General features: G+C 43.0%; 56 protein-coding genes (1 of these 56 cut by a window edge). 43 read left to right on the top strand and 13 right to left on the bottom strand.

Features of this window, described 5'->3' with window-relative positions; genetic code table 11:
* Positions 1-16: 16 nt before the first annotated feature.
* The gene (locus B4Q04_RS08605) at positions 17-913 is read left to right on the top strand and encodes a DUF72 domain-containing protein (protein ID WP_088696561.1); all 897 of its coding nucleotides are present in this window, start codon (positions 17-19) and stop codon (positions 911-913) included.
* Positions 914-970: 57 nt separating this feature from the next.
* Entirely contained in the window at positions 971-1366 is a 396-nt protein-coding gene (locus B4Q04_RS08610) for an acyl-CoA thioesterase (protein ID WP_013995472.1), read from the top strand.
* On the opposite strand, the gene B4Q04_RS08615 is transcribed toward B4Q04_RS08610, so the two are convergent.
* Positions 1363-2652: a dipeptidase gene (locus B4Q04_RS08615; protein ID WP_088696562.1), complete on the bottom strand. Its 1290-nt coding sequence runs from the start codon at positions 2650-2652 to the stop codon at positions 1363-1365. The two genes, B4Q04_RS08610 and B4Q04_RS08615, sit on opposite strands and share 4 nt — an antisense overlap.
* A 193-nt stretch (positions 2653-2845) precedes the next feature.
* Here B4Q04_RS08615 and B4Q04_RS08620 point away from each other — a divergent pair, with 193 nt between their 5' ends.
* The 6 genes from B4Q04_RS08620 to B4Q04_RS08645 are packed head-to-tail and all read left to right on the top strand — an operon-like array spanning position 2846 to position 11850.
* On the top strand, positions 2846-3577 hold the full coding sequence (locus B4Q04_RS08620; protein WP_123772348.1) for an Hpt domain-containing protein: 732 nt from the start codon (positions 2846-2848) through the stop codon (positions 3575-3577).
* A gap of 8 nt (positions 3578-3585) precedes the next feature.
* Positions 3586-3957, top strand: coding sequence for a PleD family two-component system response regulator (locus tag B4Q04_RS08625; protein WP_088696564.1), 372 nt, complete (start codon positions 3586-3588; stop codon positions 3955-3957).
* A gap of 1 nt (position 3958) precedes the next feature.
* Positions 3959-6757, top strand: coding sequence for a HEAT repeat domain-containing protein (locus B4Q04_RS08630; RefSeq protein WP_088696565.1), 2799 nt, complete (start codon positions 3959-3961; stop codon positions 6755-6757).
* Positions 6750-8180, top strand: coding sequence for a glycosyltransferase family 2 protein (locus B4Q04_RS08635; RefSeq protein WP_013995477.1), 1431 nt, complete (start codon positions 6750-6752; stop codon positions 8178-8180). Before B4Q04_RS08630 ends, B4Q04_RS08635 begins: the two co-directional genes overlap by 8 nt.
* An 8-nt stretch (positions 8181-8188) precedes the next feature.
* Positions 8189-10546, top strand: coding sequence for a sulfatase-like hydrolase/transferase (locus B4Q04_RS08640; RefSeq protein WP_013995478.1), 2358 nt, complete (start codon positions 8189-8191; stop codon positions 10544-10546).
* A gap of 26 nt (positions 10547-10572) precedes the next feature.
* Positions 10573-11850 (top strand): YaiO family outer membrane beta-barrel protein, encoded by a 1278-nt coding sequence (locus B4Q04_RS08645; RefSeq protein WP_236630990.1) that lies wholly within the window; start codon positions 10573-10575, stop codon positions 11848-11850.
* A 738-nt stretch (positions 11851-12588) separates the two neighbouring features.
* Here B4Q04_RS08645 and B4Q04_RS08650 read toward each other — a convergent pair.
* Positions 12589-13452 carry an RNA polymerase sigma factor RpoD/SigA gene (locus B4Q04_RS08650; protein ID WP_013995481.1) on the bottom strand — a complete coding sequence of 288 codons (864 nt, stop codon included), beginning with the start codon at positions 13450-13452 and terminating at the stop codon, positions 12589-12591.
* 171 nt (positions 13453-13623) lie between these two features.
* Between B4Q04_RS08650 and B4Q04_RS08655 the strand changes: the two genes are divergently transcribed.
* The 4 genes from B4Q04_RS08655 (at position 13624) to B4Q04_RS08670 (ending at position 18065) form a co-directional block, all read left to right on the top strand.
* Positions 13624-14133 (top strand): DUF6155 family protein, encoded by a 510-nt coding sequence (locus B4Q04_RS08655; RefSeq protein ID WP_088696566.1) that lies wholly within the window; start codon positions 13624-13626, stop codon positions 14131-14133.
* A gap of 2 nt (positions 14134-14135) precedes the next feature.
* Positions 14136-15065, top strand: a complete 930-nt coding sequence (locus tag B4Q04_RS08660) for a 2-hydroxyacid dehydrogenase (protein WP_088696567.1) — start codon at positions 14136-14138, stop codon at positions 15063-15065.
* Positions 15066-15264: 199 nt separating this feature from the next.
* Positions 15265-16776, top strand: coding sequence for a DEAD/DEAH box helicase (locus B4Q04_RS08665; RefSeq protein WP_013995484.1), 1512 nt, complete (start codon positions 15265-15267; stop codon positions 16774-16776).
* Positions 16777-16820: 44 nt separating this feature from the next.
* Positions 16821-18065 (top strand): glycosyltransferase, encoded by a 1245-nt coding sequence (locus tag B4Q04_RS08670; protein WP_013995485.1) that lies wholly within the window; start codon positions 16821-16823, stop codon positions 18063-18065.
* Positions 18066-18097: 32 nt separating this feature from the next.
* On the opposite strand, the gene B4Q04_RS08675 is transcribed toward B4Q04_RS08670, so the two are convergent.
* The 4 genes from B4Q04_RS08675 to B4Q04_RS08690 form a co-directional block, all read right to left on the bottom strand.
* Positions 18098-18496 (bottom strand): response regulator, encoded by a 399-nt coding sequence (locus B4Q04_RS08675; RefSeq protein WP_013995486.1) that lies wholly within the window; start codon positions 18494-18496, stop codon positions 18098-18100.
* Between the two features lie 14 nt (positions 18497-18510).
* Positions 18511-20751, bottom strand: coding sequence for a PAS domain S-box protein (locus tag B4Q04_RS08680; RefSeq protein WP_088696568.1), 2241 nt, complete (start codon positions 20749-20751; stop codon positions 18511-18513).
* Positions 20752-20871: 120 nt separating this feature from the next.
* Positions 20872-21270, bottom strand: a complete 399-nt coding sequence (locus tag B4Q04_RS08685) for a response regulator (RefSeq protein WP_088696569.1) — start codon at positions 21268-21270, stop codon at positions 20872-20874.
* Positions 21271-21276: 6 nt separating this feature from the next.
* The gene (locus B4Q04_RS08690) at positions 21277-23898 is read right to left on the bottom strand and encodes a PAS domain S-box protein (protein ID WP_088696570.1); all 2622 of its coding nucleotides are present in this window, start codon (positions 23896-23898) and stop codon (positions 21277-21279) included.
* A gap of 353 nt (positions 23899-24251) precedes the next feature.
* On the opposite strand from B4Q04_RS08690, the gene B4Q04_RS08695 reads away from it, so the two are divergent.
* Complete coding sequence (locus B4Q04_RS08695) at positions 24252-25094, top strand: 1,4-dihydroxy-2-naphthoyl-CoA synthase (RefSeq protein WP_046288096.1); 843 nt, start codon at positions 24252-24254, stop codon at positions 25092-25094.
* A gap of 281 nt (positions 25095-25375) precedes the next feature.
* Here the strand turns inward: B4Q04_RS08695 and B4Q04_RS08700 are convergent, their stop codons facing one another.
* Positions 25376-26704, bottom strand: a complete 1329-nt coding sequence (locus tag B4Q04_RS08700; RefSeq protein WP_088696571.1) for a serine hydrolase domain-containing protein — start codon at positions 26702-26704, stop codon at positions 25376-25378.
* Between the two features lie 97 nt (positions 26705-26801).
* Here B4Q04_RS08700 and B4Q04_RS08705 point away from each other — a divergent pair, with 97 nt between their 5' ends.
* The 4 genes from B4Q04_RS08705 to B4Q04_RS08720 are packed head-to-tail and all read left to right on the top strand — an operon-like array spanning position 26802 to position 30381.
* Complete coding sequence (locus B4Q04_RS08705; protein WP_088696572.1) at positions 26802-27761, top strand: 2-hydroxyacid dehydrogenase; 960 nt, start codon at positions 26802-26804, stop codon at positions 27759-27761.
* Positions 27762-27794: 33 nt separating this feature from the next.
* The gene (locus B4Q04_RS08710) at positions 27795-28223 is read left to right on the top strand and encodes a 3D domain-containing protein (RefSeq protein ID WP_236630991.1); all 429 of its coding nucleotides are present in this window, start codon (positions 27795-27797) and stop codon (positions 28221-28223) included.
* Positions 28220-28918: an N-acetylmuramoyl-L-alanine amidase gene (locus B4Q04_RS08715; protein WP_088696573.1), complete on the top strand. Its 699-nt coding sequence runs from the start codon at positions 28220-28222 to the stop codon at positions 28916-28918. The genes B4Q04_RS08710 and B4Q04_RS08715 overlap by 4 nt, the downstream gene beginning before the upstream one ends.
* Complete coding sequence (locus tag B4Q04_RS08720; protein WP_088696574.1) at positions 28915-30381, top strand: M14 family zinc carboxypeptidase; 1467 nt, start codon at positions 28915-28917, stop codon at positions 30379-30381. Before B4Q04_RS08715 ends, B4Q04_RS08720 begins: the two co-directional genes overlap by 4 nt.
* 13 nt (positions 30382-30394) lie before the next feature.
* Here the strand turns inward: B4Q04_RS08720 and B4Q04_RS22695 are convergent, their stop codons facing one another.
* The 3 genes from B4Q04_RS22695 to B4Q04_RS08735 form a co-directional block, all read right to left on the bottom strand.
* Complete coding sequence (locus tag B4Q04_RS22695) at positions 30395-30571, bottom strand: hypothetical protein (RefSeq protein WP_158499753.1); 177 nt, start codon at positions 30569-30571, stop codon at positions 30395-30397.
* A gap of 223 nt (positions 30572-30794) precedes the next feature.
* Complete coding sequence (locus B4Q04_RS08730) at positions 30795-31622, bottom strand: flagellar motor protein MotB (RefSeq protein WP_013995497.1); 828 nt, start codon at positions 31620-31622, stop codon at positions 30795-30797.
* 225 nt (positions 31623-31847) lie between these two features.
* Complete coding sequence (locus tag B4Q04_RS08735) at positions 31848-32933, bottom strand: vWA domain-containing protein (RefSeq protein ID WP_088696575.1); 1086 nt, start codon at positions 32931-32933, stop codon at positions 31848-31850.
* Between the two features lie 291 nt (positions 32934-33224).
* Here B4Q04_RS08735 and B4Q04_RS08740 point away from each other — a divergent pair, with 291 nt between their 5' ends.
* The 8 genes from B4Q04_RS08740 to B4Q04_RS08775 all read left to right on the top strand — a co-directional run bounded on the left by B4Q04_RS08740 (position 33225) and on the right by B4Q04_RS08775 (position 40803).
* Positions 33225-33686 carry a (2Fe-2S)-binding protein gene (locus B4Q04_RS08740; RefSeq protein WP_013995499.1) on the top strand — a complete coding sequence of 154 codons (462 nt, stop codon included), beginning with the start codon at positions 33225-33227 and terminating at the stop codon, positions 33684-33686.
* A 60-nt stretch (positions 33687-33746) separates the two neighbouring features.
* A complete protein-coding gene (locus B4Q04_RS08745) occupies positions 33747-35975 on the top strand; it encodes a xanthine dehydrogenase family protein molybdopterin-binding subunit (protein ID WP_088696576.1) in 2229 nt (742 codons plus the stop codon).
* 54 nt (positions 35976-36029) lie between these two features.
* The gene (locus B4Q04_RS08750; protein WP_088696577.1) at positions 36030-37040 is read left to right on the top strand and encodes an XdhC family protein; all 1011 of its coding nucleotides are present in this window, start codon (positions 36030-36032) and stop codon (positions 37038-37040) included.
* On the top strand, positions 37040-37654 hold the full coding sequence (locus tag B4Q04_RS08755) for an NTP transferase domain-containing protein (protein WP_088696578.1): 615 nt from the start codon (positions 37040-37042) through the stop codon (positions 37652-37654). Before B4Q04_RS08750 ends, B4Q04_RS08755 begins: the two co-directional genes overlap by 1 nt.
* Positions 37638-38723, top strand: a complete 1086-nt coding sequence (locus B4Q04_RS08760) for an amidohydrolase family protein (RefSeq protein WP_088696579.1) — start codon at positions 37638-37640, stop codon at positions 38721-38723. Before B4Q04_RS08755 ends, B4Q04_RS08760 begins: the two co-directional genes overlap by 17 nt.
* Before the next feature lie 101 nt (positions 38724-38824).
* Positions 38825-39841, top strand: coding sequence for a M4 family metallopeptidase (locus B4Q04_RS08765; protein ID WP_088696580.1), 1017 nt, complete (start codon positions 38825-38827; stop codon positions 39839-39841).
* Entirely contained in the window at positions 39841-40107 is a 267-nt protein-coding gene (locus B4Q04_RS08770) for a protealysin inhibitor emfourin (RefSeq protein WP_013995505.1), read from the top strand. Before B4Q04_RS08765 ends, B4Q04_RS08770 begins: the two co-directional genes overlap by 1 nt.
* A 12-nt stretch (positions 40108-40119) precedes the next feature.
* On the top strand, positions 40120-40803 hold the full coding sequence (locus tag B4Q04_RS08775) for a haloacid dehalogenase type II (RefSeq protein WP_013995506.1): 684 nt from the start codon (positions 40120-40122) through the stop codon (positions 40801-40803).
* Positions 40804-40809: 6 nt separating this feature from the next.
* Here B4Q04_RS08775 and B4Q04_RS22830 read toward each other — a convergent pair whose 3' ends face one another.
* Both B4Q04_RS22830 and B4Q04_RS08785 read right to left on the bottom strand, forming a co-directional pair.
* The gene (locus B4Q04_RS22830) at positions 40810-40953 is read right to left on the bottom strand and encodes a hypothetical protein (protein ID WP_173427285.1); all 144 of its coding nucleotides are present in this window, start codon (positions 40951-40953) and stop codon (positions 40810-40812) included.
* A 271-nt stretch (positions 40954-41224) separates the two neighbouring features.
* On the bottom strand, positions 41225-41851 hold the full coding sequence (locus B4Q04_RS08785; RefSeq protein WP_231854774.1) for a GntR family transcriptional regulator: 627 nt from the start codon (positions 41849-41851) through the stop codon (positions 41225-41227).
* 203 nt (positions 41852-42054) lie between these two features.
* On the opposite strand from B4Q04_RS08785, the gene B4Q04_RS08790 reads away from it, so the two are divergent.
* The 3 genes from B4Q04_RS08790 to B4Q04_RS08800 all read left to right on the top strand — a co-directional run bounded on the left by B4Q04_RS08790 (position 42055) and on the right by B4Q04_RS08800 (position 44518).
* The gene (locus B4Q04_RS08790) at positions 42055-42858 is read left to right on the top strand and encodes a hypothetical protein (protein WP_123772349.1); all 804 of its coding nucleotides are present in this window, start codon (positions 42055-42057) and stop codon (positions 42856-42858) included.
* A gap of 455 nt (positions 42859-43313) precedes the next feature.
* On the top strand, positions 43314-43769 hold the full coding sequence (locus B4Q04_RS08795) for a cold-shock protein (RefSeq protein ID WP_013995511.1): 456 nt from the start codon (positions 43314-43316) through the stop codon (positions 43767-43769).
* Between the two features lie 65 nt (positions 43770-43834).
* A complete protein-coding gene (locus B4Q04_RS08800; protein WP_088696582.1) occupies positions 43835-44518 on the top strand; it encodes a DUF1080 domain-containing protein in 684 nt (227 codons plus the stop codon).
* A gap of 5 nt (positions 44519-44523) precedes the next feature.
* On the opposite strand, the gene B4Q04_RS08805 is transcribed toward B4Q04_RS08800, so the two are convergent.
* Positions 44524-45117, bottom strand: coding sequence for a pseudouridine synthase (locus tag B4Q04_RS08805; RefSeq protein ID WP_088696583.1), 594 nt, complete (start codon positions 45115-45117; stop codon positions 44524-44526).
* A 126-nt stretch (positions 45118-45243) separates the two neighbouring features.
* Between B4Q04_RS08805 and B4Q04_RS08810 the strand changes: the two genes are divergently transcribed.
* The 15 genes from B4Q04_RS08810 to B4Q04_RS08880 form a co-directional block, all read left to right on the top strand.
* Positions 45244-45873 (top strand): SDR family oxidoreductase, encoded by a 630-nt coding sequence (locus B4Q04_RS08810; RefSeq protein ID WP_088696584.1) that lies wholly within the window; start codon positions 45244-45246, stop codon positions 45871-45873.
* Between the two features lie 93 nt (positions 45874-45966).
* A complete protein-coding gene (locus tag B4Q04_RS08815; RefSeq protein WP_013995515.1) occupies positions 45967-46860 on the top strand; it encodes a sugar phosphate isomerase/epimerase family protein in 894 nt (297 codons plus the stop codon).
* Between the two features lie 10 nt (positions 46861-46870).
* Positions 46871-48073 (top strand): PQQ-dependent sugar dehydrogenase, encoded by a 1203-nt coding sequence (locus B4Q04_RS08820; RefSeq protein ID WP_088696585.1) that lies wholly within the window; start codon positions 46871-46873, stop codon positions 48071-48073.
* A gap of 237 nt (positions 48074-48310) precedes the next feature.
* Entirely contained in the window at positions 48311-48637 is a 327-nt protein-coding gene (locus B4Q04_RS08825) for a hypothetical protein (RefSeq protein ID WP_013995517.1), read from the top strand.
* 284 nt (positions 48638-48921) lie between these two features.
* Positions 48922-49491 (top strand): hypothetical protein, encoded by a 570-nt coding sequence (locus tag B4Q04_RS08830; RefSeq protein ID WP_088696586.1) that lies wholly within the window; start codon positions 48922-48924, stop codon positions 49489-49491.
* Positions 49492-49543: 52 nt separating this feature from the next.
* Positions 49544-50659: a suppressor of fused domain protein gene (locus tag B4Q04_RS08835; RefSeq protein ID WP_088696587.1), complete on the top strand. Its 1116-nt coding sequence runs from the start codon at positions 49544-49546 to the stop codon at positions 50657-50659.
* Between the two features lie 38 nt (positions 50660-50697).
* Entirely contained in the window at positions 50698-51141 is a 444-nt protein-coding gene (locus B4Q04_RS08840) for a GNAT family N-acetyltransferase (protein WP_013995519.1), read from the top strand.
* A 265-nt stretch (positions 51142-51406) separates the two neighbouring features.
* The gene (locus tag B4Q04_RS08845; RefSeq protein WP_088696588.1) at positions 51407-52108 is read left to right on the top strand and encodes a hypothetical protein; all 702 of its coding nucleotides are present in this window, start codon (positions 51407-51409) and stop codon (positions 52106-52108) included.
* 14 nt (positions 52109-52122) lie between these two features.
* Positions 52123-52992: a hypothetical protein gene (locus B4Q04_RS08850; RefSeq protein ID WP_013995521.1), complete on the top strand. Its 870-nt coding sequence runs from the start codon at positions 52123-52125 to the stop codon at positions 52990-52992.
* Between the two features lie 31 nt (positions 52993-53023).
* Positions 53024-53626 (top strand): GNAT family N-acetyltransferase, encoded by a 603-nt coding sequence (locus tag B4Q04_RS08855; RefSeq protein ID WP_088696589.1) that lies wholly within the window; start codon positions 53024-53026, stop codon positions 53624-53626.
* A gap of 229 nt (positions 53627-53855) precedes the next feature.
* Positions 53856-54263: a nuclear transport factor 2 family protein gene (locus tag B4Q04_RS08860; protein ID WP_088696590.1), complete on the top strand. Its 408-nt coding sequence runs from the start codon at positions 53856-53858 to the stop codon at positions 54261-54263.
* A 102-nt stretch (positions 54264-54365) separates the two neighbouring features.
* Positions 54366-56093: a cellulase N-terminal Ig-like domain-containing protein gene (locus tag B4Q04_RS08865; RefSeq protein WP_161496056.1), complete on the top strand. Its 1728-nt coding sequence runs from the start codon at positions 54366-54368 to the stop codon at positions 56091-56093.
* Positions 56094-56453: 360 nt separating this feature from the next.
* Positions 56454-56879 carry a hypothetical protein gene (locus B4Q04_RS08870; protein WP_088696592.1) on the top strand — a complete coding sequence of 142 codons (426 nt, stop codon included), beginning with the start codon at positions 56454-56456 and terminating at the stop codon, positions 56877-56879.
* A gap of 272 nt (positions 56880-57151) precedes the next feature.
* Positions 57152-57511 carry a hypothetical protein gene (locus B4Q04_RS08875; RefSeq protein WP_088696593.1) on the top strand — a complete coding sequence of 120 codons (360 nt, stop codon included), beginning with the start codon at positions 57152-57154 and terminating at the stop codon, positions 57509-57511.
* Between the two features lie 141 nt (positions 57512-57652).
* A protein-coding gene (locus B4Q04_RS08880; protein WP_088696594.1) for a hypothetical protein crosses the window boundary here: on the top strand, positions 57653-57671 show its start. Its footprint extends 347 nt past the window's final position; only the first 19 of its 366 coding nucleotides appear in the window; its start codon is at positions 57653-57655; the stop codon falls past the right edge of the window.

Raw genomic sequence — 57671 nt, forward strand, 5'->3', positions numbered from 1 at the left:
TTAAATCATTTTTAAAATGAAATTTGGAAAAGTAGACCATCCTGAAATCATCGATTTCACCCTGCCTAAAGACCACCCTGACACCGCCGCTGTCTTGAACGGAACCAAGGGTACGGACCGCTTGAACATTTCGGTAGGATGCGCCAAATGGAACCGACAAGATCTAAAGAACTTTTATCCTAGGGGGACGAAAGACGAGTTGGCTTACTATAGTTCACAGTTCAACAGTATAGAACTCAATGCTACCTTCTACAGGATATTTCCCGCGGAACAATATCAAAAATGGTATGACAAGACCCCTGAAGATTTTAGGTTTTTTCCTAAAATTTCAAGGGACATCAGTCACTTGCGACGATTGAACGATGCCGCATTTCCTATAGTAGACCGCTATTTGGAGGTTACGGCCAATCTAAAGGAAAAATTAGGCACCATATTTTTACAGATGCACGATAATTTCGGGCCTAAGAATTGGGACAGGGTAGTGCGCTTTGTTGAATACTGGCCCAAGGAGTTTCCTTTGGCCATAGAGTTTAGGCATACCGACTGGTTCAACGACGAAAAGGTGAGCCAAGAACTCTACCACCTCTTGGAAGAGAACAACATGGCCAATATTCTGGTAGATACTGCGGGCAGGCGTGATATGTTACATATGCGTTTGACCAACAATGAGGCCTTCGTGCGGTATGTGGGGGCCAACCACCCTACGGATTACGAACGGCTAAACGATTGGATCGCACGATTGGACCAATGGAAAAGCCAAGGGCTACAAAACATCCATTTTTTCGTTCACCAAAATATGGAAGTGGAATCCCCTTTATTATCAGCCTCATTTATTGACAAATTGAACAAAAAATGGGGTACAGACCTCCATATCCCCAAATCGCTCGAAGATTCGTACGGTAAACTATTTTAACAGTTTATACTTTTCTAATTTTACACAAAAATTCAACATATTTAAACAATTAATGTCATGAGATTTCACAGTAGAAAGTGGGTAAAACCTGGGGATTTAAACGCCAACGAAACGCTTTTCGGGGGACGTGTATTGGCTTGGATCGATGAAGAGGCTGCCCTTTACAGCATTATTCAGTTAGAGAACAAAAAAGTGGTTACCAAATATATGTCGGAAATCAATTTTATGAGCACTGCCGTTAAGGGCGATATCATTGAAATAGGCATCGAAGTCGTAAAATTCGGAAAAACTTCATTGACGTTAAATTGTGAAGTGCGCAATAAAATGACTCGCGAAACCATTGTAACCGTTGACAATATCATCATGGTCAACCTTGGCCCCGACGGAAAACCTGCCCCACATGGGAAGACAAAGGTGGAATACGTTAGGGACCGTTTGGCATCGGAAGACTAAGTTTTCTGTAGTTCGGCGGATACGGCCTGAACTTCGTCAAGCACACGTAAGAGGTTCTCTCCCCATAGTTTTGCAATCTCTTCCTCGGTATAGCCGCGTTTCACGAGTTCAAGCGTAACATTGAAGGTTTCCGAAGCATCGGACCACCCTTTGATACCCCCTCCGCCGTCAAAGTCGGAACTGATACCTACATGGTCGATTCCTATTAGATCGACCATGTAGTCTATGTGGTCTACAAAATCGGAAACATCTACCATTTTCGGGGCACCCGGAATTTTCTCTACCATGGAAATCCCGATTTTTTTGACTTTGGGATAGTTTTCCATAAAAGCCTCTTTCTGTTCATCTGTCAAAGAAGGGAATTGATCCCGTGAATACCATTCCAGTCCCATGGAATCGGCCACCTTCTCTAAAATTGTTTTAATATAGGCATTATAGGCTTCGTCTTTTTTGGTGTTCAAATAAGAACTGAAGGCAACCGTTTGTACCACCCCTCCGTTTTCTTTCATCAACTTGAGCTGCTCGTCATCAAGGTTTCTACTATGATCGCACAAGGCCCTTGCCGAAGAATGGGAAGCTATGATCGGCGCTTTTGAAAGGGCGACCATCTGCTTCATGGCTTCCTTGGAAGGATGGGACACATCAATCATTATTCCAAGTCTATTCATTTCTTTTACAGCTTCTTGACCCAGTTCACTTAAACCATTATGAAGCCACACATTATCCTTTTCCCCCGTATTGGAATCGCTGAATTGGCTATGTCCATTATGCGATAATGAAATATAGCGCGCCCCAAGGTCGAAGTATTTTTTAAAGTTGGAAAGATCTTCGCCCATTGGGTAGGCATTCTCAACGCCTATCATGGCCACCTTCTTTTTGGCTTGATAGATTCGTCTTACGTCATCCGAATTTAAGGCCAGTTCAATTTGATCGGGGGCGATTTCCTCACAAAGTCGATGAATGGCCTCGAATTTTGACATGGCATTCCCTTCGGCCTTGGCAAAGCCTTCATCACTCAGCGTGTCTTGCCCTGTGTAAACGATAAGCCAAGTAACATCTAACCCTCCTTCGTCCATCTTGGGCAGGTTTATTTGGGTATCTAGTCGTTGGGTATAGTTTATACTATCACTGAAGTTATTGATATTGATATCGTTATGCGTATCTATCGTAATTATCTTTTCATGTATCCTTTTGGCTTTTTGTTCTATGTTTTCTTCCACTTTCGGTTTGTTTTCTTTACAGGCTGTAAACGTTAGAAGGCTAAATAAATAGACGAAATGCTTCATAAAATATGTTTTAAACCTACAATTTAAGCACTTTGACAACATTTATCGCACTATAGGGAACATTTAGTTGTGTGCACTGTATCAAATAAGGAATTTTACTATAGATAGTATAAAATAGAAATTGTAACCCTAAAGAATTGATGTAAAGAAGAATATAAATCAGTCCCACACTTACTAACCTAAATAACCAAAATTGAAAACGAAAAACCTACTTTTCCAATTGACGGATTTAGAGTCGCTTCTTAATGATTTTTCAGTTGAAAAATTGACTCCCGACGAGGCTTTCCATCTAAAATCATCTTTCCAGAACTTTAAAAAGAACCTTTTGGAAATCATCTTTAAGTCTAAGGAGAACTTCATCGATGCCGACTCAAATTGTCAAGACAATCCGGTGGGCCAACGGACCAAAACCTTTGAAAAGGCCTATCCTGAAATAGATATAGACACTTATGACGCCATTATTGAGCATTACAAATCGTACGGTGATGTTTTAAAAGAGCTGAAAATTGAAACGACTATGGACAAAAAAGATGTATTGATCCTAAATGGAACCTCGGAAGCAACCAAGACCGAGCCTGAAATCGACCTATCGCTCATTCTTAAAGAGTGTATGGGGGAAATGGATTTGTTACAAGAGTTGATTACCCTGTTTACTTCCAACGCCCTTGAATTTATGGGGGCCGCCAAAATCCATTTAAAAAGCAATGATTTTGAAAAATTAGATTTGGCCGCACATAAGGTCAAGGCCGGCCTGGCCATGATGCGTACCCAAAGCCTGCACAACATCGTCGTTCAAATACAGAAGGGCTGTAAACTTGATAAAGACCCCAAACATCTTGAATTTTTATGCAACTGTTTCAACGACGAATTTCCAAAGGTCAAAGATGCCTTAGATAGAGCCTATTCGGAACTGACCAACCATTAAGGCCCGCCATGGATAAAAAAAGACTATTGCTGGCCGAAGACGACGAACTATTGGCCTCGCTGTTGAATTTTCGCCTTAAGAAAGGCGGCTATGAAGTTAACCATAAGACCAATGGAAAAATGGTCAAGGAGTATTTGTTGGGAAATACGCCAGACATTATCGTAAGTGACATTATGATGCCTTATTTCTCGGGTATGGAACTGATCAGTTTTGTACGCCATGAATTGAAATCACAAGTACCGATTATCATAATCTCTTCTGCGGGCAACGAAGAAAATGTTCTGAACGCATTCGAGTTGGGGGCCAACGATTTTATATCAAAACCTGTGAGTCCTTCAGAGCTCTTAGTTCGAGTAGCCCGCGAACTGAACAAAATCTAATTTGTTAAAAAAAATTACATACTATCACCTTGCCAACATAACAGCCCCAAAAATCGATACGGAGGTGTTGTGGAACCTATCTATGGTGTTCGTTGGCCTGGCAGTAGTATACTTTATCTCGGTATTTGTCGTAAGGAATAAAATATCGGCCACCGCTTCCATCACCAAACAACGAAAAAGGGAACTCTCGGCCATGATAAGCGAGTTCTTGTTCTACGACGATAGTGACGATGTTACCGAAAAATCGAGCTATATCTCCTCTAAACTAGAAATCCGCGAATTGCTCAAAACACCTTTCAACCGAAAGGTTTTGGTCGAAATCTTGCTTGACTTAAGAAAAGATGTTTCCGGAGATACCCAAACGCGACTTTTTGAACTCTACCAAAACCTGGAACTCGAAAAGGATGCCTTTGAAAAACTTCAGAGCTGGCGTTGGGAAGTTATCTCAAAAGGCATTCTTGAACTTACCCAAATGCAGGTAGAATCGGCCTATGGTTTTATTACCAAGTTTATCAACCATAAGAACAGCACCATAAGAAAGCAAGCGGAAATTGCCACGGTAACCCTAAAACCTGAAGGCATCAACTATTTTCTCGATACTACCCGCTATAAAATATCGGAATGGCAACAACTCAAACTCTTAGATGTCATACGGAACCAAGAAGGTTTTGTCCCCCCTAAGTTTAGAGTGTGGTTGACTTCTAAGAACAAACACGTAGTACTCTTTACCCTTAGGCTAATTAAATATTACAATCAGAACGATGCCAATGCCTCACTCATAGAGCTGGTCAAGCACAAAAACCAACAAATACAGGAAGAGGCCATTGCCTGCATCAAAGAATTTTATGTAGTAGAGGCCATTCCCGTCTTAAAATCGGTTTTTAAAAAATGTGCCACGGATACCAAGATCGCGATCTTAGGTACCATTGCCGAGCTGGGTAGCACCGACGATATCGATTTTTTAAGGATGGTGGAACAAAAAGAGTCCAATTTCTCCGTTTCCAGCAAGGCCCTGACCGCCATTAACACCATTTCACCCGAATCGGTAATGCCTACGAAGGACATCGAAAAGACAGAAAGTTACAAAGAGCCGGTCACAGAAGTAACACCGACGCTTTCCGTAGAAGAAATCCCCCAAACTATGGAAGTTGATGAGATACCTTTTCAAGACGATGCAAAAGACGGGGTATCACCTATTGAGAATCAAGTGGAAGGGATTTCGCCAACGATGCCGGCGCAAGCAAGCGAAATCGCAGAAGAAGGTGTTGATGCACCAGAAAACATCCAAATGGAGGAACCTATACCCACACGCTTCCCTAAGGTTTCATTGAACGGGGGAGAAGAAGACCAAACAATTTTAAGCATTGAGGTAATCGACGCGCTTACCCTCCCTTATCCCGAGAAAAAAGAGGCATCCACCGAAATCGACGACGAAGAAGAATCGCTCGATTATGATTTTTTACCCATAGTCGTGCCCCCTACAACCGACATTAATCCACCTATTAAAAATACAAGCATGTCCGACTCAAAAAAAACCAAGGAGAAACTTCACCATATGGAAGTTCAATTTGAAGAAGTAGCCTTTAACAAGCCACAAGAAGAACCGTCGGAAACGGAAACGCCCCAATTCGATATTTCCCAAATCGACTTCCTTCCTTTGGTGGTTGAGGGAGATACTACGGAGATTACGCCTGACGCGGAAAACAATGCCTTGAAAAAGGAAATAAACGAATTCGGATTTTTGCCCATTGTTACCGATAACGAATCGGAAGCAGCCGACGACATTGCCGCACAGGCCGATGAAGGCGCTCAAAAAATTGAAAGTTTGGAAGGTTATACGCTTTCCGATTTTGAAGTCAATTTTGAACACCCCGAAAACTTGACACCCTTTTTAAACGAAACTCCGAAGCAGACTTTTCCGGAAGCAGAGCCCGACCCCATAGCTACGGAAAGCGAAGATGTCATGACCTGGCTATTGACCCTTAACGAACTTCGGGAAATGGAAGTGGACTACGAGGTCGTTTCCCCGAAAAAGGATGAAAAACCCTTTACCGATTTAATTCCCGAACCTGTTTATTACGATGCCCATGAAGCGTATATGATGGGCCTCCTTGATGATTTGGAAGAAATGGGCGACCATAGGGAAGTACCCCTTTTACGCGAGCTCTTGGCAGAGGAAAGCGAATCGTTCATCAAGCATCGTATTCGGGGTTTGATCGACCAATTTTCCTATACCAAGAATTTAAACCGGACGAAAGCAAAGGAAGAAGATCGTGCGGTTCAACTTCCTAGCTTTAGCATATTTGCCGACCTGTTCAAGAATATAGACCAAGAATCAAAACTGGTGCTTTTAGGGGAAATAGTGTCGGTCGGTGATGAAAAGGAAATCGATTTTCTCGATGGTTTATTGGAAGATCCCGACCCTAAAATCCGTAAAAAGGCCCAACACGCCTTAAAACTTCTGATCGAAAAAGTTTCAAAAAAGAGCGAGTTCGAAAAACCGGCAGCACCGAAACCGGTAGAAGAACTGCCAATCGACCTTTCGTCATTGGAACCGATTGCCCCAACGGCAACTACAAAAGCCAAGCCTAGGTCGCATACGCCACCAATAGCAACCGAAACCCCTAAGCTTCTCGATTTTGAATTTGAACTTGCCGATACCGAGGTGCTTGACAAGAAATACGACGAAAAAACACTCAACATAGAAGTAAACGAGAGCGAAGTCGTTTCGGGCGAGGGCTCTTTCTTCGATTCCATTATAGAGTTTCCTAAAAAAATTATAGGGAAATTGCATGGATAGTGCTTTATTCCATATTATTCTAGACTATATAAACATCGTTTTCTTAATGTTTACGGTCACCCTATTCACCTTATTCACCATTATGGGGTATCTGTCCACCAGAAACTCCATCCACTACCGAAAGAAAAACAGTTTTGGCAGCCTATCAAAAGTTATGGCCTCGCCTTTAGCCCCGAGTATAACCATTATAGCCCCGGCCTATAACGAAGGACTTACCATTGTAGAGAACATTCGTTCACTCATGTCGCTTCGCTATGTCAACTACGAGGTCATGGTCGTCAACGACGGTAGTAAAGACGATACGCTTCAAAAGATGATCGATGCCTACGACTTGGTCAAGGTCGATCAAAAAATCGACCCCAACTGGAAAAATAAGCCGATTCGCGGCATCTACAAATCCCCCCACAGGGCATTTTCCAAACTCACGGTCATAGACAAGGAAAACGGAGGGAAATCCGATGCCCTGAATACAGGTATGGCACTTTCAACCAATCGTTATGTCGGTTGCATTGACGTCGATTGTCTTTTGCTGCCCGATGCCTTGCTACATGTGGTAAAATCATTTTACCAACGTTCCGAAAAACGGGTCATTGCGGTCGGGGGCGTAATACGTGTTGCCAATTCCTGTGTCATAGAAGGGGGGCAACTTGAAGAAATACGCCTACCGACAAATTGGTTGGCTCGCTTTCAACTATTGGAATATACCCGCTCCTTTATTTTAGGAAGGATGGCCTGGGGAAGTATCGATAGCCTTTTGATCATTTCAGGGGCCTTTGGTTTTTTTGACCGGGAAATAGCCTTGGCCGTGGGCGGATATGATACGGGAACGGTGGGAGAGGACATGGAAATCGTCTTTAAGATGCGTAGGTATATGCACGACCGTAAAGAGCCTTATACCATAGAATACATTCCCGACCCCTTGTGTTGGACGGAAGTTCCGGAAGACCTCAAGATACTCGTCAACCAAAGGGACCGATGGGCGAGGGGCAACCTCGAGACCTTGTTTAAGCATAAGGATATGTTCTTTAATTCCAAATACGGGCGATTGGGACTCTTAAGTTATCCCTACTGGTTTTTCTATGAATGGCTAGCTCCCCTTATGGAGTTTTTTGGCTTTTTTACCATTATAACCTTTATATATCTAGGTATTTTAAACTGGGAGTTTTTTATCGCCATAACGGCAATGGTTTATCTCTTCTCCGTCATGTTTTCGTTCTATGCCATTCTTTGGGACGTCTTTAGTTACAATGAGTACAAGAAAACGAAGGACATTCTAACGCTTATGTTATGTGCCCTTATCGAACCGATACTGTTCCACCCGATCGTGGTATGGTCGGCCGTACGCGGAAATTACAAAAAACTGTTTAAAATTAAATCGGGCTGGGGTTCCCAGGTTCGCAAAGGCTTTGCCAAAGCCGCTTGATCTAAAAGATGAATACGAGTACGATAGACCGATACACCTTAAAACATTACACGAGATTGATCATTTCTTTCTTCGGTAGTCTGTTGGTGCTTACCGTTTATCAATATGCCACCTTGTATTTCAAGGGGGTTGTAGATGTAATTTTCGGCACCAGTTTCTTTATAGCCCTTGTTCATCAAATGGGCTATTCCTCCCTGGTAGGGGTGCTATTGGCCTTTCCATTTAATTTTTGGGAAAACTTGCGTCCGCGTTATGGTTTCAACCTGGTCTTTGTGGTGCTACTCCTACTATTGATGATCGAAGCCATGCTGATCAGCTATTTTTGTACCGCCTTGGTGCCTTTGGGTTCCGACCTCTTAGGCTATAGTTTTGAGGACATTCAAACGACCATAGCCAATTCGGGTGGTATATCATGGGTACTGCCCTTGGGCTTTATAGGCATTGTAGGTATGTTCTTCGGTTTGTACAAGGTGAGCTCCAAGCATTACCACCACATTAATAAAATGTACCCGTTTACCATTATTTTAATTAGCATGTTCATTGCTACACTGTTTATTGAGGGAAAACCTATAGACCATAACAAAACCCAATATCTGGCACTCAATCTTTATGACTCTTCTACGGAAGATACTTCCTATAACTCCGACGTTGAGTACCCCTTGATCAAATCGAAGCCCATACCCAATGTTTTGGGCGAATATTTTCAACTTAAGGACAGTAAACCCAACATTGTATTTATTATGGTCGAGGGACTTGGTAGGGATTTTGTAGGGGAAGGGGCCGAGTATGGAGGTTTTACCCCTTTTTTAGATTCGTTGACCACCAAATCCCTGTATTGGGAAAATTGCTTGAGCAATACCGGACGTACCTTTGGGGTTTTACCCTCGCTTTTAGGGTCGCTTCCCTTTGGCAAAAGCGGATTTATGGAACTTGAAAAGTACCCGAACAAACTCACCTTGTTCAGTATTCTAAAAAACAATGGCTACCATACTTCTTTTTACCAAGGAACCAATAGCTCTTTTGACAATGTTGACCGATTTTTGAGCAGTGAAAACGTAGATTTTGTACTCGATAAGTCAGGGTTCGGAAAGAACTATCAAATGCAGGCCGAAGATGCGGCAGGGGCCTCTTGGGGCTATCCTGACAAGGAACTTTTCAAAAAGAGTATGAGTCTGCCCCGTGAAGCCGAACAGCCTCGTATGGAGGTGTATATGACTATTAGTACCCACGAACCCTTTATTCCTCCCAAAAAGGATTTCTACGAGGCCAAAGTGGCCCAACTCCTCTCTAAGAGGGATTATGATCGAAAGACAAAAAAGGTGATCGAAAAGAACGACAATGTCTTCGCGACCTTGCTTTACGCCGATGATGCCTTAAAATATGTCCTTGAAGCGTATAGGCAACAACCGAACTACGATAACACCATTTTCATCATTACGGGAGACCACAGACTGATTCCGATACCCCAACGCAATAACCTGAGCCGTTTCCATGTGCCCTTGATCATGTTCAGTCCCCTTTTGAAGCAAACCAAAAAAATTAGTGCCGTCAATTCACATTTTGACGTTACCCCGACCTTATTAGCCCTTCTTGAGGCGAATTACGAGCTTAAAATGCCCAAAAAAGTGGCATGGATGGGCGATGCCTTAGATATGTCGGAAGAATTCAGGTCAAAAAAACACATTCCCTTGATGCGCAACAAAAACGAATTGAAAGAATTTGTTGATGGCGAAAAGCTATACTCCGATGGTTCGGTTTATGAACTGGACGAAAACATGGATCTAAGCTCGGCTTTTGGTGGATCTAAGAGTGAGGCCAAGTTAAAGGCCTTTAAATCAATGAACGCCTATGTAACCAATAAGGACAAGATCATTCCCGATAGCCTTGCCATTTTTTCGGTGAAAAAGGAAAAGTTCACCGATTCGGAAATCATATGGATCAACAGCGTATACAACGGACAGAATTTTGACAAGGTCTATATGATAGCACGGGAATTGGCCTTTGAGCGGGAATATGAAAAATCGCTTTTGCTCAGTCGCTACATCCTTTCGGAAGCCCCGAGCCACATCGACACCAAGATTTTAACGGGCAGGGTCAATGTTTGGATGGGAAACTACGACAAGTCCATTGAAATATTGAAAGACTGTATTAAAATGAACCCGAATTACATTGATTCATATTCGGCCCTCTTCGATGTGTATTTCTGGTCCGAACGCCCAAAAGAAGCCATGGAGCTTATTGACCAAGTAGAACGGAATAGCTCAAGTGCCCATGAGATAAAGGATAAAATAGAACGGGCGCGCCGGCAAGCGCAAAAGAAGGGAATTGCCGCATCCTTAAAAAAAAAGAACAGGTCTGATACCTAGACCCTTGTAAATACGTTTGAATTAGAATGAAGCTTAAAACCACATATCTATTTGTGCTGTGCGTTTTCACGGCCCTTTCCGTACGACCCCAGGAAAAGGGTGCTGCGGAAATGGATAATGTGCGTTTGGCAGAGGCCCGTAATTTGGCTTTTGAAGGCGATTTTAAATCGGCCAATGCCATATTGTCCGAATTGGTCAAACCAGACAGTAAGGACCACAGCGCCCGCTCCTTATTGGCCAGTACGTACAGTTGGAGCGGCGAATACGATAGGGCAAGGGAAGAATTCAATATCATTACCTCTTCGGAAAGGAAGGATAGGGATGTTTGGATGGCTGCCATAAAAAATGAACTCTACGCAAAAAACCACGCTACGGCAGTGGGCTTGGCGAACAAAGCCTTGATTTTCTTAAAAGACGACGCCGAAGTAATGCGATTAAAGACCATTGCCGAAGAAGGACTGGCCCGTACCGAATACGGGGAAATGGAATCTTACAAAAGTGATAGCATCACTACACCCCAAAAGGAAGTCCTTGATACGCTTGACACCAAATCTCCCGAGGGCGAACCGGCCTTGAACAATAGTATTTCATTGCGAAATCTTGCCGTCGTTTACGATCAACGATACGACCCCATGTACTATTCAAGTCTTTCCTATAAAAGACAGACCCCTTTGGGCAGTATCATACCTAGAATAAATTACAGCAATCGCCTGGGAACATATGGGGTTCAGTACGAAGCGGACTTTTACCCTAAAATTTCAAAACGATTCTATGCCTATTTGAACTACGGGTACTCCAATGCCCCGATCTATCCAAAACACAGGGTAGGAGGCGACCTATATGTAAACCTGCCCGCAGCTTTCGAATTCTCTGCCGGCGGGAGATATATCGATTTTGAGACCACCAAGGTTTCCATAATCACCAATTCATTAGGCTACTACACGGGCAACTATTATTTTTCCTTACGGTCTTACATCACACCTGGGTCCGACAACCTGACCAGCTACTCGGGAAATCTGCTGGTGCGAAAGTATCTTAAGGATGCCGTAAACTATATCGGACTGAACGTCGGCATGGGCTATTCGCCAGAACTTCAGCAATTGACTTCAGGGGGTGAGCTTTTGGCCGAAACCCTTTTGTATGTGGAATCGCAGCGATTAAGTTTGGAATATCAGTTTACGGGAAAAAAGAGTCCTAACATCTACACCGCAAACATTGGGGCAACCCGGCAAGAATTGATATTTGATTCCGGTAAGTTCTTTTATGGAATTTCCGCAGGCCTTACCTACGAAGTGAGGTTTTAAAGAATTTCGATTCACATTCTTTTCCCGTACACCCCTCATAGACCTCCAAAGTTTTCACTAAACAAAAAAAGTTTATCTCAACAGTTTTGACTGGATAGCTTTACCAAAAGCAGCTTTGCAAATAAGCAGAACGAATCGCCACAATAGTCCAGAAATGCTTGGGTTAGCCGTACACACCGGCATCCTTAAATTATAAAACACTGGTTTTTAATAGATAACAGATAAAGAGTAATACTTTATCGATACATGACATGCCATTTTTTATACCGATAAAGGAAGATCTTTACATGATTAACAACTTTTACAACATTTTTCTTTCGTTACACCACATTTTGTTGTAATCACATGAGTTTATGAATATGTTTACATCATAGTAATTAAGACACCGAATCAAAATAGTAACTTAACCTATAGAAAAATGCTTTACGATACCTACGGAGAAGAGTACCTATCATTCCTTCAAGACCTTAACGAAATTTTGAGCTTAAATGAATTGGTAGAATTAGATTACATGTAATCTAACCCCAATCCTTGCAACCTTTAAAACCTACAACTATGGCAAATCAAAACCCAGACAACGCAGCTTACATGAGTTTCATTGAAAACTTAAATGAAATCTTGAATAGCGAACAAATCAACAAACTAAATTATTCTTAGTCTATAAGTAAATTATTAGTTGTACAAAAAAGCCCTGGCGTTAACACGCCAGGGCTTTTTTAATTTATATCTGTTTCGGGTCTATCCCAAATAGGTCTTTAAGAGTTTACTTCTTGAATTATGACGTAATTTTCTAATGGCCTTCTCACGAATTTGACGGACTCTTTCCCTAGTAAGGTCAAAAGTCTGCCCTATTTCAGCTAAAGTCATAGATTGCTGATCGCCAATACCGTAATACAATTTAACCACATCGGCTTCCCTTGGAGACAAGGTCTCTAAAGCACGGTTAATCTCTGTATTAAGGGATTGTTGCATTAATATCTTATCCGGTCTAGGGGACTCTCCGCTACGAAGTACGTCGTAAAGGTTTGAGTCTTCACCTTCCCTAAGGGGCGCATCCATAGAAACGTGTCTCCCTGAGTTTTTCATCGATTGCTTTACCTCACTGACCGTCATTTCTAGCTCTTTGGCTATTTCTTCGGCAGAGGGTGGCCGCTCATGGGCCTGCTCCAAGTAAGAAAAGGTTTTTTTGATTTTATTGATAGATCCAATTTTGTTCAAAGGCAGTCGTACCACACGTGATTGTTCGGCAAGGGCTTGAAGAATAGATTGGCGAATCCACCAAACGGCATATGATATAAATTTGAAACCACGGGTTTCATCAAAACGCTTAGCCGCTTTTACAAGGCCAAGGTTTCCTTCGTTGATCAAATCGGGTAGTTTCAGGCCTTGGTTCTGATATTGTTTGGCCACGGAGACTACAAAGCGTAGGTTGGCAGTAGTTAATTTTTCTAGGGCTACTTGGTCCCCAGCACGGATCCTTTGTGCGAGTTCTACTTCCTCAGACGCATTGATCAAATCAATTTTACTGATATCTTGCAAGTATTTGTCCAATGATTTTGATTCCCGATTGGTTACTTGCTTGATAATCTTTAGTTGCCTCATATATCTAATGTGTTTAGGATTGCTACAAGCATACAGTATACATTTTTATTATCTATTATCCAAAGACTTGTGAGTATTCTTATACATAATTTATGAGAAGTTTAAGATTTCAGGTACGAATCTAGGTGGATTTGACGCATTCCGCTATTTTTGAGGACAAATCGTAGAAAAATGAGCAAGCGAAAGCTAAAGAAATACCTTTCGGAAATAGACAAAGGGGCCATTGAAGAGCAATTGCTCGACCTTTACGAGCGCTTTCCCGAGGTAAAGGAGTACTACAACTTTATCTTCAACCCCAAGGAAGACAAGCTCGTTCAAGAAGCAAAGACAAAAATCAGTAATGAATACTTCCCTGTAAAGCGAAGACGCCCTAGGGCAAGACGCTCCGTAGCCCAGAAATTCATAAAGCACTTTATAAAACTTGGTGTAGACCCACATCTTATTGCCGACGTCATGCTCTACAACTTGGAGATAGCCCAAGTATTCGAAAAAGACCATAACCTGTCCGACGCCTTTTACAAAAGCATGATGAACTCGTTTACCGAAGCGCTTAGGTTTGTATCGGTCAATGGGCTGTTGGCCGAATACAAGGAAAGAATCGTAAAAATTTACAGCACAACACAAGACCAAAATTGGCAATTCGGCGAGGGCTTTTCCCGAGCCCTAGATATCATAGATTAAATATGGCAATAGTTATTATTAGACAAGACGACAAGATTGAACTTTGGAAGAAGGCCCTCTTGGCGCAACGACCGGAACTCGAGGTATACAGTTATTTGGAAGACCACCCCAAGGAAAAAATTAAAATGGCCTTGGTCTGGAAGCATCCAAAAGGGGCATTGGCGCATTATCCCCACTTAGAGCTGATAGCTTCTAGCGGGGCAGGGGTGGACTTTATTTTCGAAGATGGGGCGGCGCCCAAAAACTTGCCCATAACCCGTGTGGTAGACGATATGTTGGCCAAGGATATGTCAGAACACGTTCTTGCGGTCATCCTTAGTCATTTAAAAAACCTAGACCAGTATAAAATCAACCAAATGAAAGGGGTATGGCAACCCATACAATACCACAGGATTTCCGATTTTAGGGTCGGTATTCTGGGGCTTGGTGCCCTAGGGCGGGAATTGGCCACGGATTTGGTCAAATATGGCTTTAAGGTTCAGGGCTGGGCCAGCTCGAAAAAAGACATAGCCGGTGTCGATTGCTATGTGGGAGATGAAGGGCTGTCCGATTTTTTAAAAACCACACAGATCGCCGTTTGTCTACTGCCCTTGACCCAAGAAACTACCGGCATTTTGAACAAAGAACTGTTTTTGAAGCTTCCTAAAGGCGCTTTTGTTATAAATGTGGCACGTGGTGGCCACTTGGTAGACGAAGACTTGATCGAAATGTTGGACAGGGGACACCTTTCGGGTGCAGGCTTGGATGTTTACCATCAAGAGCCTTTACCAATAGAACATCCGTTTTGGAAACATGAAAAAATACAGATGACCCCGCATTATGCCAGTGTTTCCGATACCGGTTCCGTAGTGCCCCAGATCCTTGAAAATTATGATAGACTACTGTCAGGAAGGAATCTACTGAACGAAGTGGTCATGGAAAAGGGGTATTGACCCTGAGCATTTCCCTCTTTTGTCAAAAATAGAAAGACACGCTTTTGGCCCCAAGTATAACGGGGCCTGAGCGGTACTTTTGTCGATTTCCCCAGATTTAATTTCAGAAGAGTACAAATTTCCTTTAATTTTGTAAAATTGAGAAAATTGGGAAGCCCCACCTTCTTACAATACATGAACGCTAAATTTTAGACCCTACTTGGAGTTAAAAAAAGATACTACCGAAAAGCAACTATACGATTATCAGATCGAAGATCTGAAGACCATTTTCAAGCATCTTGAGGATCCTGAAGAAAAGGGTAACCTTCTATACCAATTGCCAACCGGTGGTGGTAAGACCGTTGTTTTTTCTGAAATAGCCCGACGTTATATTGAAAAAACGGGTAAAAAAGTGGTCGTACTTACGCACCGTATAGAATTGAGCACCCAAACTTCCCGTATGCTCAACAGTTTCGGTGTAAAGAACAAAATCATCAATAGCGAGGTAAAGGAGCTTACCGACCAAGACAGCTATATGTGCTTTGTGGCCATGGTGGAAACCTTGAACAATAGGCTTCAGGAAGAAAAGGTCGAAATCAACGATATTGGCCTGGTCATCATCGATGAAGCCCATTATAACTCCTTCCGAAAACTATTTAAGTTCTTCAAGAACTCTACCATTCTCGGGGTTACCGCAACGCCCTTAAGTTCGAACATCAAATTGCCCATGAAAGACAACTACCAAAAGTTGATCGTGGGCGAATCTATAGGGTCGTTAATCAAAAAGAAGTTTTTGGCCAAGGCCAATATGTACAATTACGATGTAAGCCTACAAAGCCTAAAACTGGGCATCAGTGGAGACTATACCGTTAAGTCTTCCGATGAGCTCTATAGCAACCAAAGCATGCTCGGCAAGCTTTTATCGGCCTATAAGGAGATTGCCGATGGTACCAAAACATTGATTTTCAACAACGGTATCAATACCTCCCGTTACGTATACGAAACCTTTAAAAAGGCAGGGTATAATATCCGTCACTTGGATAATAAAAACACGGCTTCGGAACGAAAGGAAATATTAGAATGGTTTTCCAATACCCCTGACGCCATTCTGACCTCGGTCAGTATCCTTACCACCGGTTTTGACGAACCTTCGGTAGAGACCATTATCCTCAACAGGGCCACCCGTTCATTGACCTTGTACTTTCAAATGATCGGTAGGGGCTCGCGTATCCTTCCGAACAAGAGTGAGTTTACGGTAGTCGACCTCGGAAACAATGTAGCGCGTTTTGGATTGTGGGACGCCCCTATAGATTGGCAGGAAATCTTTCATTTTCCTGATTTTTACCTTGAGAACATCAAGAACGACGAGGAAATCGAAAAAGAATTTGTTTATGAAATGCCCCCGTCCCTTCGTGAGAAATTCAAGAAATCTACTAATATTGAGTTTAACATCAAGGAAGAATATAAAAAAGTTTTTGCCCAAGGTCTCAAGTCCAAAATTGTATTGGAGCGCAGTATAGAGCAGCACGCCCAGATTTGTGTAGAGAATTCAGAGGATGTTTTCGACGCCCGTATCTTGGCCAAAGAGCTCAAGGAAGAAATCGCCTATCGCGTACGGCAATATTCGTACTGCATCATGAACAATACCAAGAACTACAAGGAATGGCTCGAAGAAGATTACGAACGTAAATTACGCTCGAGTATTTCCCGTATGTTCGCGGCCAAGATGTAGGGTTATTGGAAATTCTACCAAGTCTATAAATTTGTTACAACAAGGTGAAGCAAGATATACTTTTGGTTATTGGTTTTACCTGGCCCGAGCCCGCTTCTACGGCAGCAGGAAACCGTATGCTGGAATTACTGCGTTTTTTTAAGGAAGAGGGCTATCGCGTTGTTTTTGCGAGTACGGCGAGCCAAACAGGGCTATCCCTAGACTTGAAGGCATTGGCGATTGAATCGATGCCCATTACGTTGAACGATTCCGGTTTTGACCTCTCCATAAAGGAGCTAAACCCCGACATTGTCATTTTTGATCGTTTTTTGACCGAAGAACAGTTCGGGTGGCGAATAGCCGAAAGCTTACCGAACGCTATTAGGATACTTGATACCGAAGATTTGCATTCGCTTCGGAAAGCTCGGGAAACGGCCCATAAGAAGCGCATAACATTTTCACTGGACGACTGGCGGCAAAGCGATATGACCAAACGTGAAGTGGCAAGCATTTACCGATCCGATCTTTCATTAATGGTTTCGACTTTCGAGATGGAACTCTTGACGAAAAAGTTAGCTATAGACGAGAATCTCTTACTGCATCTCCCGTTTTTATTAGACCCTATTGATAAAGAGAGGCAAGGCCATTGGCCCGCCTTCGACCAAAGGTCGGGTTTTATCTGTATTGGAAACGGTAGACATGCCCCAAATGTAGACGCCCTGCTTTTCCTTTTCCAAGAGATTTGGCCACTTATTCGAAAAGGGCTTCCCGATGCCCAATTGTCGGTTTATGGGGCCTATCTGCCACAGCGCATCCAAGAGCTACACCGGCCCGACCAAGGCTTCCATGTAAAAGGCTGGGCCGAAGATGCGAACAAGGTCTTAGGTAGAGCCCGCCTTAATCTGGCGCCTTTGCGTTTTGGCGCGGGTATCAAGGGAAAATTGAGCACGGCCATGCAAAATGGAACCCCAAGTATTACTACCGATATCGGTGCCGAAGGTATGCACGCCGAAATGCCGTGGAGCGGGGCCATTGCCAATTCGGCCGAAGGCTTTGCCGAAGCGGCCTTACAACTGTACCAAAATAAAAGCGAATGGACGAAAGCACAGAACAATGGCCTTGCCATTGTCAATACATGCTACGACCGTCATGTGCTAGAAAAGCGATTGAAGGAGAAAATCGATGGGTTGGCCCTTAATTTAGAAGCGCACAGACGCAAAAATTTTATAGGCGCACTATTGCTTCATCAAACCATGCAGGCCACAAAGTACCTTTCTAAATGGATCGAGGAGAAGAATGCCAGAAACTAAAAGCTCTCAAGTTTTTTAGCCCCTTGGCTTTTTCAAATATCGGCAACCAATTGTTTAAGGTTCTCCGGGGTCAAAGGTTTGGAAATATAGTCCACTACCATAGAATAGGATTTCGCCCGGGCAATATCTTCTGGATCGACCGATGAAGAGACCATATAAATCTTTATATCTTTATCTATTTTCGGTTCTATGGCCTCGTATTCCTCTAAAAATTGAAACCCGTCCATAACGGGCATATCAATATCTAAAAGGATAATGTCGGGGAGGGCGGCCGGATCGTTTTGGTTTTCCAAAATAAAGTTCAAGGCATCCTCACCGTTCACAAAGACCGAAGTTTTGTGTTCTATTCCTAAAAATTTTGCGGATTGAATAATCGTGAAACGGTAAATATCGTCATCATCGATAATAGATAGGTGAAAAGGTGATTGCATGAAATATTGAGTAGTTATAATGTTATGGTAAAAGTAGAGCCTTCGTTGACTTTACTCGATACTGCTATTTTTCCGCCCATGGCTTCTACCTGGGTCTTGGTCATAAATAAACCGATGCCTTTTGCCTCGGGGTGATTATGAAAAACTTTGTTCAATCCGAACATTTTATGGCCATGCCTGTTCAAATCGACCCCTAAACCGTTGTCCTGGAAGCGCAACAGCACTCTTCCGCTTCGAACCTCTGAACTCACCTCTATCACGGGCATACGCTCTGACGACCTATATTTTAAACCTTTTCCTATTAGATTTTGAAAAATGCTCTCTAAATAGATTTTATTGTAGTGAACAGAATCAATCTCTGAAAAATCACCTTTAATAACTGCCTTGGTCCTGCTGATTTCGGCAGTAAAAATCTCTTCTGTTTTTAGTAAGGTTTCACTAAGGGAAACCTCACTTCTCTCAATTGACGTATGGTTTTTTACCGACAAGGCCTCTACCAAGGTATTAAGCGTCAAGGTAAGGTGTCCGATGACGATTTCAAATTTTCCGAACAACTCTTTGCGCTCTTCCTCATTGTCCATCAATTTATAGATTTCCAAAAGTGAGTTCAAATTACTTACCGGAGCCCGCAGGTTGTGAGAGGTAATCTGCGTAAAGTCCGCCAGTTGATGGTTTTGTGCGGTCAGCTCCTTGGTAAGGATTTCCAGATCTTCCTTGGCCTTTAAAATTTTCCGTTCGGCCATTTTTTGGGCGGTCGTGTCGCGTATGGACATAGATATAAGCAATCCCTCTTCTATATGTAAAGGTCCAAGTGCAATGTTTACCGGAATTTCCCTTCCCGATTTATGGATCATATAAAAGTCTTCCCCAATATCGATTTTCTGAATTTTGGGGTTGGCCAGAAATTTTTCGCGGTGCGGTGCCCTCTTTTCTTCAAACCTTGCAGGTATGAGAACCTCGACCGATTTTTCGACTAACTCTTCGGGAGTGTAGCCGAACAGGCTTTCGGCCTGTTTATTGACCATTTGTATAATCCCTTCTTTATCTATAATAATCATAGCGCTCGGGGCAGATTCGACCAATCCTTTAAACTTGATCTCTTGCATCTGTTGCTCGGTCACATCTTGGCAAGTTCCGATAAGCTTAATTATTGCATCTTGTTCGTTCACAACGACCTCACCCAATAACAAGATCCATTTTAAGGTGCCATCGTTTAAAACAATGCGGTGTATGATTTTCTCAAAGTGTTTCTCTTCAATGGCCTTGCCGAAGTGGGCCGAAACTTTAGCTTGGTCTTCGACATGTACGTAGCTGTAATAGGTATTGAACTCCAGTTTTGTATTTTCCTCTTGCTTAAATAGATAATAGAGGTTGGAGGACCAGAAAACTTCATCCGTGATAATGTTCCATTCCCAGTGCCCCAATAATGCCTTTTGTTCCGCGAAAATTAAGAGTTCGTTCTTTTTAAGCAATTCCTCTTCAATTTCCTTATAATCGGAAATGTCTTGTGAGATCCCCAAGACATTGATTATTTCACCCTCTTCGTCTACATATATATCTCCCGACACCTGAATGGTTCGCATGCTACCATCTTCCAGTATCATTCTGTGGGTGAAACTTTGGAACTCCTTATTTTTGATACAGTTGGTCAATAGTGCATCAACATAGGTTCGGTCATCGGGATGGATATTATCTAAAACAGAACTCATTGATACGGGAACATCGGGTTCAAAACCGATTATACGGCTCATATTTTCGGAACAGCTGAACGTATTTGTTCTAAAATCCCAATTCCAATGGCCCAATCTCGCTTTTCTTTGGGCGAGGTTCAATAATTTATTATGCTGAAAAAGGTTGTTTTCGGTTTGTTTTCTTGTGGTGATGTCTTGAATGATTCCTAAAACCTCAATGCATTTGCCATTTTCCGGTTTACGGGTGGCAATAACGTGTAGCCATCTCGGGTTCCCCTTTGGGGTTGTAAATTCTAGTTCATGGTCAAAAGGCGTACCTGAATGTATGAGTTCCCTTAACCCTTCTTCTATTTGGAGTCCCGTAGTGTCAGGCCGGTCCATTGGGGGCTTTATCCCTCTTTTTAAGACAGTGTCATGGGGAATCTGTAGTATATCGCAAGTAATGTCGTCAAGCGTATACTCACCGGTAACCACATTCAATTTCCACGTACCCATCCTCAACCTTTCATGAATGGAATTCATGGTGTCGGAATCGATACTGTTTTTATGATTATTCACACCCATTTAGTACAAACTTGAAACTATTATTTAACATAAAAACCTAATGAATATTATAAATTTTGAGATAATTGATGAAAAAAATAATGGGTCGACAATAGTGACCGACATTTAAATTCAAGGATTTTAACCCGCGTTCATAATAGTTTTAAGCCTATCACTAGCCAATGGCTTGGAAATATAGTCGACTACCATAGGATAGGCCCTGGCCCTTTCAATGTCTTCTGGGTCCACCGAGGAAGAAACCATATAGATTTCTATCGATTTGCCTATTTTGGGGACAAGGGGCCGATAGCCTTCAAGAAACTGAAATCCATCCATAATAGGCATGTCGATATCCAAAAAGATAAAATCGGGCAATACGGCAGGCTTATCTAGGTTTTCCGTTATAAAGGCCAAAGCGTCTTCACCATTTGAGAAAACCGAGCTTTTATGTTCCTTCCCTAAAAACTTAACGGATTGAATGGTGGTAAAACGATAAATCTCGTCGTCATCGATAATACACAGATGAAAAGATGGTTCCATATGATATTATTTAAAGGATATGATAAAAGTAGAGCCTTCGTCGACCTTACTTGATACTGATATTTTGCCTCCCATAGCTTCGACCTGGGTCTTGGTCATAAAAAGCCCTATACCCTTTGCTTCCGGATGGTTGTGAAAAACCTTGTTCAATCCGAATATTTTGTCCCCATGCCTTTCTAGGTCAATCCCTAGCCCGTTATCCTTAAATTTCAACAGAACTTTACCGTTATGCATTTCGGAGCTGACCTCTATCTGGGGAATACGTTCCGGCGATTTATATTTTAAAGCATTCCCGATTAAATTTTGAAAAATGCTCTCTAAATATATTTTATGATATTGAATGGAATCTACTTTTGAAAAATCACTTTTAATAATGGCCTTGGTCCTAATGATTTCCGCCGTAAGGATTTCCTCGGTTTTCTTAAAGGTTTCACTAAAGGAAACTGCATGGCATTCCACCGAGGTATTACTTTTAGTCGACAGTGCGTTAATCAGTGTATTCAACGTCAGTGTGAGATGGGCTATAACCGTTTCGAATTTTTCGAAAAGCTCTTTACGCTCTTCTTCATCGTCCATCATCTTATAAATGTCTAAAAGCGAATTTAAATTGCTTACCGGTGCGCGTAGGTTGTGCGAGGTAATTTGGGTGAAATCGGCCAATTGAAGGTTTTGTGCAGTAAGCTCCCGCGTCAAGACTTCCAAGTCTTCCTTGGCCTTTAAGATTTTTCGTTCAGCCAGTTTCTCGGTAGTGATATCCCGTACGGCCATAGATATCAATAATCCCTTATCGATTTCCAAAAGGCCTAGGGTAACCTTTACCGGGATTTCTTTTCCCGATTTGTGCTTCATAAAGAAGTCCTCTCCCAAATCCATCTCTTGAACTACCGGATTCTCAAAAAACTTCTTTTTTTGTGGAATGCGCATTTCTTCAAACCTAGAAGGCACAAGAATCTCAAAGTTTTTCCCTATTAACTCTTCTGGGGTATAACCGAATAAAAGTTCCGCTTGCTTATTGATCATTTGTATGCTATCGCCTTCGCCCACTATAAGTGTTGCATTGGGGGCCGACTCCAATAAGCCCCTGAACTTTATTTCTTCTGAACGTTGTTCGCTTACATCTTGTAACGTGCCCAACATTTCGATGATATTATCGGAATCGTCGAGGTTTACGGTTGCCAATAGCTCTACAACCTTAATCGTTCCGTTATCCAATACAATCCGGTGTATTACACTTTCAAAGTTCTTGTTCTCTGCAAGGGAATTTATTTTAGTGGTTACCATTTCCTTATCATCTGGGTGAACATGGCCAAAGTAAGTGTCGAAATGAACTTCACTGTTTTCTTCAATTTCAAAAATGCGATATAGATTGGTCGACCATTTTATGATATTGGTGGTCATATTCCATTGCCAATTACCGATTTTTGAAATTTGCTCGGCAAATCCTAAGAGTTGGTTCTTACTAAGAAGTTCATTTTCAGATTTCTTTTGTTCGGTAACGTCTTGGGAAACCCCCAAGATATTTAAAATTTCATCATTCAGGTCCGTGTTGACCTTCCCATACACCTTAACGTATCGAATCTCGTCGTTTAGAACTATGCGATGGCTAAAACCATTAAAAGTCTTGGTCTTCACAACTTTGTTCAAACAGGAACGAACGTAGTCTATATCATTCGGGTGTACATCCTTTATAAGGTCCTTTATCGGAAAAGTAGTATTTTCCTCGATTCTTAAAAGGCGCGACATATTTTCCGAACAGTTTACGGAATCAGTCTTAGGGTCCCATTGCCAATACCCGAATTTGGCCCTTTGTTGGGCCACAATAAATAGTTGGTTCTTTTTAATTAGTTCATTTTCAAACTGCTTTCGGGTCGTAATATCTTGGGAACTACATATAAAACTCACCAACTTACCGGAATCATCGAGAACGGGTTTCCCCAAAACTTCAATTGTCCGTTCAGAGCCATCATCTAAGAGAAATCGGTGAAACAAAGGGTCAAAAGACTTGGTCTTTACGGCTTTTCCCAAGTGATTACGTACTAATTCAAGGTCTTCGGGGTGGACCCCATTGATTAATTCTTGGATAGTAACAACAGTGCCGTATGCGACCCCGATTATACGAGCAATGTTTTTTGAACAACTAACTAAATCGGTTTTTAAGTCCCATTTCCAATGCCCTAAACCGGCTTTGTTCTCCGTAAAGTTCAAAAGTTCGTTCTTCTGGGTCAATTCTGTCTCGAACTCTTTTCTATCCGTGATGTCTTGCATCATTCCGGACACTTTTATATTTCTATTGGTATCATAGCTTATTTTCCCTATCAATAGAAGCCAAATATGATTCCCATCGGGGAGCTCCAATTCCACTTCATGATGGAACGGTTTTTTTTTCTTTGCCGTTGTGGCAATGAGATTGCTTACAACCGCCCATTCATCTTTATTCTGACAATAGGTTTCCGTTTCTTGGTCTTCTAGGGCAGCGCCATAGGGCAACTGCAGAATATCGTACGATACCTTGTCTAGTCGATAGCTTTCTAAATCGACATCGAACTCCCAATAACCTATTCGGGCAATTACGTTTAAATCAGCGATTCTATCGTCTATATTTTCTATGGGGCGATCTTTAATACACATCAAAAAGAATTTTATACCTAATTAACAAGAATAAGACCGCTGTCGAGTACAGAAAATCTTAAGTATGGGGAAATACAAATCAATGGTTTATACGCTATGCATTACTACGAAAATAAATCAATTTAGCCTAATTCATTGTAAATTAAGGGATTTATTCTATCGAAACACAAAAAAACGATTAATGGTGCGTCTGTTTTGACATTATATGTTTTAATCGGACGAATGGAGGCCCTTTGTTAAAAAACAAGCGTATTCTCCCTTTCATTTTTCCTTATTTTTAATAACTACAAACCTCAGTTATGCCGTATTGTTTTTTTCAAATTGCTTTACTTTGCAATGTTTAAATTATGACCATGCAAAAACCGGACTGGAAAACAGCAATAGAATTCGAAGATATCACCTATAAAAAGTGTAACGGCGTAGCCCGAATAGCCTTCAACCGCCCAAATGTTCGCAATGCGTTCAGGCCAAAGACGACAAGTGAACTGTACAAAGCCTTTTATGATGCCCAGGAAGACACCTCTATCGGGGTCGTCTTGTTATCGGCCGAAGGACCTTCTACCAAAGATGGCGTCTATTCATTCTGTAGCGGAGGCGACCAAAGGGCTAGGGGGGAGCAAGGTTATGTCGGGGAAGACGGTATGCACCGTTTGAACATTCTTGAGGTACAGCGCCAGATACGTTTTATGCCCAAAGCAGTGATTGCCGTAGTGCCCGGTTGGGCCGTGGGTGGGGGGCACAGCCTCCATGTCGTGTGCGATTTGACCTTGGCCAGTAAGGAGCATGCCATTTTTAAACAGACCGATGCCGATGTTACCAGTTTTGACGGAGGCTACGGTTCGGCCTACCTTGCCAAAATGGTGGGGCAAAAAAAGGCCCGTGAAATCTTTTTCCTAGGCCGCAACTACTCCGCCCAAGAAGCCTACGAAATGGGAATGGTCAACGCCGTAATCCCTCATGATGAATTAGAGGATACCGCTTATCAATGGGCCCAAGAGATTCTTGAAAAGTCGCCCACTTCCATAAAAATGCTAAAATTCGCCATGAACCTTACGGATGACGGTATGGTAGGGCAGCAAGTGTTTGCCGGTGAGGCTACACGTCTGGCCTACGGAACCGAAGAAGCCAAGGAAGGTAGAAACGCCTTTCTCGAAAAACGCAAGCCCAATTTCGGAAAGAACAAGTATATTCCTTGATCGCAAAAAACAGAAAGAACGGTCGTTATTCACGGCCAAACCATTTTCTCGAACGATATAAAACCAGAAAGAGCCCATCCTAGAAGGAAAAGGCTCTTTCGTCGAGAACACTATATGAAAATGAAAAAATTTACTTTCGTTTTTATTACACTGTAAACATACACTGAAGCCTTATCACATCGAAACTATTGTTGCGAGGCAAGGCAAAATTGTTGTGTAACTCTTACAAAAAGATATTTAAGTTTTTTCGTACGGGTTTCGTACGTCTAGAATGGGCAATATTATTGAAAGGAGGCCAAGATGTTTTTCAAAAAGAGATTGATATCAAAATCGGGTTCTTCGGCAAGGCCGGTGCGAACCACTACCAGATCTTTTGAGGGAATAATAAATACCCGCTGCCCTTGGTAACCATTGGCAGAGTAGAGGTCCCTGGGTACATCTGGATATTTTCCATTGGCATTAAGCCAAAAATGCCCTCCGTAGGTGCCATCGGAATGTAAAGTTGGCGTGGATACATAATCGACCCAGGAAGAATCAAAAAGCTGCTCGCCGTTCCAATTCCCCTTGTTCAAATATAGTAGTCCGAATTTGGCCCAATCACGGGTGGTGGCCCAAGCATATGAAGATCCTACAAAATTGCCTTTCATATCGGTTTCAATCAACATACTGCTCATTCCAATCTTATCGATAAGTGCTTCGTATGGAAAATTGATATACTCTTGATGGGTCTTAAACCGTTTTCTTAAAATGCCCGACAAAAGGTTGGAAGTTCCCGAAGAATAATTCCATATTTCCGTAGGTGCGGCAATGGCTTCCTTTTCGCCTTGTGCCTTGGTCATATCGGCATCCATAAATAGCATACGGGTCACATCTGAAATGGAGGTGTAGTCTTCTTCCCAAGCAAGTCCGCTTTGCATACGCAACAGATGGTTCAGGGTAATATTTTTTCTTTCATCCTTTTCCCATCCGTCCAAAAGTACGGCCTGGTCCAAATCTATTTTTCCTTGGTATTCGAGAATACCGTATAGGGTTGCAAGTACACTTTTGGTCATACTCCAGCCTAAAATTGGCGTATCCTTGGTAAAGCCTTCCAAATACTTCTCACCGACGATATGGTTTTTATAGGCCACGAGCACCGTTCTGGTCTTTTTCTCCTCGTTATCACTAAAGGCCCAATCTATGGCTTTTTGCAAACGGTCATAATCTATTTGGGCAAAAACCGTGTCTTTGGCTTCCTTGTCCCCATAGGGAAAAAACAGATCGGACTTCGGTTCTGCCCGTACCGGAACGGGAATTTCGATATTGGGGTCATAATTTTCATTGATCAAAGTACAGCCCAGTCCTTCATGGCACACGGCTTTACGCTCCATGAGTCCGAATACCGAAGCGGAAGCACTCTCTCCGTCGGTCTCCACGTCGGCCAAGTTTATCAAAGGCACATCGTTATCGTTCAATTCTACCGATTGGGCCCCACGCTCGGTCAAAAAGACCGTAGAAGCCATGTTTTTAGCGGCATAGCCGGAAATAAAATTGAGTTTGGGAAAATTAAAGTATACGGCCACGGCAAGAATAACAAATAAAATTAGAAGGATACGTTTGAAGGTTTTCATGGGTTCTCGGGAATTTTGAAATAAAAAATGCACCAGAAAAAATGTAAAAGTAAATGAATTTGTACAACCGTCTATTAGATTTTATAAATTGCCTACCATGAAAATACTTGTACCTCTGAATATACCCGATACCGGAATCGATTTATTAAAAAAGGAAGGCCTGAAAGTGACCAAATGGACCAAAGACCTGCCGATGACCAAAGAAGAGCTTTATAAAGCCGCAGCGCAACACGATGGCCTTTTAAGCACGAGCAATTACAAACTGGATGCCGAATTCTTAAATGCGAACAAGCATCTTAAAATCATTTCCCAATATGCAGCGGGCTACGACAACATCGATATTGTAGCGGCGAAACGCTTGGGTATTCCCATTGCCAATGCGCCAAACTCCATGACCGATGCCACGGCCGATATAGCCTTTGCCCTTGTCTTGGCCGTATCGAGAAAGATGTTCTATATGCACAAGACCATAGCCAAAGACGAATGGCGGCATTTTAGGCCCCAAGCCCATTTGGGAATAGAACTAAAAAACAAAACGGTCGGGGTTTTCGGGCTGGGAAGGATAGGACTCGAATTTGCCCGCCGTTGTAAGGGCGCCTACGGAATGAAAGTACTTTACTGTAATCGTTCGACCAATAGGGAAGCGGAGGAAGAACTACAGGCCCAAAAAGTTTCCTTTAACGACCTTTTGGAGCAAAGCGATATCATTTCCGCACATTGTGCGCTTACGCCTGACACAAAGCACAAGTTTGATGCCGGCGCATTTAAAAAAATGAAATCGTCCGCTATTTTCGTAAACACCGCAAGAGGCCAGGTACATAATGAAGCAGATTTGATAGCGGCTTTGGAACAGGGCGAAATATGGGGAGCGGGACTCGATGTTACCGACCCCGAACCCATGAAGGCCGATAACCCGCTGCTCTCAATGGAACAGGTTGCGGTAACCCCGCACATAGGTTCGGCCACCCTAGAGGCACGGCGTCAAATGTCGGTTTTTGCCGCCCGTAATATTATTGCCTTTTACAAAGGAGAACCGATCCCGTATCCTGTATCTTGAAAATTATGTAGCTTTAAGGGAAAGCTTAGGGCTATGGACAAAAAGACCATCTTACTTTTATTGTTCTGCTATTTGTGCCTTTCTTGTGCTGAAAACGACAAGGATGGGGATGATGGTTGCATCTGGAAAACCAAGGTAGTGAACGTCTCGGCCTACAATTCCGTTCATTGGCAAACGGACGAAGAGCCAAGCGTAGCTGCTTGGGGCGACACCTTGCTCCCCGGTATGAAGGCAATAGCGGTTTCACGAGACCTCTTAGACCTGGGATTGGAACAAGGGAGCCACGTGAAAATACAAGGCCTCGATGGGTTTTATACCGTAATGGACAAGATGCACAGCCGTTGGAAAAACAAAATCGATATTTATATGGGTACGGATATTGCGAAAGCAAGAAAATGGGGCAGAAAAAAATTAAAGATCAAATACCGTGTCAAACGCGAAACCAACACCGATAACGAATGATCAAAAAATACCGCCTACACCTAGCTATTTTCAGCTGCCTGCTCTTTTTGCAGTGCAAGCCGGTAAAGGAAACGGTACAGCTTCCTGAAATTATAGATAGACCCATTGTCTTTGACGAAACCCGAAAACAACTGAGCCTAGAATATCTTCGGAATCGCTATGGACTGGAAAGGGTGACACCGACTATAATTCCGAGAATGATCGTACTGCATTGGACGGTCATACCCACCTTCGAAGAAGCGTTCGAAGCCTTTGATCCTCCGACCTTGCCCAATTGGCGACCCGATATTAAGGATGTAAGCGGATTAAACGTTTCTTCCCAATTTATGGTAGACCGCGATGGCAGCATTTATCGCCTGTTGCCCGAGACCACCATGGCCCGACATGTTATTGGCCTGAACCATTGCGCCATAGGCATAGAAAATGTCGGGGGCACCGAAGCCTTGCCCTTGACCGAGGCCCAACTGAAATCGAATATCGAACTGGTAAAATACCTAGCCGACAAATATGCCATCGATTACCTGATCGGGCATTATGAATACACCTATTTTGAGAACCACCCGCTGTGGTTGGAAAAGGACAAAGGCTACCGTACCCAAAAGACCGACCCGGGCGAAGATTTTATGGGCAAGGTTCGACGAGCCACCAAAAACCTTAATTTTGCACCCGTACCAAAAAAACCGATTACCCCATGAGAATACCGATTACCGCCCTTATCCTTTTTGTCTGCATATTCAGCCATGCACAGCAAAAGGATCTGACTACCCAACTTTACGAAACCTATGAAACGTACAAAGAGCCCTTGCTTCAAAAAAGACGTATAAAGCACCATGAGCTGCAGCCCTTAATAGAACAGTACAAAAACCACCCTAAATTTAAGGTCGCCCAAGTCGGCAAGTCCATCGAGGGCCGTTCCTTGTCGCTCATCAGTCTAGGGGAGGGACCGACCGACGTTTTCCTGTGGTCACAGATGCACGGTGACGAACCTACCGCAACACAAGCTATTTTCGATATATTCAATTTTTTCAAGAGCGATGATTTCGCTGTAGAAAAACAGGAAATCTTGGCCAACTGCACCTTGCACTTTTTACCCATGTTAAATCCTGATGGGGCAGAAGTCTTTCAACGAAGAAACCGATTGGGCATCGATGTCAACCGTGATGCATTGCGCTTACAATCTCCCGAGGGCCAGACCCTGAAAAGGGTACGTGATAGTCTAAATGCCGATTTTGGCTTCAACCTACACGACCAAAGTACCTACTACAATGCCGAAAGAACCGAAAAACCGGCCACCATCTCATACTTGGCCCCGGCATACAATTACGAAAAAGACATCAATGAAGTACGGGGCAACGCCATGAAGGTCATTGTCTTTATGAACAAGATTATTCAAAAATACGCTCCGGGCCAGGTTGGGCGATACAATGACGATTTTGAACCAAGGGCCTTCGGTGATAATATCCAAAAGTGGGGCACCAGTGCCATTTTAATAGAATCAGGAGGCTATCATAACGATGTGGAGAAGCAGGAGATAAGGAAACTGAACTATGTTTCGATCCTTTCCGCCATATATACCATTGCCAAGGAAAACTATAAGGATATCGCCTTGGAGGAATACGAGGAAATACCTGAAAACGACCGGAAGCTTTTTGATTTGAAAATAGCGAATGCCACCTATCCGCTTTTGGGTAAAAACTATATCTTCGATATAGGTATGAACCGTCTAGAGGTAGACAAAAAAGACCATAACGATTTTTGGTACAGCAGCCGCATCCTAGACCAAGGGGACCTCTCTACCTATTATGGATACGAAACCCTTGATGCTTCGGGCCATACCATCGTTCCGGGCAAGGTATACCCCAAGCTAGTGAATACATTGAACGACCTGGCCGCCCTTGATATCACTTCCTTATTAAAATCGGGATACACCTATGTACGGGTAGAAAACATTCCATCGTCGAAACTGTCTTCTCCCTTTCCCATACATATCATCGGAAAGCGGTATAAGTTACCCGAGTTTTCAATAGAAATCGGACTCAACCCTACCTTCCTCTTGGAAAAAGGTGGAAAAATCACGCACGCCATAATCAACGGTTTTTTGATCGACCTTGAGGCCGATAAGAAAACAAATTTCAAGAATGCGATGATCTATCGATAAGTGGTATTCGCGCTTAGTAGCCGAACCGCATGGCCATTTCAGACATCTCTGAAGCCTGAAGGGCTATTCTAAAGTACATTGAAATTGCCAAGGTCGCAATGATAGCAAACAATGTAAGGGTCAAGGCCTGGTACCATTTAGGCATTCCGTTTAAAGCGGTGTTCTGAATAATAACTGTTAATACATCCATGTGTTCTAAAATTTTGCCATTTAGCATAGCATTTGTTCTGGATGTAGGTTTTCATTTTCTAATATGGGGTACTCGTGTTCTCTTTGAACAGCGAAGTAGAAGAAAACCCCACCTAATATTGTTTTAATTCGTTGAATCGCACAAAAAAAGGAAGAACGGTAAGTTCTTCCTTTTTAACTGTTGTGCAATAGCCGAGACAAATTATCGGCAATACCACTGTGTTTTATAGTGTTTCCGCGTCCAAAAGGGCGAAAAACTTGTTCAAGTTCGGAATGATAACGATTTTAGTACGTCTGTTCTTCGCGCGGTTTTCTTTAGTGTCGTTATCCACCAAAGGTAAATAGCTACTTCTACCGGCTGCGATCATTTTAGTAGGATCAACATTGTACTTGTTCTGAAGGATCTGAACCACGCTTGTAGCACGCTTAACGCTCAAGTCCCAGTTATCACGGAACATTTCAGTGCTGATGCTTCTTGAATCGGTGTGACCTTCGACCATAACTTCCATGCTTGGCTCAGAGTTGATTACCTGCGCCAATTTTTCAAGAATCTTGTTGGCTTTGCTGCTAACGCGGTAGCTACCACTATTGAAAAGAAGTTTGTCGGAAATGTTGATCATAACAACGGTCTTGTCGATGTTCACATCTACATCGTCATCGTCATCTGAAATAGATTTCTTAAGGTTGTAAGAAATGGCCAAGTTCATTGAATCTTGCAAAGTTTTTGCTTCGGCAAGTTTAGCGGGATCCACTTTGGCAAGTGTTGATCTCATCTTCGCTTTGGTGTTGTTGCTCATTACGGCAACATCGTCAACAGAAGTCATTTGACTATCGTTGATCTCCTTTAAAGAATTGATCTTTTCGTTATACTCGGTTACACGAGCTTCTATCTTAGACATTTTACCTTCAAGTTCTTCCTTTTCAACTTGGGTCTTTGTCAATGCGCTTTGCGTTTCGGACAAGTTGTTTTCAAGAGCAACATATTTTTTCTTAGAAACACAAGATGCCATTAGGGTAACGGCAAGCGTACTTAGGATAATTGATTTTTTCATTTTAAAACGTTTTGATATAAAAGTATATTGATTCACTACTATAATACGGAATAGGTCTGCAATTGGATCTTCACCTATGGTCAACATTCTAGGCAAAGGGTTATATAAACCCGACAAAAGGCGGCGCAACCCTTTGTTATTGAAGGATTAAGGCTTTTGTAAAAAAGGAAAAAAAAAGACGCCTAAAATAGGCGTCTTTTTTACTGTTTTATTGAGATAGGCTGATTATTCACAGCCTCCTGTAAAGCCTTCTGCGCTAAATTTGGTCTGAACGGCACCTTGTAAACTACCATTTTTTACTTGAATGGCCAGGTTGTTGTCACCACCTCTTTTAGGGCTACAGTACTCGAAAAGGTAAAAACTGTTGGCTCGCTCGGAAACGATTTCGGAAATCCTATTGAAAGTATCTTCCAATTCATCTTTGTTAGCGGCAAATTCGCTAGAGTTCTTTCCGAGGTCGCTCAAGACCTGTGTATCGATTTCGCTTCCCAAACCAATGGTAAAGAAGGAAATGTTCGGATCGGCCGTATCTACTTTTTTCTGTGCGGCATCTTTAGCATAGCGTGAAGCCTGATCTGTACCATCGGTAAAGATTACCACGGAAGCAGCACCGATCTTATCGCCTTTTGTACTATCCTTCAAAAGGTCACTGGCTTTATCGGTAGCTTTAATGACAGCACCGTAAAGGTCGGTAGACACATCGCTACTGATATCCTTATTGATGGTCTCGACCGCAGCGGTCAAGTCCGATTTCACGGAAGTCAAAGGAGTTAGCTCATGTAATATGTCTTCCCCATCAAACCAATAAATGGCCATTTTATATGACTCCTGCGATGTAGCCGGCATTACGGCATCGATAAAACTGATACTCGCGGCCTTTAGTTCATCGACACTCTCGCTCAAAACACTATTACTTAAATCAAGTATTAAAAGGGTGTTACTAGAAAATATTTGCTCATTGGGAGAAATACGCGCTTGTGATTCCGATGGGGAAATGGTATTGAAGCAATCGTCGTTCCTTCCTTGTTCGTAAATCGTAAACTGGTCAGCGGTCAATCCTGAAACAGGACTCCCTTCACTATTCGATACTTTAAAGAAAATAGAAACCTTACCGGGGGCGGTAGTGTATTGGTCCTGTATGGAAAGGACAAGTTCATTGTCACCCAGGTCCAAACATTTGTCAACGGGTTGTCCTTTCCCAAGTCCATCACCTGTATTTAGGGCATAGTTCACATCATCATCGGCATTTCCGCAAGAAGCAAATAGAATAATGGAGAAAAAAAACAAAAGTAGTTTTGAGGAGGAATTCATTTTCGTGGATTTTACGTTCAACCATCACAACGTTGATTTTGGTTTTTAAGTATTGTGAAGTCGAAAAAATATGTTAAAGATTGTTAAGGCCCTAAAATTAAGGCATGAAATGGATATTTCGAAATTAGTTCACTAATTTTTAAGAATTATTTTTTCTGGGGATTGCATCGGTTTTCCTTATTCTACATGGTCTGTTACAACTCCAAAGAAATTGTTAAAACGAAGATGAAATCTTAATTTTTTAATACCTTGTGTAGATCTAACACAAAACTTTAAACTAAAACGATATTTATGCCAACGTATCAACTAACGGTTAACGGAAAAGAACACACGGTAGAGGCAAGTGAAGACACTCCACTATTATGGGTCTTGAGAGACCATTTAAACATGGTCGGCACTAAATTTGGTTGCGGGATAGCCCAATGCGGTGCTTGTACGGTACATGTTGAAGGCAATGCCACCAGAAGTTGTTCATTGCCCGTGGCCTCGGCCGTAGGCATGTCGATCACTACCATCGAAGGGCTTTCTGAAGACGGCTCGCATCCTGTGCAACAGGCTTGGAAAGAAGTTGACGTACCCCAATGCGGGTACTGTCAGGCAGGTCAAATGATGACCGCCTCGGCTTTTTTGGCAAAGAACCCCAGTCCTACGGAAGAAGAAATTTCCGAGGCCATGAACGGTAACATTTGTAGATGTTCCGCATATAACCGTATAAAGAAAGCGGTGGGCGTAGCGGCCGAAAAAATGGCTTAACAAAACATACCATTAGGCTTTTGATCACAAGAAAAGCTTTAATTCTATAATTTACAGCTCATGTCAACACCATCCATACCTTTTAGTCGAAGAAACTTTTTACGCACCTCGTCATTGGCGAGTGGGGGACTCCTAATAGGTTTCAATCTTTTTACCGCCTGCAAATCGGATGTCAAACCTCCGGTCGATTTAGCGGATTTAAATTACAACGATTTCAATGCCTTTATAAAAATCGCCAAAAATGGGGCCGTGACCATTTTTTCGCCCAATCCTGAAATCGGACAAGGGGTAAAAACAGCTATGCCCATGATCATTGCCGAAGAGCTAGATGTGGCTTGGGACAATGTTTATGTACAACAAGGCGTGCTCGATACAAAAAACTATACCAGACAAATCGCAGGGGGTAGCCAGTCCATTCGCTTCGGGTGGGATGCCTTACGCCAGACAGGGGCTACGGCCAAGCAAATGTTGGTGAACGCCGCGGCGGCACGTTGGGGCGTCGATGCTTCCGAATTGTCCGTTAGCGAAGGAATCATCACGAATAAGGCCGGGGAAACCCTAAGTTATGGCGATGTGGTCGAGGAGGCCTCAGCTTTGGAAGTTCCTGAAAATGTTACCTTAAAAGAACCCAAGGACTATAAAATAATAGGCACCGACCAACGCAATGTCGATATCGATAAAATCATTACCGGACAGCCTTTGTACGGTATGGATTATAAGGTAGAGGGCATGGTCTATGCCGCTGTACTTAGGCCACCGGCATTCGGACAGGAATTGGTTTCCTTTGATGCTACCGAGGCCAAAGCCATACCCGGGGTTATCGACGTCATTCAAATTGGCGATAAGGCCAAGGCTTTATTGGAAAAGGACAAAGTAAACTGGACGGCCCAATTAAGCGGGAGCGGAAAGGTGGTCGTTTTGGCAAAGACAACTTGGGATGCCTTCAAGGGTAAAAAAGCCATCAAGGCCACTTGGTCCGATGCGACCCCTCTTGAAAGTACCGAGTTTCATGACGAAAAACTCAATGCCCTTTTAGATGGCAAAGATTTTGTAACCATGAGAAAGGATGGCGATGTCAACAAGGCATTCGCCCAGGCCGATAAAGTATTGGAGCGTACCTACGAATCTCCCTTCCTTCCGCACAACTGTATGGAACCCATGAACTTTTTCGCCCATGTAACCGATGAGAAGATTCATTTGGTAGGACCGGTGCAAACCCCTGAGGATGCGGCAAATACCGTCGCCGAACTTTTAGGGCGCGATGTGGCCGATATCCACTTGGAAATGACCCGTATGGGCGGTGGTTTCGGAAGAAGGCTGTATGGGGATTTCGTTTATGAAGCGGCAGAGATCAGTGACGCTATCCGAAAGCCCGTAAAAATGGTTTCTTCCCGCGAAGACGACATGTCTACCGGGGTATACAGGCCTTCCATAAAATACAGGATCAAAGCGGCCATTAAAGATGGGCAATTAACAGGCTACCAGTTAAAAGAGGCCGCCATCAATGGAAACATGTACGGATTGATCCCGAATTTCTTTCCGGCCGGTGCAGTCGAAAACTACCAAGTCGACGTGGCCAACTATAAAAGCAATATTACTACGGGAGCATGGCGGGCACCGTACACCAACTTCTTGGCCTATGCCGAACAGAGTTTCTTTGATGAACTAGCCGAAGAAATGGAAGTGGACAAGATCAAGCTACGCTTAGATTTATTGGAAAAAGTAAAGGGCACTACGGACGAGCGGATCGAATATTCCCCGGAACGTATGCAAAAGGTTATAAAAATGGCCGTCGATAAGTCCGGTTGGGGAAAACAGCCCCAAGGGACGTATCAAGGCTTTGTTGCCTATTATTGCCATAATACCCATGTGGCGGAAGTAGCGGACGTGGTCATTGAAAAAGGCCTTCCGGTGGTCAAAAAGGTAACCTGTGTGGTCGATTGTGGCATTGTCATCAATCCTTTAGGGGCCCTGAACCAAATAGAGGGAGGTATCGTAGACGGTATCGGACACAGTATGTACGGTAGTTTCGGTTTCGAAAACGGCCAACCTACCGCAAAGAATTTTGACAAGTACCGTTTGGGCCGAATGAAAGATGCAGCCGCGGTAGAAACCTATCTGGTACAAAACGAACTATCGCCTACCGGTTTGGGCGAACCCACTTTACCACCTGCTGGTGGTGCGGTAGCCAATGCCTTAAAGGCGGCCACCGGCAAGCGGGTCTACAAACAACCTTTTATAGAGCAGGAAGAATTGTGGCAAGCCAAACAAGAAGAAATATTGGGATAGTCCATAGAGGACCGTTCCTACTAGACCGATTGTACTTAAGCGATTCCGATTTGTATGACGCATGAACTAAAAAACATTATTAGGGCCTATAAGCTCGCCAAAGAAAAGAAGCAAAAGACCGTCCTCGCGACGGTCGTTGCTTTAGAAGGCTCTTCATACCGCCGACCAGGAGTACGTATGCTCATACGTGAAGACGGCAAAATGATCGGGGCGGTCAGTGGCGGCTGTGTCGAAAAGGAAATCTTTAGGCAGGCCCATACCGTCTTTAACGACGGTGTGCCCAAGATGATGATCTATGATGGGCGTTACCGATTGGGCTGCGAAGGCATTCTCTATATCTTAATAGAACCTTTCGCCCCAAGTACATCTTTTATAGAGGCCTTTGAGCTTACCATAAAGCACAGGGAACAGTTTACCATTCGTTCTTCCTATATCAAAAAGGAAGGAAGCCGTGCAGCCTTGGCTTCGTTCTTTGTTTTCGGAAAAAATAGAATTGGGCTAAGGCCCAAGGTCGTTCCATCCGACGATTTCCCTGTGTTCGAGCAACAAATGAACCCTTGTTTTAAACTGATTATAATCGGTGCGGAACACGATGCGGTACAATTGTGCTCCTTTGCTTCCTTAATGGGCTGGGAAGTGACCATCGTAGCTTCCGCAGCGGAGGAAAAGAACATCAACGATTTTCCTGGGGCCGACCTTTTCCTTAGCGAAGAACCTGAAATGCTATCCCTCAATACTATCGACGAACAAACCGCAATCGTCTTAATGACACATAGTTATGTACGCGACCTAAAGTATTTGTTAGCGATAAGGGAATCGAAACCCGTATACCTGGGATTGCTCGGTCCGGCCAAGCGAAGGGAAAAACTATTGAACGAGTTTATAGAGCATTACCCCGAAGTGGTGGATACCTTTTTTGATGCCATACACGGCCCTGCCGGTCTAGATATAGGAGCGGAAACGGCTCAAGAAATCGCCTTGGCCATTCTATCGGAAATACTTTCGGTAACCCGGGGCAAGGAAGCCATAATGCTCAAAAACAAATTGGGAAGAATACACACCTAATGAAAAATGCTCCACATCGTATCGCAATATTGATTTTGGCCGCAGGGGCGTCTTCACGTATGGGAAAACCCAAGCAGCTACTTCCTTGGCGAGACACTACGCTCTTGGGCCAGGCCATACGCACCGCAAAAGCGTCGAAGGCCTCAGAAATACTGTCGGTTTTAGGGGCAAATGCCGAAAAAATACGCTCTGGGGTAACAGAGCCCTTTGCCTTTACGGAAAATACGGCCTGGGAATTGGGAATGGGGAGTTCCATAGCGCACGGAACGGCATCCTTGATGGGCTCGGACAAAGATATCGAAGGCATATTGATCATGCTGGCCGACCAACCTTTGATCGAAGAAAGCTACCTTAACCTCTTGATCGATCATTCCATACGGCATAAGGATAAAATTATCGCCACCACATATAAGCATAGGGCAGGGGTGCCCGCACTTTTTCCCAAGCCGTATTTTGAGGCCCTGTTAAAACTGAATAAGGATTTTGGGGCCAAGCAGCTCTTGCAAAAAGAAGGAAGCCATATCATTAGGGTTTCTGCGGGACAGAACATCATTGATATCGATACGAGCGAAGATTACGAACAACTAAAGCATAAGAATGAAACTGAACATTAGCATCGCATTTTTGCTCTTGGCCTGCACGGGTCTATGGGCGCAAGAAATGAGTTTTGAAGACTACAACCCCAAATCTACCTTAGTGGTGCCCGGGCATGAAATAACCAAGGCTAAATATCCCTTTGTCGACATCCACAGTCACCAGCGCAACATGGGGGCTTCGCGCCTGAAAAGCTTGGTAGCCGATATGGATGCCCTCAATGAGGCCGTTATGGTCAACCTAAGTGGAGGGTCGGGCAGTGGCCTGGCCGAAAGCGTAGATAACGTAGCCAAAACCTATCCCAATCGATTCGTGGTATTTGCCAACGTCGACTTTGATGGGGCAGGAAAGCCGGGCTGGACGGAAAAGGCCGTGGCCCAATTGGAAGCCGATATTAAAAATGGGGCCAAGGGCCTAAAGGTCTTTAAGAGTCTAGGGTTGCGAAACGTGGATAATGAAGGAAAGCGATTGGCTGTAGACGATGAACGCCTAGATCCGATTTGGGCCAAATGTGGCGAACTGGGTGTGCCCGTATTGATACATTCCGCCGACCCAAAATCTTTTTGGGACGATATGGATGCCGACAACGAGCGTTGGTTGGAACTAAAGACCCATCCCCGTAGAAAACGGAGCGATACGGATCCGGCCCCTTGGCAGCAAATTATTGACGAACAGCACCGCATGTTCAAAAAACACCCGAATACAAAGTTTATCAATGCCCATATGGGCTGGTATGCCAATAACTTACAGCAATTGGGCCGCTTTCTCGATGAAATCCCCAACATGTATGTGGGTATAGCCGCGGTAATTGCCGAACTGGGGCGACAGCCGCAAAACGCACGGCAATTTTTTATCAAGTATCAAGACCGTATCCTCTTCGGGAAGGATAGCTGGAAACCCGAGGAATTCCCTACTTATTTTAGGGTCTTGGAATCGAATGACGAATATTTTCCCTATTACAAAAAATACCACGCCTTTTGGGCCATGTACGGACTCAACCTGCCTGACGAGGTGTTAAAGAAGGTGTATTATAAGAATGCCCTTGCTTTGGTACCGGGATTGGATCAAGGTTTGTTCCCCAAAGAATAAGCTTTTTTATTTCTTATTTAAGGGAAAAACTTAACGCTTAATTTTTGGAGGTAAGCTAAAAACGTACGAAATTACATCGTAAATCAGAAACCCCATTTTTTATGTGTACCCATGCCCAATGCTATATTGTACCTCCCTATTTGCTCGAAAAACTGGCCAAACTCGGCAACAACAGTTGTAAGAGGGCTTTGAACGATACGGGTAGGATTGCGGAACGAAGAAGGAACAGCCTTAACAACCTCTTATTACGCAAGCCGGAAGAGGGGAAGGGTGAACGCTATATCTACGACTCCAAAAACCGATTCGAACAACGCTTGGAGTTGGTTCGAAAAGAGGGACAGGAAGCCGTAGAAGACCCAAGTGTAAATAAGGCCTATGAGACTTCGGGTTTTGTTCGCGATTATTTTAAAGAAACTTTTGGCCTCAATTCCATTGATGGCAACGGCCTGGATATTATTTCCAACGTTCATTATGGCGAGGGCTATAACAATGCCTATTGGGACGGCGATGAGATGACCTATGGCGATGGTGACGGAAAGGAATTTACCGATTTTGCCAGTGCTATTGACGTTGTGGCCCATGAACTGGCCCACGGGGTGACCCAATTTTTTGCCAATTTAGAATACCAGAGCCAGCCTGGGGCTCTCAATGAGCACTTTTCCGATGTGTTCGGCACCATTATTAAACAGAAATACCTGAAGCAAGATATTTCAGAGGCCGATTGGCTTATAGGGGACAGTGTGGTTACCGAGGGATTTCCCGGCGTTGCCATCCGCTCTATGAAGGCACCGGGAACGGCCAACGATTTTGACACCCAGCCCGACCATATGGACAACTACTATAACGGAAGCGGGGATAACCAAGGCGTACATATCAATTCAGGAATTCCTAACAAGGCCTTTTATCTCTGCTGCCTTGAAATCGGCATAGATGACTGTGCCCTGATATGGTTCGAAACCTTAAAATCGCTCTGGCGCACGGCAGATTTTAACGATATGGTAGAAACCTTGACCCGTACCGCAGAACAACTTATTTCGGAAAACAAGGTGTCCGAAAAGGCAATTGAAGCTATCAGTAGTAGTTTTACGCAAGTAGGTCTAAGCCCAATTATAGCATAATGAAGTATCAAATCAACATAGAAGGAGGTTTTACAGGTATTCCCAAGCAATTTGAAGGGGAATTGAAACTCGATAAAGAAGCGGAAAAGGAAATGCTCGAAGCCGTCAGTGTTAAACGCGAAGACCATAGCCATTTAAGGGACGGATTTACCTATACGGTAAAGTTTAGCGATGGCAAGGAAGTCTACGAGTCACAATTTAACGAATCGAACCTTCCCGAGAATCTTCGCCGTTTTATTACCGATGTTCAAAAAGGAAGCCACTGAACTGCAGCTAAAATGTCGGCAAAAGTAAAGAAACCCGAGCTACTGATTTTCGATGTAAACGAGACCCTATTAGATATGGGACCTCTGGAAAATGCGATTAACGAATCATTAAATTCAGAACATGCCTTTTCCTTGTGGTTTAGAACCTTACTGCATTACTCCTTAACCGAAACTTTAACGGGTAACTATGTAGATTTCGGCACTATCGGAAAAGCCACCCTTAAGATGACCATGCGGAAATTCGGTAAAAACCTATCGGAAGATCGCTTGGATGCCATTCTGGGAAATATAAAGAAGTTGCCTGCGCACGAAGATGTAAAAGAAGGCTTAAAAATGTTGAAGGAGGCCCAAATCAAACTCGTGGCCTTATCGAATAGTAACGGAAAACTTTTAAATGCACAATTGCAATTTGCGGGTCTTGCCGATTATTTTGACGCTATTTTTTCTGTGGAAGCCGTAGGACGATACAAACCTGAGCTTGCTTCTTACAGGGCGGTTCTCGAGACCATGAAGGTTCCGGCAGAAAATACCATGATGGTCGCTGCCCACGGATGGGATATTTTAGGAGCCAAAAGGGCAGGCTTACGAACCGCCTTCGTTGCCCGTGAAGGACATGCCATCTATCCTTTGGACGGCACACCCGAACTAGAGGCGAAAACCGTTTTGGAAGTAGCCCGAACCTTATTGAAGAACTAGTAGCTACTAGTCCTTTATTCGTTCAGTATCCTGGCTTAAATCACCGTAGTCTTGAAAAATACCGCAAGAGTATTCCCTCTTTACCAATGATTTTTCTTCTCGCTTTTTCTTTTTGGCCAAAACTTCGATTTGTGGAGATAAGTAACCCATCTTATTGTTTTTTTTAGGTATCGTTAAAACGCCTGTGATTAAAAATTGTTGTCCTCTTTTTCGGTTTTCAATCGAATTATAGATCAAATGTATATCTGTATTTTCGATCCGTAATTCATTTTACAAAAACTTTGTGATTATTTAACCGAAGCATTGAAAATGAACAACATAAAGGTACGCAACACTTTGTACGATATCGATACGAATAATGACGCAAGAGCGCAAAATCACTGCAAAAAAACCAAGGGTTTACTGATTTTTATTGAAGAATCTATAACACCACAAGCTGCTTTTCGATATAGCTTTTTATGAGCATCCAATTCATTTTTAGAACCAATGCGGCCGATGGAATATTATCGTCTTCAATGGCCGAGATAATGGCGTCGTGCTGGTCGTTGGAATTATAGTGAAAGGAATCGTTGGACATAAAGGCGCGTTCATAGAAAAAAACACGGGTTTTGAGGTCCTTGAGTATTTGTTGAAAAACGGGATTTTTGTAGTTCGAGGTAAGCAGACGGTGAAACTCCATATAGGCATTGACCCGTTCTAGGGCATTCTCGGCCTTGGCGATAAGGTCCCTTTGCTTTTTGAGTTTGGAAATCGCCGCTTCGTCAAAGGTCGATTCTTCCAAGGCTAGAACTTCCAAATGGGCGACCAGCTCATAGAGGTTCTTTGCCTCTTCGGGGTTTACGGCCGCAATCACGAATCCGCGGTTGGGTATGGCCCGTACGATATGTGATTGCTGTAATTGGGTCAAGGCTTCTCGAATAGGGGTTACGCTCACCTTGAGCTGTCGCGCCAAGGCGGCCAGGTTGATGCCTTGTCCGGGCTGCAAATGGCCCTTTTGCATTTGTCTTAAAAGATGCTCCCTTACCTTGTCGCGTAGTATTATGCTCATTCCCATTCCGTAAATATATGAATCGTATACGATTTTACGATGATTTTAGATGGAATAAATTCAGGTTTCGACTTCATATAGCCATTGAAAATAGTTAGGATGCGGTTGGTACTATTTTTTGGGCCTTTCATCTGAAAAACGCCCGGAATCATACTAAAACACAGAAGATTGCGTTTTTAGTGCGTAACCCAAAAATTATGGACATGAGTTATTTATTCGAGAAAATGAAACCTTTCGCCCTATATGGCGCCCTTGCCTTTTTGGCCTTTAGTTGTTCTAATGATGACGAAGGCACACTAAATGACGGACAAGACCAAAAAGTAGATCAGACCGAAATCAAGACCGTTCTGGAAACCGACCAAATGACCAGTGCCGCGGATACCGTGATACAAGACCTTTTTACGAATCGCCAATCGGGAAAATCGGCCAAAGACAACAGTTGCTACGAAGCCGAGTATACCAACACAGGCTTTACGGTCGCTTTTGACCAATGTAAAGTCGAAGACGACGGGGAAGTGCTTAGCGGTTCATTGACCGTAACCTATGGCGGACAAGACGATTCGTATACCTATAGCGTAAGCTATGACAATTTAATCGTCGGTGACATCGAATTAGATGGTACCCGAAGTATCTCCCTTGATGCCGGGGAAGAAAATTCAATCATATTCAATGTGGTCAGTGATATGTCATTGACCCTGGCCGACGACTCCGTAATTAGCGAAAAAGGAAACAAGATCTCCACCATCATATTAGGAGAGGAATTCGGAACCGGAAAACTTACCGTTGACGGGGAATGGATCGTTAAAGCCGATGGCAATACCTATTCCGTTAATATCAAGTCCGACCTTGAAGCCGAGTTTGGATGTGATTACGTCGGAAAAGGCCTTATGGAGCTAACAAAAAACGGATTGACCGTAGATGTTGATTTCGGTAACGGCGAATGTGATGATATCGGAGAACTCACTTATCCCGATGGTACCAAAGAGACCATTTCATTAAAAGATTGACCCTCATAAATAGAGACATAAAAAAGCCCTTATCTTTATCGGATAAGGGCTTTTCTTTTGCTTTCCCATATAAACAAAATCCAATAAGCATGTAGCTAAAAGCGATGTATAAAGGGATTTTTTTTGTTTTTATCCTTTTGGATTCCACTAGCCCTAGAAAGGATCCCTTTCTATCCATTACAATGAACGAATCTTAAGCGAAGGCTTTGGGGTTTTGACCTCTTTTGCTTCAAAAATGGGCCCGAAGTTTTAATTCATATGGAAACCAGAATAAAAAAGCCCTTCCAGCTTACAGAATTAATTGCCGTATCAACCTAGGCTCAAGCACATTACCTTCTTTAATATAAAATGGGCCGAACATCCCCAAAGATGTAATTTCTTTGCCCGAAAATCATAATAAAATCAAAATAAATGCCTATCTTATCCTCCTAATTTTAAAACAAGAAAAATACCGAATGGCAAAATCGCAGCAAACCTATAATAAGACTGAAAAAGAGAAGAAACGTCTAAAGAGACGAGAAGAGAAACAAAAGAAGAAAGAAGCTCGAAAAGCTGCTGCTAAAGAAGGAGGCGAAGGTATTCCTTTTGCTTACGTTGACCATAATGGTAACCTTGTAGATACTCCACCAGATCCATCCCAAAAAGTTCAGGTCGATGCCGAAGATATCGTATTGGGCATTCCCAAGAAAGTAGAAGGCGAAGAAGAGGAATTTGACCCTGTACGTAACGGTAAGGTGTCCTATTTCGATTTCTCCAAAGGCTTCGGTTTTATTATCGATTCTGAAAATCAAGAAAAATACTTTGTTCACGTTAGTGGTCTTATCGACGAAATCGATGAGAACGACAAGGTAGCCTTTGAACTTGAAAAGGGAATGAAGGGTATGAACGCCGTTCGCGTAAAGAAAATTTAAGCGGCCGTTTTCAAATAATACAATATTAATAAAAGGGCAGCATGCTATGTCCGTTTTCTACGTCTATGAAAAAATTCATCTTAGTTTTTTCTCTAGCTTTTGCTACCCTATGTTCATGTACACCCTCTGCCAAGAACTTGTTCAATGGCAAGGACTTAAGTGGGTGGCATATTGATGTGCCGGCCATGGACAGCACGGATGCCAGAAACCCCTTTATTGTGAGGGACGGCATGTTGGTCAGCTTGGGAACGCCTGCAGGCCACATCATTACGGATGCTTCGTACGAGGACTTCCGCCTTGACGTTGAGTATCGTTTTGCCGGGGAACCGGGCAATTGTGGTGTCTTGGTCTTTGCCTCTACACCGCGCTCCCTTTATAAGATGTTCCCTAAATCCATTGAGGTGCAGATGATGCACGAGAATGCCGGTGATTTTTGGTGTATTGTCGAAGATATCAAGGTAGATGATATGGTGGAACGACGCGGGCCAAAAGAAGAATGGGGTATTACCGAAGGAAAGAAACGACGCATTGTCAACCTGACCGATGGTTCGGAAAAACCCGTAGGGGAGTGGAACCATATGACCATAGAATGCCTGAAAAACGAGATCAAGGTTTGGGTAAACGGCGATATGGTCAACCATGGCTATGAGGCTACCGCCCAGAGCGGACAAATTGCCCTACAGGCCGAAGGTTCTGAAGTCGAATTTAGAAAAGTAGCGCTTACCCCAATTCAAAAATTGACCGAGTAATTCGATCATTCGAGATTTAGTACCGCAGGCATATCCGGAAAATCGATAACATCGGACGGATTCATGCCTTGCAAGGTCACCGACCCGATACGTACCCGCACCAATCGCAAGGTAGGAAAGCCTACCGCCGCCGTCATTTTTCGTACTTGCCGAAATTTACCTTCCGTTAAGGTCACCGATAACCAAGAATTAGGCCGATGCGTCCCCACACGCAATAAGGGGTGGGCCTTAGGAAAACCCGGGTCTTCCTTTATCAATCGCGCCGCACAGGGCTTAGTACGGTATTTTTTACCTGCAATACCGATTTCCACGCCTTGCTGAAGTTCTTCTATGGCTTCCGGACTAATGCTACCGTCCAATTGGGCATAATATTCCTTTTCTATGCCCGACCGGTTCACCGTATCGCTCAATTTTCCGTCCGTCGTCATTAAAAGGAGTCCCTCCGATTTTTCGTCCAGCCTTCCTATAGCCATACTTCCTTCTACAAAATCATACAGTTCGCTTATAAAGCGCTTGGTACGTTTCTCCTTTACATTGTTCGACCCCATCTGACTGATGAGTCCGAAAGGCTTATAGATCTTATAATGCTGATGGGCCATTCAAAAAAAATTATGCCGCAAAGGTAGGGAAGCGCAACGGAATGTTTTTGGGGCAAAAAGGAATCATTCTGGATCAAGCCGCGCCATAGCTTAGACGTAACTTTGTAGGAACAAAAAAACGATGAAATGGAAAATGTATTAGTAGCGGGTGCCAACGGTACCACAGGAAAAAAGATAGTAGCCTTACTCAACGAATCACAATATTTCACCCCCGTGGCCATGGTGCGCAAGGCATCGCAACAGGCTCAATTTGAAAAGGATAACATTGCCACGGTCTTGGGCGACTTGGAAGAGGATATATCGCATACGGTAAAGGACATCGATAAGGTAATATTCGCCGCCGGTTCAGGAGGGAAGAAAGTTAAGGAGGTGGATGAAGAGGGGGCCAACAAACTGGTAGATGCCTCAAAATCCGTCCATCTAAAAAAATTCGTAATGCTGAGTTCCATGGGCGCCGATAGGCCCGAACAGGCAAGCGACCTAAAGGAATACCTTAAGGCCAAGCACAATGCCGATGTATATTTAAAGGAAAGCAAGCTTACCTATGCCATCGTACGCCCCGGTTCATTGACCAACGATAAGGGAAGCGGAAAGATCAAGGCCGCGTCGAGCTTAGGCCAATCCGGCTCCATTAGCAGGGACGATGTAGCCCAAACCTTAGTCCGTGCCCTCCACGATGACGCCCTTACCAATGCGACCATAGAAATTCTAGAAGGCGACACCCTTATCGGGAAAGCACTGGAATCGGTTTCATAAATCGTATAAATTTTCGTTCTCCCAAAACTTTGTAATATATTCGGGTTTGCCTTATCGGGCAGACCCTTTTTTTTGAATGAGATATCGCCAATAATGGAACGAAGAGATTTTATTAAACGGAGTACATGGGCATCGGCCGCAACCCTACTGCCCATTACCAAATTTCCCTTGGCCCGTAAACCCAAGTTCAAAATGGGCCTACAGCTGTTTACCATTCGCGATGCCATGGCGAAAGCCCCTATAGAGAGCCTTAAAAAGGCAAGGGCCATGGGCTATGAAGACCTTGAGATTTATGGTTTTGACCCAGACCGTATCGGGTATTACGGGTATAGGGCAGGGGAGTTCAAACAGATTTTGGATGATCTTGACCTGACCGTCTCTAGCGGACATTATAATTTTTCGTCTTATTTTGACAAACCCGAAGACGAGCTAAAAGCCTATTTGGACGCCTGTATCAAAGGGGCCCAAATCCTGGACAAACCCTATATTACCTGGCCTTGGTTGGCCCCCGAGTTTAGAACCCTTGAAAACTTTAAGGTACTAAGTGGTAAATTGAATTGGATGGGGGAGCAGGTAAAGGCCGCAGGCTTGGGTTTTGCGTATCACAACCACGATTTTGAATTTACCGACCACAATGGGCAAACCGGTTATGATATTATCCTAAGGGAAACCGACCCTGATTTGGTCAAGTTGCAGATGGATATGTATTGGGTGGTACATTCGTCAAACAGTACCCCACAAGAGCTTATTGCCCAACATCCGGGGCGTTATGTCATGTGGCATATCAAGGATATGGATAAAGTGAGCCGCGACTATACCGAACTGGGCAATGGCTCCATTGACTACGTAAAAATGCTGTCGCAAATCGACCCTGATGCCCTAGCGTATTATTATATTGAGCAAGGCGGAAACTTCGCCCACAACGACATGCAGAGCATTGCCGATAGCGCTACGTTCTTTAAAGAAAATTTAAAAAAATACCTCTAACAACAAACACATGAAAAACCTTACCCTAAAAACATTTGCAGCCGCCCTGATAATGGTTGGCTTTACGGCCTGTAACGACAAAAAGGAAAAAACCGAAGAAAAGGAACCCGCGGTAAGCTATGACGAAGCCAAGTCCCAACTCCCCATTGACCGCCTGAACTTACCCGATGGATTTAAGATAGAGGTATTCGCCGACAGTATCGATGGTGCACGCTCTATGGCCATGGGTGACGACGGGACTCTTTTCGTGGGCACTAGAAACGACAAAAGGGTATATGCCATTCAAGACCGTGATAAGGATTTTAAGGCGGACAGAGTGATTGAGTTGGATACTATTTTTGATTCGCCCAACGGAATCGCTTTTAGAAATGGCTCACTTTATGTGGCCGATGTAAGCAAACTCTTCCGTTATGACAATATTGAGGCCAATTTAGACAGTGTACCCGAACCCAAGCTCGTGTATGACGATTTTCCCGAGGCCTTTCATCACGGATGGAAATACATTGCCTTTGGCCCCGATGACAAATTGTACGTTCCCGTAGGCGCTCCCTGTAACATTTGTGATTCTACCGTGGTAGATGAGCGTTTTGCCAGCATTAGCCGTATGGACCCCGATGGAAGCAACCGCGAGATCTATGCTAGGGGCGTTCGTAATACCGTAGGTTTTACATGGCACCCAGAAACCAAGGAAATGTATTTTACCGATAATGGCAGGGATATGATGGGCGATGATATTCCTCCCTGTGAATTGAACCAGGTCACGGAGGCCGGACAGCATTATGGCTATCCGTTTTGCCACGGTGGTACCATCAAGGATCCCGAGTTCGGAGACCAACGCCCATGCTCCGATTTTGTAGCGCCCATTCAGACCCTAGGAGCCCATGTAGCCCCCTTGGGCATAAAGTTTTATACCGGAGCTATGTTTCCCGAAAAATATAAAAAATACGCCTTTATCGCCGAACACGGCTCGTGGAACCGCTCTAAAAAATCTGGCTATAGGATTTCTTTGGTGAAAATCGAAAACAATGAAGCGGTAGCTTATGAAACCTTTATAGACGGCTGGTTGGACGAAGAAAGCCAGGAAGCCTTTGGAAGGCCCGTAGATGTGCTATTCCTTGAAGATGGCTCCCTTCTGATTTCCGATGATTTTGGCGATGCCATTTATAGGGTGACCTATACTGGCGAAAGCGGACAGTTGGCCAGCGCCGAGTAGTTCAACTCCTGATAACCCCCCCCTTTTTGAAGGGGGATGCCCGTAGGGCAGGGGAGGTATTCCCCGATTAAGGCAAGGCTCCTACTCGTGGTATCCGCACAGCGATATATGAGATACTTATTTTTGACGTTGTCAATTTAGGATAGCATTAATGATGATATCCCATTCGTGGCGTGCATTGGAAAAATTCAGACTACGAAGAATGACAAATGAATTTTACTCACTTTACTAATTGCTATGAGCCTATTTAACCTATTCGGAAAAGGAAAAAACGACCAAAACAAACCGGAATTTAAATTTAACGACCCCGAAAACAAGGCCGTTTTTACCTGCAATCATGTAGTTGATGAAAAATGTCCGATACTATATGCATCGCACGATACGGATGGAGATTGGCAATTCTTATGTGGAGGGAACGACCACACGGAAGAAAACGCAAAACTCATTTCTTTAAAAAATGCTGTGGAACTCGATAACACCCTGAACGAATTGTTTGAAATGCCCATTGGAGTTGGGGCAGAGCGGAATGGAATAGGGGGAAAATGGGAGCCGTTTAGACTTTAAAACTAACGGTAAAGACCGAAGCACCACCCCTTCATTAAAGATGCTGCCCCCCTAGTTTCCATGCATCACCCCGACCAAAAAAAACAAACCAATACAAGGTCCGAATAGAGTCCCCCTTTGAAGGCGCGCGCAGGCAGGGCGGGGGAGGTATTCCTCGATTAGGGCAAGCCTCATCCTTATGTTATCCGTAAAGCGATATAAGAGATGCTTATTTTTGACGTTATCAATTTAGAATAGCATCAATAATCACATCCAATTATTGACACAATTAAAAAAAATGTACTATGGGGATTTTTAATTTCTTTAAAAAGTCTAAAAAAAGTAACAATTTAGAGACAAAAGCTGAATCCCTAGAAATAAATACTGAAAACATAAAAGGTTTAGCTTCCTTAGCACTTAAGGATAATGATGCTGAAAAAATAATCAATAAGCTAGCAGAGTTGTCTAAAAACACTGATAATGAGTTCATTGACGAAGGCCATCTCTTTACTTCTATGGAACTTTATGATTATATGTGTGAAGAAGATATATACATGTATGGCTATTTTGATTGGAGAGAAGAAAGCGAAAATTTTGATAGGTTCATTAAAATAGCATTGGATAAAAATTTTTCATTAAAGCTCGAAGAGCCCCATATTTGTGATTTGAACGAATTGGGAACCATTGGTTTAGTCTATAGATTATATGGTAGAGTTCTTGAGAAAAAAGGGATAACCCTATGTGCTATTAATACGCTATCGGATAGTTATACGATTATGCTGGTCGAAACAGATAGCTATAAACTTTTTGAGAATTTTGTCAATAATTTAACAGAATACGAACCACTACATTTTTCTCAAGAATGGCCCGTTTAATTATATCAAAACATACCTAACGTTATAACCAACTCGACCAAAACACCAAAGCATGAGTTTCCTAAAAAATATATTTTCATCCGAAGAAGAAGAATTTCAAGAAGCCGAAGTCCTGATCGAGGAAGCATCACCTTCTTGCCCGATTAAAGCATTTGTGGAACAAGACAACCGAGTCGTCTACTTTTATTTATGGGGAGATGAAAAAACAAATTTTGGGGTAAAATCTTGCTGGGTTAGAAATCTAAAAAAAGCCCCGGCCAAATTGGAAGAAAAATTAATGGACAAGGGCATTCCCCCTATGCTGCCCGAACAATTTTGTAAGTTCAAGGAAGGACAGGGGAAACTGGATCCAAATGATTTGGAAATTATTTGGACCGAAGAAGGAGATGCCGCAAGTCTTTTAGCAAATGGGGAAGTAATTGCCATCATCCCAAGCTGGGGAGGAAAAAATGGCTTTTATGGATATGCAAGGGATTGTATCGGACAAGGGGATTTTGCTTGGGAATTGACAAAATCAAATGAATTTTTGGACAGGATACAACAATCTAAGGCCTATTGGGATTCTTGGGGCAATGAATTGAACCCTTTTCAAATTCAACAACCCTTGATATTAGGCACCTACGATGAATCGTTTGGGAAGCACGACAAGTATTACGCCATAGATGGAAACGAATGGCCGCCTAAAGGCCTCTATTTGAGAGCGGGCGAGTCAAAAACGGTCTTTGCGACAGTGGGACTTTCCTTAGTCCCTATGCCCTTGGTTGAGATGTACTTTGAAGACCGGTTTGAGTCGAATCGGATCGAGCTCGGAATTATATTGAATTCCGTTTTTTCCGATGATGAATTACAGGAAATGGCTAGGTGGATAAGTGCCCAATCTTCTATCCCTTGGGACCATATTACGTTTTTAGGCGAAGGGCACACCATCAATTTTATGCGTTTTAATTCTTCAATATTCAATTTTGTTTGGCTCACCAATAGATTGGACATCCTCCCTAAGCCAGAACTAGAGGACTATCGTGGCTCAAAAATCAATTTCCTATGGATGGTGCCCATATCAGAAAGGGAAAGAAAGGAAATTATGGACAATGGTAGCGATTCGGTTATTGAGAAGTTTAACGAATTAGGTAAAGACATATTTTCACTTCAACGCAAGGAAATAGTATAGTACTACTGGCTCTCATTTGAAAAACCATAACGCGCATAATGATCAGGAAATATTCAAATAAGGATAAACCGAAAATAATCGAATTACTACGAAAGAATACTCCTGCTTTTTTTGCTCCTTCCGAAGAAGCCGATTTATCAAACTATCTTGATCGCGAAGTGGAAGATTACTTTGTCTATGAAGAGAATGCCGTCATTATTGGAGCAGGAGGGATAAATTACTTCCCTAAATTAAGACTTGCCCGAATTTCGTGGGATATCATCAACCCAAATTTCCAAGGAAAAGGCGTGGGAAGAACGTTGATACAACACCGGCTTGATCATTTGAAGGGGATTGAAAATATGGATTCAATCGTCGTTCGAACAACACAATTGGCCCATAAGTTTTATGAAAAAATGGGATTCGAACTTGAAAAAACGGAAAAGGATTTTTGGGCAAAAGGTTTTGACCTTTACCAAATGAAGATGCCCCATAAAAAATAAGGCATTCCCGCTTCGTTAGGGAAGGTTAGTCCCACACCACATAGGCATCCTGACCAGAAAAAATCAAAGCCATACAAGATCCAAATACAGTCCCCCTTTGAAGGGGGTATGTACTTCCCGGCTGACACAAGTATCCCTACGCCTGCCACAAGGTTACGAGAGATTTACTACCTTAGTTGCTATAAGTAGAATAGCATCAATGACTATACCCTCCTGGTATGTGACTTGAAAACAGCATAGAACTACGAATTCAAATAAAGTCAAAGTGAGCCTATTCTCGTATCATTTAGTAAAACTTCCCTTTTTTGATGCGATGAAAGGCATATTCTCGAATCCGATTGCCAAGAATACGAAAGGGCTGATCCACTCGGAATATATGACGGCAATGACCCTGGGCGCTCCTATCTTATCCTCGTCTCGAATCTTACTCGGGCAAGTGGCCGTTTTTATGCAATGGGAAAACGAAAGTGCCCTTGAAAACTATTTGAAAGAAGACCGTTTTGGACGTAGGCTCGCTAAAGCTTGGCACGTGCGCCTGTCCTTTATTAGGGAATGGGGAAAGTTTAGCGGGTTTGAAATACCAAAGCACAGAGCGCAACCGGAAAGTTCAAATGCGCCTGTAGTCGCAGTCACCATAGCACGAATGAAGCCATTGGCCCTTCCAAGGTTTATTCATTGGGGAAGACCTGTAGAAAAACTGGTGAGAGACCACCCGGGTACGGTACTTTCATTAGCGTCTATCAATTTTCCCAATACCGTCTCGACTTTTTCGATTTGGAAAACGGAAAAAGAAATGACCGATATGGTCCATGGTCATAGTGCGGTAGAAAGCCCTCAAAGACATTCTGCCGCCATGAAAGAAAGAGAAAGAAAGAACTTTCATTATGAGTTTACTACTTTAAGGTTTAAGCCTTTGGGCGAATTCGGCGAGTGGAAAGGGAAATCAAATTTTATTCCCACCACATAAGGGTTTCGGTAGATATGGGAATAGCACATAAAAAACAAAGTCTTCAAGATCGGATCACACAGCAATGGGTTATTCTTTTTGGAAAGAAAATCGATACGACCGAACACCAATGGCTCTTAGGACCTTTTGGCGGCACCAATGGTATTGGTTTGAAATTTATCGACTACCTGGCCAAAAAAGAAGGTTTACATATGGATCATGGGAAAAGGAACAAGGGATTGATTCAATCGATCGACCAACTCAAGCTGTCTCCCAATGAATTAAATACCTTATCTAAAGATGTGGTTGACTTTTATCAAAACACATCTGATTACGACCTTCGGTTAAAAGTAAAATGGAATCCTTTTTTTAAGGGCTTCGGCGTTTTACTAAACATACTGTTCAGCAAAAGAATAGAGCAACTAAACGTCCCAATAAAAAACATAAAGGACCCGTCAGGATTGACAAGTGAAATAATTCAACTAGTAGACCCCAAAACAAATGAAGTCAAAAGAACGGTCTGGCTCCGAACCTTTAAGTCTACCGATCAAATCGTGTATTCGGGGGTTTATGAAACCTGTACCATACCATCGGGACAGACAGGTATCAAAGCGATATTTCCTTTACCCAATGGAAATGCTACTGTCATTTTAACCCCTAAGGTCGGAAGAAACGGTGAACTCATACTCGATTCCGCAGGACATCGAATAGGGGATAGCGGATTTTACTTTTTGCTGGAAGACTCAAAGGGACAATTATGGACCAAGTTCATTTCCTCATTTAAAGACAAGCTTGTAGTACGAAGTGAACATCAAAGAATTACCGCTACCCAGACCTTGACCTTGTGGAATTTGAGGGTTTTACAATTTGAATACAAAATAAAAAAAGCGGCACATGATAACTAGGCCATGGGCACAATGAATAAAAATAAAGCAAATGCTAAATTTCGACTGTAAGGACAACTACATTTTAGAAGACGACTTTGTCAAATTAAGTCCCCTTAAGATCGAGCACGTCAACGACTTAATTGAAATCGCCAACGAAGCCGATATCTGGAAATACTCTTTCGTAAAAGGCGACGGAATTGAAAACCTGACCCAATACATCCAATCGGCCATTAACAACCGAAAGATAGGGAAGGAGTATCCATTTATCGTTTTTGACAAAATCAAGAATCAATTTGCCGGAAGCACCAGATATTGTGAAATAACCCCTAGTCTGAAAGCCATCCGGTTAGGCTATACTTGGTACGGAAAAGCGTTCAGGGGAACGGGTCTAAACAAACATTGCAAATATCTGTTGTTTGAATTTGCCTTTGAGAAAATGGGAGCTGAAAGAATAGGGCTAGGAGCCTATATCGAAAATAAAATAAGTATTGCGGCAATGGAAAGCGTAGGCTGTAAAAAAGAAGGCATCATGCGGGGAATTTTTCCGGCAACGAACGGAATAGGACGAACCGACTCCGTTTTATTGAGCATTCTAAAAAACGAATGGGATGAAAATGGAAAATCGCAATTAAAAAGCAAGTTGAACATATAGGTACACCGTACCGTATACCATCCTTATGGGAAGAAAGTAGTGGAATCGAATGCCGAAATTTAGAATCCATAGTGCATCCGCTAAAAGAGATACCCCTTGGCCAGTTTTCTTTAGGGGATGTATTGCTTTAGCGCCTATAACTATATAGTACCGATACCCATTTTTTATTGTTGACTTTCATTGTTCAAGCTCACTTATCTTAAAATTAAGACCAACTAAAACCAAAATCATGGGAACAAAACAGAACATTCAAACCATTGACACCTTGTACAAGGCTTTTGCTACCGGCGATATGCCCATTGTTCTGGGCTTGATGCACGCAAAAATCGAATGGAAGGAAGCCGAGAGCAATCCACTTGCGGACGGAAACCCCTACATAGGTCCAGATTCGATCTTAGAAGGCGTATTTGAACGCCTTGGAGCCAAGCACGAGCACTTTGGCGTACAAGACGTAAAAGTCCATGGCATGAGCGATAACATGGTCTTAGCTACCCTAAGGTACAATGCCAAGGTAAAGGCTACCGGAAAAAGTTATAATGCCCAGGCCGCACATTTATGGACACTTAACGATGAAGGAAAGATTACCGCCTTTCAGCAGTATGTCGATACCAAGAAATTGGCCGACGCCGAAATGTAATTTACAGTCCCGTCCCATAATAGGCCCCAATTACAAGACCGTACTATTTCGGGCCAAAGAACAACAACCTATAAGGGCATAATGCCCGAATACAAATTGAAGATGAAGTACATACTTAGCCTCCTTTTTTTACTGATATCGTTTTTCGGTTTTTCCCAAAAGCCATACGATTACACCTTATTGACCTATTCGCAGGTAGGATACGATAACCATATGCCCAAACATGCCATGATTCAAAATACCGATTCTACATTTTTGAGTGCCGATGCCACTTTTATATTAAGAAGGGCCTCAGACCACAAAAAGATACTTAAAGGTAAGATTGGGAAATCTACCAAAAAGTGGAATAAATTCTGGTGGAAAGTCGATTTTTCAGATTGTAAAACGGCCGGCGCCTATGTTTTGGAAATTAGGGACCATAACAAACCTATATTCCAAAGTAAAAAGGAATTACCCATTACCATAGGCAAAAAACGGCTCTGGGACGAAACTTGGTATGCAACCGCACTATCGCACTTACATATACGCGATAGCCTGAGCTATCAACCTGAAGGGGGATGGAAAGATTGTGGCAGTCCCTTACAAGAGGTAAGCAGCCATATCATTATGTTAAACGCCTTATGTGACCTATTGGAATTGGACAAAGAGAACCTATCTCAGGCGCACAAATCGGAAATACACGAACAATTGATAGTGGGGGCGAATTACGTTGCCCTGTGTCAAGACAAGGCGCAAGAACTGGGCTTCAAGGAAGGTGCCGTCATTCATGAAGCCCGGGAGAATTTAAAGGTCGTGACCGGAAATGTGGCTAAAACGGCCATGATAATGGCCAAAATATCGCGTTTGATACGGGCTGAAAACCCTTCGCTTGCCAATGCATATAAAGCCCGCTCCCTAAAATCATATCAATGGATTTCAGAGTATGGCCCCGTGCTTCATTGGGACAATACCGATAATTTCGCCATCACCCACGGCGCGCCTTACGGCATGAAAAGACCGCCCAAGGAATGGATGACCAGGGATTTGGTTATGATGATGTGGGCCTCGCTCGAACTATACAAGTGCGGAGAATTGGAGTATAAAAACAAAGCCGTTGACTATGCTTCAAAAATCATAAAAAGACAAGTACCGAAAGACCGGGCCGAAGATGGCCTTTACGGTCATTTCTACACCTACGACTCTTATGATTTTACCGAAAAAGCCGATATACACTGCGGTGCATGGAATGCCAATTATAAGGCCTATAACCAAGGCGGACACTTTCCCCATTACTTGATTCCGTTAATAGAGATGATGGATCTATGGGGCGATCACCCGAATGCGGTGAGTTGGAAAGCCTGTGTCGATAGTTTCGCTTTTAACTACTTTCTGCCGGCCACCCATCAAAATCCTTTTAAAATACTACCCGCCGGATACTACAAAAACGAGGGATTATTGAACTGGAGTGGATGGTACCACGGACATAATAAAATTTTCGGCTATGCCGCAGGCCTCGCCATGGAGTTTTATAACCTATATCACGACGATAGGTTTATTGAAATCGCCCTTGGTAATTTACAGTGGATATCGGGACTTCACTCAGGCTTCCATGAAAATACGGAAGACTTTTCGGCAAGTATGATCGTTGGAATAGGAAACCGTTCCAAATCGGATTGGGATGCCATGACCGGCACCATAACCAACGGCTTTGAGGCCGATGGTCAGTTCAAACTTAGCAAACCTAAAAAAGAAACCGATCTACCTACGGTTTTCGGCGATGAAGGCGGAATTCACCACCCTGCCGGCTGGATTAGCGGACTCACTCGTTTGTATTATTACCAGAAAAAATAAGTCCTGAAATAGTTCCGTATGCGATGGCGTGGAAATCGACAGTGCAGACACACCGACCCAACCGGCACAAGCCTGCTGTTCGCTCCGCGTAAATAAAAATGCCTTGCAATAAATTTCCGCTGCGGAAGGCTCAGTACTAGGCTTTGAAGGGCGCGCCCAGGGTAGGGGATGTCCTTTCCAGGCCAACAAACCATTCAAAGGTGAGGAATTTCTTATATTAGTCGCTGTGAGTAGGAGGCATTCATGGGGATATCTAATCATTATCAAATATGTGGTCCACACCGAATACCAAGGGAATACGATAACCAACACCTTAAGCACCGATCTAAAAAGCCTACTCTAATTGCTCTTTAACCGCGTATGAAAAAACTCAAAATTTGGACCATAGCCTTACATTCCTTAATTCTTCTAATTCATAAAAGCCTTATTTCCATAATGTTCATCATCGAGTTTTTCTCTATAGGCAGGGGGTTTTCCATGGGTAATAAGTTTTCGGATGCTTTTTCCCATATCTTACTGATGGCTACAATAACCGCTATTTTAGGCAAGTTACTTATCGTGTTAAGTCTCGTAATTAAAAAGACCATTGCCAAAAATGCAATTGGAATTATAGGTGTGCTTTTACTCTACCTTTCATTTAGATACTTGGCATATCCCAGTCTACCTCATACGGATTTTCATAAATGGGCCTTCTGGTCCGGGCTACCTTTTCTTCTGGTGTCTATATTCTTATTTCACGAACAGTATACCGTGCTAAAAGTAAGCTTCAAAAAGAAAAGCACCTAATTTACCCAGTAAACAGGGCTTAAACCATGTGCCGACATTGCACAAAAACGAAGCGGTTTACAGCAAGTACAAGAAGCCTCGAAACACAGACCCTACGCCCCCTTACGAAGAACTTGTCAAAAACTTCTTAAAAACCTTACGTAAATCCGTAAGGCAAGTATTCGTAAAGATGCTAAATTAGAGGTTTAGAAAAAAGATATAGTTGCGCGAGTGCTATAAGTAGGATAGCATCAATAACTATATCCGATTGTTATCGTTAATTAAACATAGTCATGAAGAAAAACAGTTTGGTATATTGTATTAATCCAAGTCAATATGAAATATTTGACGAAAGAATTAATAAACCAATCTGGCACCGAAAACTGGAGAACGGAAAAGAAACTGGTTCAATGGTTTCCCAAGAAATGGATGAAATTAGTTTCCCTAAAAATCCATTCGAATTTTTTGCTCCAAATAACGTAGGAATGCTTCTTTCTATTAGTCAGCGATACAGAAAATTAGCTAAAGAATTATATGATGAAAAGATAAATCCGAAAAATACCAATCATTCTTTGGTTCAGACCGGTATGGATAAGAAGAAGTTTTTACAGGAAAAATCCATAGTTGCTGCAGATTACATTGAATTAATTTAAATTTCTATTGTATTCGCATATACGGCAATTGAATCTTTTGTAAATCTTAGTATACCAGATGACTACAAATATGAAGCTAAAGTTAAAAACAAGGGCATAACTGAGATTTATGATAAAGTAGCAATTGAAAGATGGGTATCAATGAGTGATAAACTCTCTA

This window comes from Zobellia sp. OII3 (assembly GCF_002211465.1).
Classification (GTDB): domain Bacteria; phylum Bacteroidota; class Bacteroidia; order Flavobacteriales; family Flavobacteriaceae; genus Zobellia; species Zobellia galactanivorans.

Excerpts from the sequence above, each read along its gene's own strand:
- B4Q04_RS08605 (WP_088696561.1), top strand. The coding sequence starts at position 17 with ATGAAATTTGGAAAAGTAGACCATCCTGAAATCATCGATTTCACCCTG.
- B4Q04_RS08610 (WP_013995472.1), top strand. The coding sequence starts at position 971 with ATGAGATTTCACAGTAGAAAGTGGGTAAAACCTGGGGATTTAAACGCC.
- B4Q04_RS08615 (WP_088696562.1), bottom strand. The coding sequence starts at position 2,652 with ATGAAGCATTTCGTCTATTTATTTAGCCTTCTAACGTTTACAGCCTGT.
- B4Q04_RS08625 (WP_088696564.1), top strand. The coding sequence starts at position 3,586 with ATGGATAAAAAAAGACTATTGCTGGCCGAAGACGACGAACTATTGGCC.
- B4Q04_RS08635 (WP_013995477.1), top strand. The coding sequence starts at position 6,750 with ATGGATAGTGCTTTATTCCATATTATTCTAGACTATATAAACATCGTT.
- B4Q04_RS08640 (WP_013995478.1), top strand. The coding sequence starts at position 8,189 with ATGAATACGAGTACGATAGACCGATACACCTTAAAACATTACACGAGA.
- B4Q04_RS08645 (WP_236630990.1), top strand. The coding sequence starts at position 10,573 with ATGAAGCTTAAAACCACATATCTATTTGTGCTGTGCGTTTTCACGGCC.
- B4Q04_RS08650 (WP_013995481.1), bottom strand. The coding sequence starts at position 13,452 with ATGAGGCAACTAAAGATTATCAAGCAAGTAACCAATCGGGAATCAAAA.
- B4Q04_RS08655 (WP_088696566.1), top strand. The coding sequence starts at position 13,624 with ATGAGCAAGCGAAAGCTAAAGAAATACCTTTCGGAAATAGACAAAGGG.
- B4Q04_RS08660 (WP_088696567.1), top strand. The coding sequence starts at position 14,136 with ATGGCAATAGTTATTATTAGACAAGACGACAAGATTGAACTTTGGAAG.
- B4Q04_RS08675 (WP_013995486.1), bottom strand. The coding sequence starts at position 18,496 with ATGCAATCACCTTTTCACCTATCTATTATCGATGATGACGATATTTAC.
- B4Q04_RS08680 (WP_088696568.1), bottom strand. The coding sequence starts at position 20,751 with ATGGGTGTGAATAATCATAAAAACAGTATCGATTCCGACACCATGAAT.
- B4Q04_RS08685 (WP_088696569.1), bottom strand. The coding sequence starts at position 21,270 with ATGGAACCATCTTTTCATCTGTGTATTATCGATGACGACGAGATTTAT.
- B4Q04_RS08690 (WP_088696570.1), bottom strand. The coding sequence starts at position 23,898 with ATGTGTATTAAAGATCGCCCCATAGAAAATATAGACGATAGAATCGCT.
- B4Q04_RS08695 (WP_046288096.1), top strand. The coding sequence starts at position 24,252 with ATGCAAAAACCGGACTGGAAAACAGCAATAGAATTCGAAGATATCACC.
- B4Q04_RS08700 (WP_088696571.1), bottom strand. The coding sequence starts at position 26,704 with ATGAAAACCTTCAAACGTATCCTTCTAATTTTATTTGTTATTCTTGCC.
- B4Q04_RS08705 (WP_088696572.1), top strand. The coding sequence starts at position 26,802 with ATGAAAATACTTGTACCTCTGAATATACCCGATACCGGAATCGATTTA.
- B4Q04_RS08710 (WP_236630991.1), top strand. The coding sequence starts at position 27,795 with ATGGACAAAAAGACCATCTTACTTTTATTGTTCTGCTATTTGTGCCTT.
- B4Q04_RS08715 (WP_088696573.1), top strand. The coding sequence starts at position 28,220 with ATGATCAAAAAATACCGCCTACACCTAGCTATTTTCAGCTGCCTGCTC.
- B4Q04_RS08720 (WP_088696574.1), top strand. The coding sequence starts at position 28,915 with ATGAGAATACCGATTACCGCCCTTATCCTTTTTGTCTGCATATTCAGC.
- B4Q04_RS22695 (WP_158499753.1), bottom strand. The coding sequence starts at position 30,571 with ATGGATGTATTAACAGTTATTATTCAGAACACCGCTTTAAACGGAATG.
- B4Q04_RS08730 (WP_013995497.1), bottom strand. The coding sequence starts at position 31,622 with ATGAAAAAATCAATTATCCTAAGTACGCTTGCCGTTACCCTAATGGCA.
- B4Q04_RS08735 (WP_088696575.1), bottom strand. The coding sequence starts at position 32,933 with ATGAATTCCTCCTCAAAACTACTTTTGTTTTTTTTCTCCATTATTCTA.
- B4Q04_RS08740 (WP_013995499.1), top strand. The coding sequence starts at position 33,225 with ATGCCAACGTATCAACTAACGGTTAACGGAAAAGAACACACGGTAGAG.
- B4Q04_RS08745 (WP_088696576.1), top strand. The coding sequence starts at position 33,747 with ATGTCAACACCATCCATACCTTTTAGTCGAAGAAACTTTTTACGCACC.
- B4Q04_RS08750 (WP_088696577.1), top strand. The coding sequence starts at position 36,030 with ATGACGCATGAACTAAAAAACATTATTAGGGCCTATAAGCTCGCCAAA.
- B4Q04_RS08755 (WP_088696578.1), top strand. The coding sequence starts at position 37,040 with ATGAAAAATGCTCCACATCGTATCGCAATATTGATTTTGGCCGCAGGG.
- B4Q04_RS08760 (WP_088696579.1), top strand. The coding sequence starts at position 37,638 with ATGAAACTGAACATTAGCATCGCATTTTTGCTCTTGGCCTGCACGGGT.
- B4Q04_RS08765 (WP_088696580.1), top strand. The coding sequence starts at position 38,825 with ATGTGTACCCATGCCCAATGCTATATTGTACCTCCCTATTTGCTCGAA.
- B4Q04_RS08770 (WP_013995505.1), top strand. The coding sequence starts at position 39,841 with ATGAAGTATCAAATCAACATAGAAGGAGGTTTTACAGGTATTCCCAAG.
- B4Q04_RS08775 (WP_013995506.1), top strand. The coding sequence starts at position 40,120 with ATGTCGGCAAAAGTAAAGAAACCCGAGCTACTGATTTTCGATGTAAAC.
- B4Q04_RS22830 (WP_173427285.1), bottom strand. The coding sequence starts at position 40,953 with ATGGGTTACTTATCTCCACAAATCGAAGTTTTGGCCAAAAAGAAAAAG.
- B4Q04_RS08785 (WP_231854774.1), bottom strand. The coding sequence starts at position 41,851 with ATGAGCATAATACTACGCGACAAGGTAAGGGAGCATCTTTTAAGACAA.
- B4Q04_RS08790 (WP_123772349.1), top strand. The coding sequence starts at position 42,055 with ATGAGTTATTTATTCGAGAAAATGAAACCTTTCGCCCTATATGGCGCC.
- B4Q04_RS08795 (WP_013995511.1), top strand. The coding sequence starts at position 43,314 with ATGGCAAAATCGCAGCAAACCTATAATAAGACTGAAAAAGAGAAGAAA.
- B4Q04_RS08800 (WP_088696582.1), top strand. The coding sequence starts at position 43,835 with ATGAAAAAATTCATCTTAGTTTTTTCTCTAGCTTTTGCTACCCTATGT.
- B4Q04_RS08805 (WP_088696583.1), bottom strand. The coding sequence starts at position 45,117 with ATGGCCCATCAGCATTATAAGATCTATAAGCCTTTCGGACTCATCAGT.
- B4Q04_RS08810 (WP_088696584.1), top strand. The coding sequence starts at position 45,244 with ATGGAAAATGTATTAGTAGCGGGTGCCAACGGTACCACAGGAAAAAAG.
- B4Q04_RS08815 (WP_013995515.1), top strand. The coding sequence starts at position 45,967 with ATGGAACGAAGAGATTTTATTAAACGGAGTACATGGGCATCGGCCGCA.
- B4Q04_RS08820 (WP_088696585.1), top strand. The coding sequence starts at position 46,871 with ATGAAAAACCTTACCCTAAAAACATTTGCAGCCGCCCTGATAATGGTT.
- B4Q04_RS08825 (WP_013995517.1), top strand. The coding sequence starts at position 48,311 with ATGAGCCTATTTAACCTATTCGGAAAAGGAAAAAACGACCAAAACAAA.
- B4Q04_RS08830 (WP_088696586.1), top strand. The coding sequence starts at position 48,922 with ATGGGGATTTTTAATTTCTTTAAAAAGTCTAAAAAAAGTAACAATTTA.
- B4Q04_RS08835 (WP_088696587.1), top strand. The coding sequence starts at position 49,544 with ATGAGTTTCCTAAAAAATATATTTTCATCCGAAGAAGAAGAATTTCAA.
- B4Q04_RS08840 (WP_013995519.1), top strand. The coding sequence starts at position 50,698 with ATGATCAGGAAATATTCAAATAAGGATAAACCGAAAATAATCGAATTA.
- B4Q04_RS08850 (WP_013995521.1), top strand. The coding sequence starts at position 52,123 with ATGGGAATAGCACATAAAAAACAAAGTCTTCAAGATCGGATCACACAG.
- B4Q04_RS08855 (WP_088696589.1), top strand. The coding sequence starts at position 53,024 with ATGCTAAATTTCGACTGTAAGGACAACTACATTTTAGAAGACGACTTT.
- B4Q04_RS08860 (WP_088696590.1), top strand. The coding sequence starts at position 53,856 with ATGGGAACAAAACAGAACATTCAAACCATTGACACCTTGTACAAGGCT.
- B4Q04_RS08865 (WP_161496056.1), top strand. The coding sequence starts at position 54,366 with ATGAAGTACATACTTAGCCTCCTTTTTTTACTGATATCGTTTTTCGGT.
- B4Q04_RS08870 (WP_088696592.1), top strand. The coding sequence starts at position 56,454 with ATGAAAAAACTCAAAATTTGGACCATAGCCTTACATTCCTTAATTCTT.
- B4Q04_RS08875 (WP_088696593.1), top strand. The coding sequence starts at position 57,152 with ATGAAGAAAAACAGTTTGGTATATTGTATTAATCCAAGTCAATATGAA.